Origin of the sequence: Aquamicrobium sp. LC103, assembly GCF_001014615.2 — a bacterium.
Lineage (GTDB): Bacteria > Pseudomonadota > Alphaproteobacteria > Rhizobiales > Rhizobiaceae > LBCQ02.
Window position 1 is genome coordinate 56240 of the sequence record NZ_LBCQ02000001.1, and the last position, 56416, is coordinate 112655.

General features: G+C 62.5%; 55 protein-coding genes and 1 pseudogene (2 of these 56 cut by a window edge). 20 read left to right on the forward strand and 36 right to left on the reverse strand.

The window, feature by feature from the left end; translation table 11 throughout:
- The 9 genes and pseudogenes from trbL to XW59_RS00320 form a co-directional block, all read right to left on the reverse strand.
- On the reverse strand, window positions 1–59 hold the beginning of the coding sequence (trbL, locus tag XW59_RS00280; RefSeq protein WP_047147155.1) for a P-type conjugative transfer protein TrbL. The gene continues 1291 nt to the left of window position 1, outside the view; the window shows 59 of its 1350 coding nt (coding positions 1–59); the start codon lies at window positions 57–59; the stop codon falls past the left edge of the window.
- 6 nt (window positions 60–65) lie between these two features.
- On the reverse strand, window positions 66–413 hold the full coding sequence (locus XW59_RS00285; protein WP_206077683.1) for a hypothetical protein: 348 nt from the start codon (window positions 411–413) through the stop codon (window positions 66–68).
- 11 nt (window positions 414–424) lie between these two features.
- Entirely contained in the window at window positions 425–1153 is a 729-nt protein-coding gene (trbJ, locus tag XW59_RS00290) for a P-type conjugative transfer protein TrbJ (protein ID WP_047147154.1), read from the reverse strand.
- Complete coding sequence (gene trbE / locus XW59_RS00295; protein ID WP_047147153.1) at window positions 1150–3582, reverse strand: conjugal transfer protein TrbE; 2433 nt, start codon at window positions 3580–3582, stop codon at window positions 1150–1152. Before trbE ends, trbJ begins: the two co-directional genes overlap by 4 nt.
- Window positions 3583–3586: 4 nt before the next feature.
- Window positions 3587–3850, reverse strand: coding sequence for a VirB3 family type IV secretion system protein (locus XW59_RS00300; RefSeq protein ID WP_047147152.1), 264 nt, complete (start codon window positions 3848–3850; stop codon window positions 3587–3589).
- Window positions 3850–4137 (reverse strand): TrbC/VirB2 family protein, encoded by a 288-nt coding sequence (locus XW59_RS00305; RefSeq protein WP_047147237.1) that lies wholly within the window; start codon window positions 4135–4137, stop codon window positions 3850–3852. The genes XW59_RS00300 and XW59_RS00305 overlap by 1 nt, the downstream gene beginning before the upstream one ends.
- 227 nt (window positions 4138–4364) lie before the next feature.
- A pseudogene (gene trbB, locus XW59_RS00310) lies at window positions 4365–5300 on the reverse strand (P-type conjugative transfer ATPase TrbB); the annotation flags it as partial.
- Window positions 5297–5779 carry a hypothetical protein gene (locus tag XW59_RS00315; RefSeq protein ID WP_047147150.1) on the reverse strand — a complete coding sequence of 161 codons (483 nt, stop codon included), beginning with the start codon at window positions 5777–5779 and terminating at the stop codon, window positions 5297–5299. The pseudogene trbB and the gene XW59_RS00315, both read right to left, overlap by 4 nt.
- Window positions 5776–7776 carry a conjugal transfer protein TraG gene (locus XW59_RS00320; RefSeq protein ID WP_047147149.1) on the reverse strand — a complete coding sequence of 667 codons (2001 nt, stop codon included), beginning with the start codon at window positions 7774–7776 and terminating at the stop codon, window positions 5776–5778. Before XW59_RS00320 ends, XW59_RS00315 begins: the two co-directional genes overlap by 4 nt.
- A gap of 264 nt (window positions 7777–8040) precedes the next feature.
- Between XW59_RS00320 and XW59_RS00325 the strand changes: the two genes are divergently transcribed.
- On the forward strand, window positions 8041–9210 hold the full coding sequence (locus tag XW59_RS00325; protein ID WP_047147148.1) for an ATP-binding protein: 1170 nt from the start codon (window positions 8041–8043) through the stop codon (window positions 9208–9210).
- On the opposite strand, the gene XW59_RS00330 is transcribed toward XW59_RS00325, so the two are convergent.
- The 12 genes from XW59_RS00330 to XW59_RS00385 form a co-directional block, all read right to left on the reverse strand.
- Window positions 9207–9884: a type IV toxin-antitoxin system AbiEi family antitoxin domain-containing protein gene (locus tag XW59_RS00330; RefSeq protein WP_348639290.1), complete on the reverse strand. Its 678-nt coding sequence runs from the start codon at window positions 9882–9884 to the stop codon at window positions 9207–9209. The two genes, XW59_RS00325 and XW59_RS00330, sit on opposite strands and share 4 nt — an antisense overlap.
- 100 nt (window positions 9885–9984) lie before the next feature.
- The gene (locus tag XW59_RS00335; protein ID WP_047147236.1) at window positions 9985–11949 is read right to left on the reverse strand and encodes a relaxase/mobilization nuclease and DUF3363 domain-containing protein; all 1965 of its coding nucleotides are present in this window, start codon (window positions 11947–11949) and stop codon (window positions 9985–9987) included.
- 221 nt (window positions 11950–12170) lie between these two features.
- On the reverse strand, window positions 12171–13097 hold the full coding sequence (locus XW59_RS00340; protein ID WP_246665965.1) for a lytic transglycosylase domain-containing protein: 927 nt from the start codon (window positions 13095–13097) through the stop codon (window positions 12171–12173).
- A 4-nt stretch (window positions 13098–13101) separates the two neighbouring features.
- Entirely contained in the window at window positions 13102–13431 is a 330-nt protein-coding gene (locus tag XW59_RS00345) for a DUF736 domain-containing protein (RefSeq protein WP_047147146.1), read from the reverse strand.
- 34 nt (window positions 13432–13465) lie between these two features.
- On the reverse strand, window positions 13466–14029 hold the full coding sequence (locus XW59_RS00350) for a S26 family signal peptidase (RefSeq protein ID WP_047147145.1): 564 nt from the start codon (window positions 14027–14029) through the stop codon (window positions 13466–13468).
- Window positions 14026–14496: a DUF2840 domain-containing protein gene (locus XW59_RS00355; protein ID WP_047147144.1), complete on the reverse strand. Its 471-nt coding sequence runs from the start codon at window positions 14494–14496 to the stop codon at window positions 14026–14028. The genes XW59_RS00350 and XW59_RS00355 overlap by 4 nt, the downstream gene beginning before the upstream one ends.
- Complete coding sequence (locus XW59_RS00360; protein WP_047147143.1) at window positions 14493–14768, reverse strand: ribbon-helix-helix domain-containing protein; 276 nt, start codon at window positions 14766–14768, stop codon at window positions 14493–14495. Before XW59_RS00360 ends, XW59_RS00355 begins: the two co-directional genes overlap by 4 nt.
- On the reverse strand, window positions 14765–15400 hold the full coding sequence (gene parA / locus XW59_RS00365) for a ParA family partition ATPase (protein WP_047147142.1): 636 nt from the start codon (window positions 15398–15400) through the stop codon (window positions 14765–14767). The genes XW59_RS00360 and parA overlap by 4 nt, the downstream gene beginning before the upstream one ends.
- Before the next feature lie 205 nt (window positions 15401–15605).
- The gene (locus tag XW59_RS00370; RefSeq protein WP_047147141.1) at window positions 15606–16466 is read right to left on the reverse strand and encodes a replication initiator protein A; all 861 of its coding nucleotides are present in this window, start codon (window positions 16464–16466) and stop codon (window positions 15606–15608) included.
- Between the two features lie 14 nt (window positions 16467–16480).
- Complete coding sequence (locus tag XW59_RS00375; RefSeq protein ID WP_047147140.1) at window positions 16481–16711, reverse strand: helix-turn-helix domain-containing protein; 231 nt, start codon at window positions 16709–16711, stop codon at window positions 16481–16483.
- Window positions 16712–16781: 70 nt separating this feature from the next.
- Window positions 16782–17342 (reverse strand): DUF2285 domain-containing protein, encoded by a 561-nt coding sequence (locus XW59_RS00380; protein WP_136068367.1) that lies wholly within the window; start codon window positions 17340–17342, stop codon window positions 16782–16784.
- 70 nt (window positions 17343–17412) lie between these two features.
- Window positions 17413–17625: a DUF6499 domain-containing protein gene (locus tag XW59_RS00385; RefSeq protein WP_136068365.1), complete on the reverse strand. Its 213-nt coding sequence runs from the start codon at window positions 17623–17625 to the stop codon at window positions 17413–17415.
- Between the two features lie 564 nt (window positions 17626–18189).
- On the opposite strand from XW59_RS00385, the gene XW59_RS00390 reads away from it, so the two are divergent.
- Window positions 18190–19014: a reverse transcriptase domain-containing protein gene (locus XW59_RS00390; RefSeq protein ID WP_047147139.1), complete on the forward strand. Its 825-nt coding sequence runs from the start codon at window positions 18190–18192 to the stop codon at window positions 19012–19014.
- A gap of 264 nt (window positions 19015–19278) precedes the next feature.
- Here the strand turns inward: XW59_RS00390 and XW59_RS00395 are convergent, their stop codons facing one another.
- From XW59_RS00395 to XW59_RS00410, 4 genes are all read right to left on the reverse strand, one after another.
- Window positions 19279–20121, reverse strand: coding sequence for a DUF932 domain-containing protein (locus tag XW59_RS00395; protein WP_047147138.1), 843 nt, complete (start codon window positions 20119–20121; stop codon window positions 19279–19281).
- A gap of 374 nt (window positions 20122–20495) precedes the next feature.
- On the reverse strand, window positions 20496–20810 hold the full coding sequence (locus tag XW59_RS00400) for a DUF736 domain-containing protein (protein WP_047147137.1): 315 nt from the start codon (window positions 20808–20810) through the stop codon (window positions 20496–20498).
- Between the two features lie 334 nt (window positions 20811–21144).
- Window positions 21145–21375, reverse strand: coding sequence for a hypothetical protein (locus tag XW59_RS29230; protein ID WP_047147136.1), 231 nt, complete (start codon window positions 21373–21375; stop codon window positions 21145–21147).
- Window positions 21376–21730: 355 nt separating this feature from the next.
- A complete protein-coding gene (locus XW59_RS00410; RefSeq protein ID WP_047147135.1) occupies window positions 21731–22000 on the reverse strand; it encodes a helix-turn-helix transcriptional regulator in 270 nt (89 codons plus the stop codon).
- A 95-nt stretch (window positions 22001–22095) separates the two neighbouring features.
- On the opposite strand from XW59_RS00410, the gene XW59_RS00415 reads away from it, so the two are divergent.
- Window positions 22096–22533, forward strand: coding sequence for a hypothetical protein (locus XW59_RS00415; protein WP_136068363.1), 438 nt, complete (start codon window positions 22096–22098; stop codon window positions 22531–22533).
- A gap of 44 nt (window positions 22534–22577) precedes the next feature.
- On the opposite strand, the gene XW59_RS00420 is transcribed toward XW59_RS00415, so the two are convergent.
- The 4 genes from XW59_RS00420 to XW59_RS00435 form a co-directional block, all read right to left on the reverse strand.
- On the reverse strand, window positions 22578–22994 hold the full coding sequence (locus XW59_RS00420; protein ID WP_047147133.1) for a hypothetical protein: 417 nt from the start codon (window positions 22992–22994) through the stop codon (window positions 22578–22580).
- A 61-nt stretch (window positions 22995–23055) separates the two neighbouring features.
- A complete protein-coding gene (locus tag XW59_RS00425; protein ID WP_047147132.1) occupies window positions 23056–23421 on the reverse strand; it encodes a DUF2958 domain-containing protein in 366 nt (121 codons plus the stop codon).
- Window positions 23418–23762: a hypothetical protein gene (locus XW59_RS00430; RefSeq protein WP_047147131.1), complete on the reverse strand. Its 345-nt coding sequence runs from the start codon at window positions 23760–23762 to the stop codon at window positions 23418–23420. The genes XW59_RS00425 and XW59_RS00430 overlap by 4 nt, the downstream gene beginning before the upstream one ends.
- A 115-nt stretch (window positions 23763–23877) precedes the next feature.
- On the reverse strand, window positions 23878–26289 hold the full coding sequence (locus XW59_RS00435) for a ParB/RepB/Spo0J family partition protein (protein ID WP_047147130.1): 2412 nt from the start codon (window positions 26287–26289) through the stop codon (window positions 23878–23880).
- Between the two features lie 339 nt (window positions 26290–26628).
- On the opposite strand from XW59_RS00435, the gene XW59_RS00440 reads away from it, so the two are divergent.
- The 8 genes from XW59_RS00440 (at window position 26629) to XW59_RS00475 (ending at window position 37915) form a co-directional block, all read left to right on the forward strand.
- Window positions 26629–27159, forward strand: coding sequence for a hypothetical protein (locus XW59_RS00440; protein WP_052958274.1), 531 nt, complete (start codon window positions 26629–26631; stop codon window positions 27157–27159).
- Window positions 27160–27459: 300 nt separating this feature from the next.
- Complete coding sequence (locus XW59_RS00445) at window positions 27460–31305, forward strand: DNA methyltransferase (RefSeq protein WP_052958273.1); 3846 nt, start codon at window positions 27460–27462, stop codon at window positions 31303–31305.
- 54 nt (window positions 31306–31359) lie between these two features.
- On the forward strand, window positions 31360–32178 hold the full coding sequence (locus tag XW59_RS29845; RefSeq protein ID WP_082137701.1) for a helix-turn-helix domain-containing protein: 819 nt from the start codon (window positions 31360–31362) through the stop codon (window positions 32176–32178).
- A 2-nt stretch (window positions 32179–32180) separates the two neighbouring features.
- Window positions 32181–34343 carry a DEAD/DEAH box helicase family protein gene (locus tag XW59_RS00455; protein ID WP_047147129.1) on the forward strand — a complete coding sequence of 721 codons (2163 nt, stop codon included), beginning with the start codon at window positions 32181–32183 and terminating at the stop codon, window positions 34341–34343.
- Window positions 34336–34536, forward strand: coding sequence for a hypothetical protein (locus XW59_RS00460; RefSeq protein ID WP_136068361.1), 201 nt, complete (start codon window positions 34336–34338; stop codon window positions 34534–34536). Before XW59_RS00455 ends, XW59_RS00460 begins: the two co-directional genes overlap by 8 nt.
- Window positions 34536–36503 (forward strand): AAA family ATPase, encoded by a 1968-nt coding sequence (locus XW59_RS00465; protein ID WP_047147128.1) that lies wholly within the window; start codon window positions 34536–34538, stop codon window positions 36501–36503. Before XW59_RS00460 ends, XW59_RS00465 begins: the two co-directional genes overlap by 1 nt.
- The gene (locus tag XW59_RS00470; protein WP_136068360.1) at window positions 36500–36856 is read left to right on the forward strand and encodes a hypothetical protein; all 357 of its coding nucleotides are present in this window, start codon (window positions 36500–36502) and stop codon (window positions 36854–36856) included. Before XW59_RS00465 ends, XW59_RS00470 begins: the two co-directional genes overlap by 4 nt.
- 18 nt (window positions 36857–36874) lie before the next feature.
- Window positions 36875–37915 carry a hypothetical protein gene (locus XW59_RS00475; RefSeq protein ID WP_136068358.1) on the forward strand — a complete coding sequence of 347 codons (1041 nt, stop codon included), beginning with the start codon at window positions 36875–36877 and terminating at the stop codon, window positions 37913–37915.
- 301 nt (window positions 37916–38216) lie between these two features.
- Here XW59_RS00475 and XW59_RS00480 read toward each other — a convergent pair whose 3' ends face one another.
- The 6 genes from XW59_RS00480 to XW59_RS00505 form a co-directional block, all read right to left on the reverse strand.
- The gene (locus XW59_RS00480; RefSeq protein WP_136068355.1) at window positions 38217–39776 is read right to left on the reverse strand and encodes an integrase family protein; all 1560 of its coding nucleotides are present in this window, start codon (window positions 39774–39776) and stop codon (window positions 38217–38219) included.
- A 227-nt stretch (window positions 39777–40003) separates the two neighbouring features.
- The gene (locus tag XW59_RS00485) at window positions 40004–40426 is read right to left on the reverse strand and encodes a DUF805 domain-containing protein (RefSeq protein ID WP_082137700.1); all 423 of its coding nucleotides are present in this window, start codon (window positions 40424–40426) and stop codon (window positions 40004–40006) included.
- Window positions 40427–41039: 613 nt separating this feature from the next.
- Window positions 41040–42062, reverse strand: a complete 1023-nt coding sequence (locus XW59_RS00490) for an MBL fold metallo-hydrolase (protein WP_047147126.1) — start codon at window positions 42060–42062, stop codon at window positions 41040–41042.
- A gap of 16 nt (window positions 42063–42078) precedes the next feature.
- Window positions 42079–43395 (reverse strand): TRAP transporter large permease, encoded by a 1317-nt coding sequence (locus tag XW59_RS00495; RefSeq protein WP_047147125.1) that lies wholly within the window; start codon window positions 43393–43395, stop codon window positions 42079–42081.
- Window positions 43392–43952, reverse strand: coding sequence for a TRAP transporter small permease (locus XW59_RS00500; protein ID WP_047147124.1), 561 nt, complete (start codon window positions 43950–43952; stop codon window positions 43392–43394). The genes XW59_RS00495 and XW59_RS00500 overlap by 4 nt, the downstream gene beginning before the upstream one ends.
- Window positions 43953–44027: 75 nt before the next feature.
- Entirely contained in the window at window positions 44028–45101 is a 1074-nt protein-coding gene (locus XW59_RS00505) for a hypothetical protein (RefSeq protein ID WP_047147123.1), read from the reverse strand.
- A gap of 157 nt (window positions 45102–45258) precedes the next feature.
- Here XW59_RS00505 and XW59_RS00510 point away from each other — a divergent pair, with 157 nt between their 5' ends.
- The 4 genes from XW59_RS00510 (at window position 45259) to XW59_RS00525 (ending at window position 49464) form a co-directional block, all read left to right on the forward strand.
- Complete coding sequence (locus tag XW59_RS00510) at window positions 45259–45966, forward strand: TetR family transcriptional regulator (RefSeq protein ID WP_052958288.1); 708 nt, start codon at window positions 45259–45261, stop codon at window positions 45964–45966.
- 39 nt (window positions 45967–46005) lie between these two features.
- Window positions 46006–46992, forward strand: coding sequence for a fumarylacetoacetate hydrolase family protein (locus XW59_RS00515; protein ID WP_047147122.1), 987 nt, complete (start codon window positions 46006–46008; stop codon window positions 46990–46992).
- Between the two features lie 79 nt (window positions 46993–47071).
- Complete coding sequence (locus tag XW59_RS00520) at window positions 47072–48568, forward strand: AMP-binding protein (RefSeq protein ID WP_047147121.1); 1497 nt, start codon at window positions 47072–47074, stop codon at window positions 48566–48568.
- On the forward strand, window positions 48565–49464 hold the full coding sequence (locus XW59_RS00525) for an NAD(P)-dependent oxidoreductase (protein WP_047147120.1): 900 nt from the start codon (window positions 48565–48567) through the stop codon (window positions 49462–49464). Before XW59_RS00520 ends, XW59_RS00525 begins: the two co-directional genes overlap by 4 nt.
- Before the next feature lie 8 nt (window positions 49465–49472).
- Here XW59_RS00525 and XW59_RS00530 read toward each other — a convergent pair whose 3' ends face one another.
- The gene (locus XW59_RS00530) at window positions 49473–50138 is read right to left on the reverse strand and encodes a GntR family transcriptional regulator (RefSeq protein WP_047147119.1); all 666 of its coding nucleotides are present in this window, start codon (window positions 50136–50138) and stop codon (window positions 49473–49475) included.
- A gap of 295 nt (window positions 50139–50433) precedes the next feature.
- Here XW59_RS00530 and XW59_RS00535 point away from each other — a divergent pair, with 295 nt between their 5' ends.
- The 5 genes from XW59_RS00535 to XW59_RS00555 all read left to right on the forward strand — a co-directional run.
- Entirely contained in the window at window positions 50434–51648 is a 1215-nt protein-coding gene (locus tag XW59_RS00535; protein ID WP_047147118.1) for an aminotransferase class V-fold PLP-dependent enzyme, read from the forward strand.
- A 1-nt stretch (window position 51649) separates the two neighbouring features.
- Window positions 51650–53059, forward strand: a complete 1410-nt coding sequence (locus tag XW59_RS00540) for an FAD-dependent oxidoreductase (protein ID WP_047147117.1) — start codon at window positions 51650–51652, stop codon at window positions 53057–53059.
- A gap of 49 nt (window positions 53060–53108) precedes the next feature.
- Complete coding sequence (locus tag XW59_RS00545; protein WP_047147116.1) at window positions 53109–54152, forward strand: extracellular solute-binding protein; 1044 nt, start codon at window positions 53109–53111, stop codon at window positions 54150–54152.
- An 89-nt stretch (window positions 54153–54241) separates the two neighbouring features.
- Window positions 54242–55990, forward strand: coding sequence for an iron ABC transporter permease (locus tag XW59_RS00550; RefSeq protein WP_136068353.1), 1749 nt, complete (start codon window positions 54242–54244; stop codon window positions 55988–55990).
- Window positions 55990–56416: the beginning of an ABC transporter ATP-binding protein gene (locus XW59_RS00555; protein ID WP_047147115.1), read on the forward strand. Its footprint extends 644 nt past the window's final position; the window shows 427 of its 1071 coding nt (coding positions 1–427); the start codon lies at window positions 55990–55992; its stop codon lies beyond the right edge, outside the window. The genes XW59_RS00550 and XW59_RS00555 overlap by 1 nt, the downstream gene beginning before the upstream one ends.

A 56416-nucleotide genomic window follows, 5' to 3' on the forward strand; every position in this document is an offset into this window, starting at 1 on the left:
CTGTCGATATATTGCGAGAACGTGTCCGTGAAACGGTCGATGACGGAAAGATCGTCCATGACGGCCTACTCCGCATCCGGCTTGGCGGGCATGGTGGAATCGTCAGGCTCGACCTCGTTCGCCTTCGGCTTTCCATCCTCTTCCAGCGACGGGAACAGCTCGACCGGATGCGGCGTGTAGCGCGGCCCGCCTGAGCCCATGAACCGCTTGCGGCGGGCCTGGCTGGCGGCCGTGCAGAGCGCGTCGCCAGTGCCGACCCAATCCTGCGAGCAGAGTCTTTGCACCTCGCGCAACCGTTCCGGATCGGCAGCGAGGCTTTCGGCCGTATCATCGGCGTGCGATTGCTGGATGAGAAACACGAAGCCGGCGCCGACAGCGGCGACGGCACCGAGGCGGATGAGCTGGCCGATCATGGCGATCTCCTTCAGTCGCGAAAGAGACGGACAGTTGCCGGCGAATAGCCGTTGCCGTCGCCCATGAAGCGGCGGCGGACCTCGCGGGCGCGTTCTTCCTCGGTGATAGCGCGTGCCTGCTCGGCGGCGACGGCGCGGTCCTGCGCGAGTTTCAGTCTCGCGGCGTCGATTGCCTGCTTGGCTTGAAGCGCGAGGAGCTGGTTGGTCGCCTGTGTCGCTTCGAGGATGCCGGCGGCCGACTGGCTGCGGTTGACCAGATCGCCGAGCGTGCCTTCGTCGGCCCCGAGATTCTCGGAAACCTGCGACTGCATGAGCATGGCGGTTTCGAGCGCCTCACGCGATCGTTCCCATCGCTCGCGCGCCTGCTGCACCATATCGTCATTGGAAACGGAGGCAGCATACTCCTGCGGGTATAGCTGCTTGAACTGCTGCTCCATAGAGTCGATGTCGAAGCTGAGGCCCTGGGCCTGGTCGATCAGACTCTTCGTCTTGGCGATGGTCTGCTTCAGGTCGTTCAGCGCAGAGAAGTCGAGACTCGTCAGGTTCTTCGCCTGATTGATGAGCATCTGCGCCTCGTTCTGAATCGAGGTGATCTGGTTGTTGATCTGCTCCAGCGCCCGAACCGCTGACAACAGGTTCTGGCTGTAGTTGGTTGGATCGTAGACGATCAGCGCCGATGCTGGCGCTGCGAGCGTAAGGCCGATAGCGCAAGCGCCGGCGAGCAGAACGGATTTGTTCATGATGCTGTCTCCTGATTATGTGGAAGGGGGAACTGCTGGATGAGTTCGGCCGCCCAGCCGAGGCCGCGCGCATCGAGCCAGGCGGTTGGAAAGGCGTCCGGCCCGAAGGCGGACAGAACATGGTCGATCGCGCGATGATCGTCGGGACTGCTGGCGCCGGCGAAGGCGAGCGCGACAGGACCGAGATCGAGATCGAACAGACGGTTGCCGAGGCGGGACTGGTAGTAGTAGTCGCGCCGAGGCTGAGCACGCGCGATGATGCCGATCTGGCGGTCATTGAGGCCGAACCCTTCATAGATGGAACGGAGCTGTGGTTCGGTCGCCTGCGGGGACGGCAGGAAGATGCGGACCGGGCAGCTCTCGACGATGGCCGGCGCGATGGCCGAACGCTGGATGTCGGCAAGCGACTGCGTGGCGAAGATGACGGAAACGTTCTTCTTCCTGAGCGTCTTCAGCCATTCGCGGATGCGCGAGGCGAAGACTGGATCGTCAAGGAAGACCCATGCCTCATCCAACACGATCAGGGTGGGCGATCCGTCGAAGCGCTCATCGAGGCGGTGGAACAGATAGGTGAGCACCGGCGTCACGGCGCTCGCCGTGTGCATCAGCTCCTCCATCTCGAAGCCCTGCACGTCGCCAACGCCGAGACGATCGCTGTCGGCGTCTAGCAGCCGGCCGTGAGGACCGGAGAGCGTGTAGGGCTGGATGGCCTGACGCAGCCGGTTGGATTGCAGGAGCGTCGACAGGCCGGTGAGCGTGCGTTCCTCGCGCGGCGCGGATGCGAGGCTGGTGAGTGCTGCCCAGACGGCTTCCTTCACGTCGGGCGCGATCTCGACATGCTCATGGCCGAGGAGCCCGGCGATCCATTCCGCAGCCCATGCGCGGGTTTGCTCGTTGTCGATTCCGGCGAGCGGCTGGAAGGCGATCGAGTCGGCCGCGCCAAGGTCGTAGTGCTCGCCGCCGAGGCCGAGCACCGTCGCCCGCGCCGAGCCGCCCTTATCGAAGATGAAGACGCGCGAGCCGACATATCGACGGAACTGAAGCGCGAGAATCGAGAGCAGCACGGATTTGCCGGAGCCTGTCGGGCCGACGATCAGCGTGTGGCCGACATCATCTATATGCGTCACCAGACGGAACGGCGTGCCGCCGGCCGTGCGGGTGACGATCAGCGGCGGCGCGTCGAGATGCGCGTTTTTCTCCGGCCCTGCCCAGACTGCCGAGACCGGCATCATGTGGGCAAGGTTGAGGGTCGATATGAGCGGCTGCCGGACATTGGCGTAGGCATGGCCGGGGATCGAGGACAGCCACGCCTCGGTCGCGTTCAACGTCTCGGGGATCGTGACGAAACCGCGCCCCTGAATGATCCGCTCGACGGCCTTCAGCTTCTCGTCGGCGAGGTCCGGGCTTTCGTCCATGACGGTGACGGTGGCGGTAACATAGCCATAGGCGACGGCATCGGCACCGAGTTCCTGCAGGGCCTCGTCGGCATCGGCCGCTTTGTTGGCCGCATCGGAATCGACCAGCGGGATCTCCTGCTGGAAGATCGTTTCGCGCAGGAGCGTGACGATGCCCTTGCGCTTTGCGAACCATTGCCGGCGCAGTTTGGTCAATTCGCGCTCGGCTTCCGCCTTGTCGAGCGGCAGGAAGCGCGTCGACCAGCGATAGGCGAAGCCGAGCCGGTTGAGATCGTCGAGCACGCCCGGCCAGGTCGACGGCGGGAAGCCGCGAACCGTGAGCACGCGCAAATGCTGGTCGCCGAGCATAGGCGCGAGCCCGCCGGTGAAATCGCTGTCCGGGAGGAGCGCGTCGAGATGGAATGGCACTTCCGGAACAGCGATAGGATGCCGGCGCGGCGAGACGCAGCCATGCAGGTAGGTCAGCGTCTCTTCGTCGGAAAGCCAGCCGATTTCCGGCATGACGCCATCCAGCAATGCGAGGAAGCGGTTGGTCTCGGAGATGAAGGCGGCGAGATGATCGCGCCAGTTCACCGTGCGGCGTTCGGTGCTTTCGTAGAGGAGCTGGCCGGCGCGGGCCTTGCCTTCGGATGGCGGCAGGAAGGTGAGCGAGACATGGTAGGCGCTCTCGAAATGCGTGCCGGCTTCCTCGAAACCCGCTCGCCGTTCCTCCTCGACTAGCCAGGAGGCGGCTTCCGGAAATTCCGAGACCGGATAGTCGGCGGCGACACGCCGTTCGGCATCGACAAAGAGCGCCCAGCCGGAGCCGAGGCGCTTCAGTGCATTGTTGAGGCGTGCGGTGGTCGCGACCAGCTCGCTTTCGGTGGCGCTGTCGAGATCGGGACCGCGAAACCGCGCCGTGCGTTGAAACGCGCCGTCCTTGTTGAGCACGACGCCCGGCGCGACCAGTCCGGCCCAGGGCAGATAGTCCGCGAGGGAGGCCGGACGCCTGCGATATTCGGCAAGGCTCATCATCGTGTCACGCCTCCATGAATGCGCGGTGCTTCAGGTGGCGGGAGAAGACTTCCATAAATTGCGGATCGGCCTTCGCGCCCCAGACGGCGAGTGCATGGCCCGCCATCCAGAGCAGGACGCCGCCAATCCACAATTGCAGCCCGATGCCGATGGCGGCTGCGAGCGTGCCGTTGAGGATCGCAACGGATCGCGGCGCACCGCCCATCAGGACGGGCTCGGTGAGCGAGCGGTGCAACGGCACCTCGAAGCCGTCGACATAGGCGGCCATCAGACCAGCGCTCCACCGCCGAAGCTGAAGAAGCTGAGAAAGAAGGAGCTGGCCGCAAAGGCGATCGACAGGCCGAAGACGATCTGGATCAGCTTGCGGAAGCCGCCTCCGGCGTCGCCGAATGCCAAGGTCAGGCCGGTGACAATAATAATGATGACGGCCACGATCTTGGCGACCGGCCCTTCGATGGATTCGAGGATGGATTGCAGCGGGGCTTCCCACGGCATGGATGAACCGGCGGCGTAAACGGGGGAAACCAGGAAGGCGGAAATCAGGAATGCCGATATTCCGGAAAGGCGGGTTCGGTAGTTTCCGCAAAGGCGGCGAAGCGCAAATCCGGAATGGCGACGAAGCGTATTACCGGAACGGCGCGAATGCGGATTTACGGAAAAGTGGGAATCCGGCTTTGCGGATTTGTGTTTCTGGTTTGTTCCTGAAATCAGGAAAGGCGTGAATGCGGAAGTGATGAAGGGCATCTTTATTCTCCGGTGACGTGCTCGATCGCGTAGGCATCGCCGTTGAGGCCCGTAACGCGAATGATTTCCTCGACGCGGCGCTTGCTGCCGCGGCCGGCGATGAAGACGATGATGTCGACGGCCTCCGCGATCAGGGCGCGGGGCACGGTAACGACGACTTCCTGTATGAGCTGCTCAAGCCGGATGAGCGCTCCGCGCGCGGAGCCGGCATGGAGCGTGGCGAGCCCGCCCGGATGGCCGGTGCCCCATGCCTTCAACAAGTCCAGCGCTTCCGCGCCGCGCACCTCGCCGACGATGATGCGGTCCGGCCGTAGGCGCAGGGTCGAGCGCACGAGGTCGGCCGTCGTGACTGTCCTGGCCTTGGTGCGCAGCGTCACATAGTCCTCGGCCGCGCATTGCAGCTCGATCGTATCCTCGAGCACGAGCACGCGGTCGCCGGTTGCCGCGATCTCCTGAAGCAGCGCGTTGGCGAGTGTCGTTTTCCCGGTCGATGTGCCGCCGGCGATGATGATGTTGCGACGGTCGAGCACGGACGTTCTCAGGAACGCGGCCTGTGCCGTCGTGAGGATGCCTTCCGCGACATAGCGGGTGAGCGGGATCACGCCGGCCGCGCGCTTGCGGATGGCGAAGGTCGGCGCGAAAGTGATCGGCGGAAGGACGCCCTCGAAGCGTTCGCCGGTCTCGGGCAATTCGGCGGACAGGATCGGGTGATCGCGGTCGACTTCGAGACCGACATGGTTCGCCACGACCTTGATGATGCGAGCTGCGTCCTCGGCCGAGAGGTTTGTGCCGGTGGGCTCGCGGCCGGAGCCTAGCCGGTCGATCCAGAGCCGTCCATCCGGATTGAGCAGGACCTCCACCACATCGGGATCGTCGAGCGCCGTGATGATTGCCGGCCCCATCGCGCTACGCAGCATGCGAATCTGACGGTCGCTGACGATGCGCGCGGGCGAACGCGCTGCGGTGGCGGTCATGAACTCGCCTCCGCAGCCGGTTCACCAGACTCCGCAACATCGTCATCGTCCAGGCCGAAGAAGCCGGTTTCGTCGGGCATGATCTCCTGATGGACCTGCCTCACGAGGCTGTTGCCGCGCTGGAGATGGCGGCCGAGCTGCTCGATGAACTGGTTGAAGCGGATTCGGCCCTGCGCACGGGCGGCCTGCTGATGGGCTTCGGGAAGCGGCGCCGATACTGACAATGTGTAGCGGACGAACAGCGCAAGGGTTTCGATCAGGATGGTCTGGTCGCGCTCCAGCCGGTCGAACTGGTTGGAGAGGCGATCGAGCCGCGCGATGATCGCCGCTTCGCGCCGGTCGGCTCCGTCCGGAGACAGGAAGGATGACAAGGCGGCCGCCACGATCGCCGATTGGGTCTCGCCCTTCATCGCCGCGAGCCGGCGCAGTCGCCTTGCGTGGTCGGGTTCGATGAAGATGTTGAGACGCGCCTTGCTCATAGCGTGATCCCGTCATCGGGATCGAGCGAGGCGAGCCGCGCCATGCGGCGGAACTGCTGCGCCGGCTGCGGAAGGCGGCCGTCGCGGGTGCCGGGATCGTCGGTTTCGTCATCGAGCACGGCGAGATCGTCGCGTGGCTGCTCGTGCAGGCGGACGACTTCGGCCGTGTCGAGCTGCGGCGCGATCTGGTGTCCGCCTTCGTCCTCGCCGACCGCGGCGATGACGGAAGGCATGGCCGGCTTCTTCGGCTGCGCGAGCCCGGTCCAGTCGTCGGCGCGGGCGGCGGGCCGGTCCGCATAGGCGCCGTTGCCGAGGATCGGGGCGGTGAGGACGCGCGCGGTGAAATTCGCGTCCGTGAAGTAGCGGATCTTGGTCGCCTTCGCCGGCGGATGGCCGGAGACCATGACGATCTCCTGATGGTCGGGGAGCTGCATCACCTCGCCGGGGGTGAGCAGCGGCCGCGCCGTCTCCTGCCGCGAGACCATCAGGTGGCCGAGCCAGGGCGACAATCTGTGTCCCGCGTAGTTGCGCTGGGCGCGCAGCTCGGTCGCGGTGCCGAGCGCGTCCGAAATCCGCTTCGCGGTGCGTTCGTCGTTGGTCGCGAAGGCGATGCGCAGATGGCAGTTGTCGAGGATGGAGTTGTTCGGGCCGTAAGCCTTCTCGATCTGGTTCAAGGACTGGGCGATAAGGAAGGAGCGCAGGCCGTAGCCGGCCATGAACGCCAATGCGCTCTCGAAGAAATCCAGTCTTCCCAGCGCCGGAAACTCGTCGAGCATCAGGAGCAGCTTGTGGTTCCGCGCGATGCCGTCCGAGCCGTCGAGACTTTCAGTGAGGCGGCGGCCGATCTGGTTGAGGATCAGCCGGATCAGCGGCTTGGTGCGCGAGATGTCGGATGGCGGCACGACCAGATAGAGCGAGACGGGATGTTCGGCAGCGATCAGGTCGGCGATGCGCCAATCACATCGCGACGTGACTTCGGCCACGGTCGGGTCGCGATAGAGACCGAGGAAGGACATGGCGGTGGAGAGCACGCCGCTGCGTTCGTTCTCCGACTTGTTCAGCACTTCGCGCGCGGCGCTGGCGACGACGGAATGCGGACCGGCCTCGCCGAGATGCGCTGTCGTCATCATCGACCACAGCGCCCTCTCGAAGGGGTGCGCCGGATCGGAGAGGAAGTTAGCGACGCCGCGCAGCGTCTTGTCCTCTTCGGCGTAGAGGACATGCAGGATCGCGCCGACCAGCAGCGAATGGCTGGTCTTCTCCCAATGAGATCTGCGCTCCAGCGCGCCTTCGGGGTCAACGAGGATGTCTGCGATGTTCTGGACGTCGCGCACCTCATGGATGCCGCGGCGGACCTCCAGCAGCGGATTGTAGGCAGCGCTCTTCGGGTCTGTCGGATTGAACAGCAGGCAATGGGAGAACTGCGCGCGCCATCCGGCGGTCAGCGTCCAGTTTTCGCCCTTGATGTCGTGGATCACAGCCGAGTGCGGCCATGACAAAAGCGTAGGCACGACCAGGCCGACGCCTTTGCCCGATCTCGTCGGGGCAAAGGCCATGATGTGTTCGGGACCGTCATGGCGCAGATAGGTGCCGCCCATCAGGCCGAGGAAGACGCCCGACTGCTTGGTCAGGCCGGCCTCAGTGATGTCCTTGCGGTCGGCCCAGCGGGCGGAGCCATAGGTGGTGACGTGCTTCGCCTGCCGTGCGCGCCAGACCGACCCGACGATGGCGGAAAGCGCGGCGGCGATACCGCTTCCGCCGGCGATAAAGCCGGCGGTGCGGAAGACATCCGGCGCGTAGGCTTCGTAGACGTACCACCACTCGAACAGCCGCCAGGGATAGTAGAAGGGAAGGCCGTCAACGAGGAACCAGGACTCGCCGAGTCGGGCCTGAAAGCCGAGCTGGAAGGCAACCCATTGCGTTGCGGCCCATGTGCCGGCAAGCGCGATGCCGAACACGACCAGCATTTGTCCGATGAGCACCTTCGTCGGCGTCATTCGCGCCCCGCACCATTGCCGCATGTCGGCCCGCGCAAGGGGCCGATCGGGCACGAGGCTTGTTGCTTGAAGGTGTTAAGTCAAAGACCTTTTCCGCCGCCATAGGCAGCAGAGATGATCTAAATACAACTGGTTATCATCTCTTATTCTTATATAATTAATCTGACAATCCTGTATTGCGGCGATGGGTCGCGTGTCGGCGCCTCTATAATGGGGCAACATTATATCCTTGCAAATCTGGATGCTTGGTCCATAATTGCAAGGATGATTGAGCGTCGAAAAGCTGCGGAGCTTGCAAAGCTCCTAGATCAAAGCCCTGCCGTCGCGCTACTCGGCCCGCGCCAGGTCGGCAAGACTACACTCGCCCACGAGATCGGCGAGCAGCGCCCCTCGCTTTATCTCGATCTCGAATCGGATGCGGACCGGGCGAAGATCTCCGAGCCCGAATTGTACCTTGCGGATCACGAAGACAAGCTCGTCATCCTCGATGAGGTGCAACGTCTACCAAATCTGTTCCAGAACCTTCGCGGACTGATCGACCGAGGCCGTCGCAAGGGATTGCGTGCCGGCCGCTTCCTGCTGCTCGGCTCCGCTTCGATCGAATTGCTGAAGCAGTCCGGCGAAACGCTGGCGGGGCGCATCGCCTATACCGAACTCGGCCCCATTGACGCGCTGGAAGTTCCGCCCGTCGATCTCGATCGTCTTTGGGTTCGGGGCGGGTTTCCTGACAGTTTCCTCGCCTCGAGCGACCGGGCCAGCCTGCGCTGGCGGCAGGACTTCATCCGCACCTATCTGGAACGCGACATTCCGATGCTGGGGCCGCGCATCGCCGCGGAAACACTGCGACGCTTCTGGACGATGCTCGCGCACCGCCAGTCCGCGTTGCTGAACGCCGCGGAGCTTGCCCGCGCCCTCGGCATCGACGGCAAGACGGTGGCCTCCTATCTTGATCTGCTGGTGGACCTGCTGCTGGTCCGCCGCCTTGAGCCGTGGCATTCCAATGCCGGAAAGCGGCTGGTGAAGTCGCCGCGCGTCTATGTCCGCGATAGCGGCATCGTCCATTCCCTGCTTGGTCTGGCGACGCTCGATGACCTGCTGGCGCATCCTGTCGCCGGGGCGAGTTGGGAAGGTATGGTGATCGAAACAGCGCACGCGGCCATGCCGGACGGGTCGCAGGCGAACTTCTTTCGCAGCGGCGGCGGAGCCGAGGTCGATCTCGTGTTGACTCTGCCGGGGGGAGAACGTTGGGCAGTCGAGGTCAAGCGCAGCCTCTCGCCCAAGGTCGAGCGCGGTTTCCATCATGCCTGTGAGGATTTGCAGCCTCAGCGGCGGATCGTCGTCTATCCCGGAACCGAGCGGTTCCCCCTGGCCGACGGCATCGAAGTCCTGCCTTTGCAAGATTTCGGCCGCGACCTTCTCGCGCTTGGCTCCTAGAAACGCGCCGGTGAACAAGCAATGGCCTCCACATAGGGGCGCATGACGTTCTCCACCCGGCAGACCTTGGCGTATTTGAGCAATTTGCCGGAATCGAACTTCATGCGTTGCCGGTAGAGTTGGAGCGCCTCCAGCACCACATCCATACCGATCCGGTTGCGGAACTTGAAGCAATCGGCGATCGACTTCTCGGCGTCGTAGATTCTCACCTGCACGCCGTCGATGTCATGGTGCTCGATGCCGGCCTTGAACGAGGCTTCCGAAAACTGATGCGCGAGGACCGGCGGATAGTCGAGCGAAGGCGAGCGCGAATCGCGGGGGATAGCCAGGGAGACCGCATGCGGGATCTGGGTGGTGATCCCATGCCAGGACAGCGCGGAGACAAGGCAGATAACGGCGTGCGGAAAGCGCAGGCTGACGGTAACGAGATCGGGATTGCCGATGGGCGGCAGATCGGCGAGACGGTAGACGCCGCGGCTGATCTGCTCGATGACGCCCCGGTCCTTGAGCGCATAGAGCGTATAGCGGCTGAGGCCCTGCCCCAGCGCTTCGCTCATGCGGAGCTGGCCTCCGTGGGCGCGGAAAACCTCTTCAGGTCGAGCCGTTTTCGGCATCAGACAAATTGCCCTCATTTGTGAATAAGTGAGGACATTATGTCTGATTTCGCCGGCCATATCAATATCGTTCGTGGAGGGGATTCCTCCGTCATCAGGAGAAGCGGAATACCGCTCTTTCTGACAAGAAAAGCGGTATTCCGCATGATCCTGCCGCCGGTCAGACACCGATGCCTCGCTTTCGTCCGAACTCCCACGACACGCTGTTGCCGCGCGCGACGCCGGCGACGGACTGGCCGAGATGCTTTTCCAGAACAGGCCGCCAGGGCACGAGGCTGAAGCCCATGCCGTCGTCGAGCATGGCGAAGCGGCCACTGGCGAGCATGATCGAGCGGTGATAGACGCCGCCGACGCGCTCGCCGTCCTGAACGGCTCGATGCTGCAAGCCGGTCTCGTCGGCGATCTTCTTCGCGGCCGCTTCGATCTCCCGGCTACGCAAGGTGGCGAGCAGGTTGCGGGCGAAGAAGACGCGATGGCCGCGCCGCTCGGCGAGACCCTGTTCGACAAGGTAGTCCTCCCGATCGCGCATCGCATCGCGGACCTCGGCGCCGAAGCCGGTCTGGGCTAGGCCGGACACGTCACCGAAGCGCTGGCGGTCGAGCCAGGTCGCGCCAATGGCGCGGGCCTGCCGGTCGATCGGCAGATGTGAACGCAGCTCGACATCGACGCCGCCAAGCCGTTTTGCTTCGTATGCTTTGCCGCGCTCGGCTAGATCGTCGGGCACGCGCCACACGCCGTCCTCGATGCGCTCGGCGATGCCGGCGCGGCGCAGCGCTTCGAGGCGGCGGACATGGGCGGCGACGAAGCTCTCCGGATCGTGTTCGGGCTTTGCAGCCGCGCGCTCGACGGCGAGATGTTGGTCGGTGCGATAGATGCCGTCCACGGCGAGCCCGGCGACGGTCCGGTCCACCGTCCGCTCCGTGGCGGCGCGGGTTTCAACGATACCGCTGATCGGCAATGCTTCCAGATCGGTTCCGGCGGCGAGCGGAACGTAATGGGCGCGGCCGTCGATGCCGTCGACGATCAGATAGCCGCGATCGTAAAGCTCGTCGGCCAGCCCCTTGTCGACGATGCGGCCGACGACCGGCGCGGGCGACGATGCGCCGTCGAGCACCACCAGCTCACGCTTCATGCCGGACATGGCGCGCTGCATGGTGCGGATGATGTCGCCGCGCTCGGCCATCTGGCGCAAGGTGGCCTCGGCATCGGCATGAAGCGTCCAAGCGCAGTTGCCGGTGTGATCGGCAAGGCCCATCTCTGTGAGCCGCTGGAGCCGGCCGATCATCGCCGTGCGGCGGAACCGGCCTTGCGCGTCGGCCGGCTCCGACAGCAGGTTGATGGCGCCCTCGTCCGCCTCGCGCTGGATCATCCGGTCGAGGCCGGTCCATCGCTCCTGCACGACCTCGCGCAGCATGCCGGTGCGGATTTCCATCTCGGTGCGCGGGCCGAGCCATTCGGTCGCCAACTCGCGGGCGCGGTTGCGCATGCCGTTGGCGATGTAGTCGCGGGCAATCACCAGATCCGATCCGTCCGGATGGCGGCCGCGCAGGACGATATGGGTGTGCGGGTTGTCGGTGTTCCAGTGATCGACTGCGACCCAATCAAGCCGCGTGCCGAGATCAGCTTCCATGCGGCTCATGAGATCGCGCGTATAGGATTTCAGGTCGCCGATGTCGTCGGCGTCCTCGGGCGAGACGATGAACCGGAACTGATGCCGGTCGCCGTGACCGCGCTGCTCGAAGGCTTCGATGTCGGCCTCGTCGGTGCCGGGACCATAGGCATGGGCCTTGCTGCCGTCTCTCGTCACGCCGTCGCGCTCGATGTAGCGCAGATGGGTGATGGTCGAGCGTGCGCTGGCCTTCTCCAGATTGACCAGCCGGGTCTTGATGACGACGCGGCGGGCATTGCCGCGAAGGGACTGGCCGGCGAGCTTCGCCGCAACATGACCTCGGCCGAAGCGGGCGCCTGATCGCGACGGCCGCCGCTGGAGCGTCCCGCCGCCGGCCGGTCCCGCCTTCGACGTGGCCTTGAGCACGCGGCTGGTGAACTTCGGAGTCCGCGCGCTGCCTCGCGATTTCGGCGGCGCGACCTTCGGCCGGAAGCGGTCTTCGTCACGCTCAGCCACGGCGGCGCTCCGTCCAAGCCGGGACAAGCCGATGCGATGAAGCACGCGAATGATGCCGCGCCGTCAAAGGCTTGGCTAACCGACCGGCACACGCGGCCACCCGCCGCGTGCCGCCCCAACCGACGTGCAGACAACACATTCCGGACGGCCGCGTGCCGTCCGCTTTTATCTTGCCCTGCGCCTTCGGCGCTCCGTTCGGGTGCTTCAGCGTTGCCATGCGATCAATCCGTCTGCACGTCGGGGCTCTCGGTTTCAGCGGGTTCCTGTTGCCTGTCGCGGCGCTTGTCGGTGGCGAACAGGCTTTCGGCCGATGACGTGGATGCCAACGATTCCGCCGCCGTGTCGATCGCGAACAGGGGCGGGTGCTGCGATGCGGCACCGTGCCCGCCGGGGCCTGCGAAGAGCCCAGGCGGGCCGCTGCCGAAGATTGGCGCGAGCTTGTCGAGATAGGCGATCGTCTCGGCCGGAAGCGGCACGCCGAGGAGCTTGTGTTCCTCGTAGCGTGCCGGTCCGGCGTTGTAGGCGGCGAGCGCGCCCGGCATGCCGTAGCGCTCGCGCATCTCGCTGAGATAGGCGGTGCCAGCGACGATGTTGTCTTGCGGATCGAAGGGGTCGCCGCCGAGCCGATGACGAGCGCGCAGCTCGTCCCAGGTAGCGGGCATGATCTGCATCAGGCCGCGCGCACCCTTGGACGAGACGGCGCGCGTGTCGCCGTTGCTCTCTGCGCCCATAACGGCGCGTATCCAGCGCTCGGGAATGTCGAAGCGGCGCGACGCTTCGGCGATCGACGCGGCCCACGGATCGGCGTCGTCATGACGTTCGACGGACGCGCTGTCCGGCGGCGGCGCGGACGCCTGTTCGGCATGACCAGCGACACCCGACAGCGCGAGCATGATACAGGCAAAGCACGCCGGCATGATGCTCCGGAAGGCCGCGTGCCGCGTGCGAGAAACGCCCTGCCCGAACGCCGCCAGCCTGCCACCGTGCTCGCTTCGGTCAAGGGCAAGGCTGCGCCGGCCGCGATGCGGCCGCCCTTGACCTGCGCTGCGCGCGATGGCCGCCTGACAGGCGATCGGGTCGGAGGGATGATTCGCGATCCGACCGATCAGAGGGATGAGGATCATTCCGGATCGGAGCATCGCGGGCATCGTGCTATTCCTTCTCGTCGCGCTTCGACGGCCGGTTCCACATCAGGTTCCAGACCTTCTCGTCGGCCTCCGACCGGAACAGGGCGGCGCGGATCGGCTGCGTGAAGGTCGGGTCGTCGAGGGCGACCGAGAGGTAGTCGCCGGCCTTCTCGCCGCTGCGGTTCCACGCCGCGCCGACCTCGCGGTCGTCGGCGGCGTAGATGCGATGGTCCGGCGCGTTTTCAGCGTCGGAGTTCTCGGCCGGGCGGATGTTCAGCTCGACGTCCAGGGCGAGCGTCCTGACATGGCCGGCATAGCCGGCCTTGGTCTTCGTGAAAGTGCCAATCTGGGGCATCTTGTCCTCCTGTGCGGTTGCGGAAGCCGGACCGCTATGGCCCGGCGGAAACCGGCCGGGCGGACTGTTCCGCTGGGCTCGGATCGGTGTCGTCGGCAGTCCAGACCGGAACCGCGCGGCCGACGATACTGGTGACGGGAAGCGGGCCGACATAGCGGCCGTCGAAGGAATCTGCGGCGCCCCAGTTCATGAGGAAGGCTTCGCCGTCGCGCAGCATGTGACAGCCACGCCAGACCGGCAGCGGCCGATCGTGCGTGTCGCGCGCGCGGGCCTGTCCGTAGAGCGTACCGTAGGCGATGATGTCGTTGCCGTGACGGCACACGGTCTCGCCGCCGAGCGCGAGCACGCGCTTGAGAAGCGGCACACCCCGAGGCAGGTATCCGCGCTCGTCAAGGAAGGCTGCCAGCGCGTCGGGCGGCATGACGATGGCAATATCCGTGACGGCAATGCCGGTTGCGGGCTCGATGCGATAGAGGCCGAGCGGGAGGCTGGCCGACACGTTCCAGCTGAAGCGCGGCGCGTGTCCAGACCAGACAGGCACGGCGATCAGCAGGGCGCCGCCGACGGTCATGGCGAGGGTGAAGCCGCGCACAGTCATGACAGCAGCTCGCGGCGGCGCAGCCAGGCGCGATGCTGCTCGGCCGTATAGGGATGCGGCGGCTGGCGAATCCAGAGCTGGTTGTGGACGTGCCGCCAGTAGTCCGGCGTGGCGTCGGCCGGATCGAGGCCGAGCGCTTCCACGGCGTCGATCGCCTGCAAGGCGCGCTCGACCTGGTGCCAGCCGGAGACGAACAGCAGGGTCTCGGCACCGGGATGCACGAAGGGCCACATCGAGCATGTCTCGCCGGGAGCTACGGCGCGCATGATGTAGATATGCGAGATGGCCGTGCCATGCGGCCCGCGCTCCCAACGCAGAAGCGCGAACACGCTGTCCGGCGCGAACAAAGCGAGGCTGCGGCGGCGGTCGAGCCGTCGCTTGCGCACCGGCCTCGCAAAGCGCAGCCAGACATTGATGCGATCGGGCACGAAGATGGTGGTGGCGCTGGTGTAGCGGCGCGTGCTCATGCGTTGCCTCCCTCGCTCGGAAAGCGCGCTTCGAGCAGGTCGCGGATCATCTCGGCGACGGTGACGCCCTGCCGGAAAGCAGCGACCTTGACGCGGCCGCGCAACTCCGGGGTCACGTCGATGGTCAGTCGCGCGGTGTAGATGTCGGCCTTGGGCGACGCCGCTTGGATGGCCGGATTGGCTGACCCTTCTGCGCCGTTGCCCTGCTTGACCCAGGCATCGGCCGTGGGCGCTGCGGGCTTCGCGCCGAAGCTGACACGCTTGCCGCTCATGAGACGCCTCCCATGATCTCGGCCGCGAGCGCGGCGATCTCGAGCGCGGCGGCCCCGCCGGGCTCCAGCTCGCGCGCGAGCCGGCCGGTGGCGACGCTCTCGGCAAAGATGACGCGCTGGCCGATGTCGCGGGCGAGTGCCGGGATGTCTTCGGGCAAGGCTGCGCGCACGTCGCGGCCGATGATGGTGCCGACGATGCGGCGATTGACGATGAAGGCGGCGCGAAGCTGCGGCTTGAACAGCCGCGCCTCGCCGACCAGCGCCACGATCTCGGCCGACGCCCAGACGTCATAGGGTGACGGCTGGACCGGGATCAGCACGAGGTCGGCGGCGAGGATCGCGGACCGGGCGAGCGCGGTGACGCGCGGCGGCCCGTCGATGACGACGTGATCGACGCCGCGTGCCAGGTCGGGGATTTCGGCGTGCAGCGTCTCGCGCGGCAGGCCGACGACGCCGAACAGGCGCGGCAGGTCGCCTTCCGTACGTCGCTGCGACCAGTCGAGCGCCGAGCCCTGCGGGTCGGCGTCGATGACGGTGACGCGGGCGCCGGAGGCGGCCAGCTCGCCGGCGAGATGGGTGGCGAGCGTGGTCTTGCCGACGCCGCCCTTCTGGTTGAGGAGCGCGACGATCATGGCGCGCACCTCGACGGAGGGCCGGAGGGGATGTTTTGCACATCGCAGACGCCCCAAGAAGAAAAGTTAGATTCTGTATTAGGAAAGTTAGGGGCGCGGATTTGCGAGATGTCGCAATGCGTTAGGCCCTGTCCGTGCCTTTGATAGCACGATAGTCGTGCATCCGATAGCACGAGGCTGGATGCCTTCGATAGCACGAGACGATTCACAGTGTTTCCACAGCCTCCCTTGAACGAACGGGCAGACGCGGCAGGCCCGGAGCGAATGCGAGCAGCTCGCGGCCGTCATCGAGCCGGTCGACGCGCAGCCGGTAGCCGGGCAAGGGCTGGCGGCGCACGATGTCGCGGAGATCGCAGGCGAAGTTCGAGAAGCGCGAGAGGCTTCCGGACTTGGAATAGAGATGGCGGAAATCGAAGCTCCAGCCGCCGAGTTGATGGCCGCCATGCTTGCGCACCAGCCGATAGAGCCAGCGTTCGATGCCGCCGAGCAGATCGAAGTAATCACGGTCGATGGTGAGGATCAGGGCGTTGTCGAGGACGCCTTCATAGAACCAGTCGGGCACGATCATCTCGATGCCGAGCGGCCGGCCCTTGCCGTCGAGCCGTTCCTTCCATTCGTTGATCCATGAGAAGCGGTGCCGGCGTCGCTCGGATGGCTGGCGGATCGAGGTGGCGACGGTGGTGGCTTGCAGGCGGTCGAGCGCGGCCTTGAGGCGCTGATAGTCGCGGACGGATGTGCCGCGGCCGATGAAGGTCAGAATCTCGTAGGGCGTGGTCGCCATGAGCCGCGAAGTGCGCAGGCCGAGATCGCGGGCGTCGACGATCTGCGAGGCGGCCCATATCAGGATGTCGGCGTCCCAGATGGTGGCGAGGCCAAATTCGGCCGGAGCCTCGACATGGATACGGACGTCGCCGGCCTCGAACCGGATCGGCTGGACGCGCTTCGACTTGGCGAGGGAGAAGAAGGGATAGGCCATGAGATCCTGTGCATCGCGGGCGGCCATGTCGCCGGGGCGGGAGCGGAACAATTCGAGCTGGTCGCGCTCGGAAGCGGGCCTGCGCGCCATGCGGGTTCCGTCGATCAGCGCGCTTTGGCGTAGCGTGGGTCGGAGGTGGTGGTGCAGGCGCGCGCCTCGATCCAGCTTTCAAGGTCGTCGATCGCATAGACGACGCGGGAGCCGAGCTTGTGGAATCGCGGGCCGCCGCCGGTGACGCGCCTCTTGTTCAGCGTGTGCGGCGAGAGCTTGAGATAGGCGGCCGCTTCCTCATTGGTGAGGTAGCGGCCAGCCGGCGTGGGTTCGGGACGATTCACGTTGCTGCCTCCGTCTCAGGCTGGCCGAGCGTGGCCCGGTCCAGCGGTTCGGAGGCAGCTTGGGCAAAGCCTATCCTGCTGCGTATGGAGAATCCCGGCCGGCGGGCTTTCTCCCTGACGCGACGGCGGCAGGCATGGGAAACTCGCCGGTCCTGCGCGCGGCTGCGCCCCAGAGAAGGCGGCGATAGCCGCCGTTCACGAGGAAGCGGCCGCGCCGGATGAGATAGCGGACCTTGGCGCGCAACTCGCTGTCGCTGTGCCATTTCTCCTTCACGATGCGCTCGCCAAAGATTGCAATGGCGATGTCGCGCTCGCTCGCGCCGGCAAGGTGTCCGTCGAGCGCCTGCAAGGATTGCATGGTGATGATCGGCTCGGCCGATCCGCGCCGGCCGACGCAACCGGCGTGCCGGCCGGCGATCATCGCCAGCATGTCCTTCGCCTCGCGCAGACGCGCGCCGGCCCGTTCGTCCGGAGCGACCGAGAAGATGAACGGCTCGGCCGCATCGAGAGCGGAGGCGATATTGACGTGCCAGGAGCGACCGTGCCGGGTGAGCTTCAGCGCGAGGCGGTAGCCGTCGTGCCCGATCGCCTTGCGGCCGGGGAAACGCCACGGATCAAAGATCGGCGACACGGTATCCGGATTGTCGTCCGGCGCGATGGTCAGGGCGATGTCGGGATCAGGCTGCCAGAAAGGCAGCGCGTCACGGGCATCCGTCTCTGGATTCTCGAAGAAATCGTAACCCCCATTTTCGCGCGTGCGCGTCCGACGATTTCTGGCCCCGCGAGCTGAAGCGGCGCCAGTCGTTCCGGTAGTCCGGACTACGCCGAAGATGCTCCCAGGCAATGGCGGGGCGGTCGAGAAGCAGGATGAAGAGATAGGCAGCGTTGGCCATCCAGTCGTTGATGTTGGGCATGTTTCCTCCGCATCATTTTGACCCCCACCACCTTTTAACTTGACAATGTGCTTCAGGAATTGAGTTGGCTAAAGTCACACTCTCGTGTTTCGGCGGCGGGTACAGCGGTTATGCCGGTTCGGTAAGTAGGTTTGGATTTGCTCACGCGAGATGCGAGGGCATCAACGATGGCCGGGCTGATTAGGCGATCGTCCGACCGAATGTCATCCAACCGGTACTGGCTAACAAAAACTCAATGTTAGCTGTCCGACGCCTTGAAATGCCGTAACGTCATCCATATCTCACCGACGACTTCGGCGTTAGGCTGCACCTCGCGCTGGCCACAGGTATCTCGGTGTGACCCTCGGGAAGCACCCGGGGGACTGGGCTTCGGGAATACCTTCTCTCAGTTGACAACTCCATCGTGAAGATGAGGTTGCAGGTATGCCGGAGTCTAGCAATGGAGAACGCCCATGATGAATAATCTGAAGCGCCTTCACCTTGCTGTATTGGTTCTGAAGATTTCTCTTCTTCTTATGAAGAATGCGGAAATTGCGATTGAACTGATCAGCAAGGTGGTCAACTATGCCTCTCGAATTCGAAAATTTCAAACATTCCTACTGGAAAAAGGGGAAGCCGATCTACGTCCCGAACTCGTTCGGTGAGGAACTCGGCAAAAAGATCAAGCGCAAGGTCGCTAAAAAGTACACCTTCGACAATTTCATTTATCACTTCAAGGACGGCTCCCACGTGGTGGCCCTCCACCGGCACCGCAAGAACGCCTTTTTCTGCCGTGTAGATATCAGCCGGTTCTTTTACAGCGTCAAGCGCAACCGCCTGAAGCGCGTCCTTAAAAGCATAGGCATTTCCAAAGCCGAACATTATGCGAAGTGGTCGACGGTCAAGAATCCGTTTGATGGTGGCGGCTATGTTTTGCCCTACGGGTTTATCCAGTCCCCTATCCTCGCCACGCTTGTTCTCGCGGAATCGCCCATCGGCGCGTTCCTGCGTGGTTTGCCCGAAACCATCACCCCATCTGTGTACATGGATGACCTCTGCCTCTCCGGGCAGGATGAGGCCGAGCTGAAGGTCGCGTTTGACGGGCTTGTGGCTGCTGTGGTCGACGCCGGGTTTACGCTGAATGACGAAAAGACTCGCGAACCGGCCCCGCAGATCGATATATTCAATTGCTCGCTGGAAAGCGGCAGCACCGTAGTCCTACCGGAGCGGATCGAAGAGTTTTTCGCAAAAGAGCGCGAACCCGCCGCCACTGATGCGTTCGAGACGTACTGCGATATCGTCCAGTCGAAGACCTGGCGGATTGGGGAGTCCAAGCGCCGCCGGCGCAAGGCCTTCGAATCAAGGAAGAAGGCTGCGGCGGCTCCGCCTGCGCCAGCCGCAGGGGCTTGAACTACCCTCCTTCGTTACACCATAACTTTGTACTCGGAGTGGCAGGCGATCCTGCTCAGAGGTGGTTATATCCCCTGTCCACCCTGACAGTGAAATTCGGCCTGGTTGGCCGGTCGACCGTGGTTTCGCGAGCCGGGCGGAGCCCGGCGAGCGGCGTCCGTGTCGGTGAGGCGCAGCCGCGCCGCCGATGCGGATTTACGGATCGGCGGAAAATTCCGGATGCGGAAAGCCGTAGAGCCCGGTTCCGGCTCTACGGCATGACGGTCATCGCATCTTGAGGCGCTGCATGCCTTCTGCCAACGTCCAGAGCGCGCGGTTGAGGCTCACATTTTGGTCGATGCCGTTGACGGCGCGGGTCTGGCTGCGCCGGATGCGGCCTTCGGCGTTGCGCTTCTGCCCATGCAGGCCGCCACGTATCAGGTTCTCCTGAATGGCGTTGAACGTCATCCAGAGGCTTCGCCCGTCATCCTCGCGGCGGCGCGGCTGGATGATCTGGTCCGGGCGGATCGGGCTTTCATCCTCGCCGTAGCGGACGACAAGGCTTGCCTCCGCCAGCACGGTGCGCTCGTCCGCCGACAAGGTGATTTCCTTCATCGTCTCCGCGGCGTTGATCAGGCGCGGGAAGTCTTCCGCGACAGAATAGACGCCCTCGATGATCTCATGCTGGATATTGCCCTTGTGCGGCACGCGGACTTCCTCGAAGAGCTCGCCCGCAACAAGGCTGTTGGTGCAGACGAAACGCAGCATGCCGGCGAACATCTGGTAGCTGGACGTTCCGTCATGGCTGTTCACGATGATGACTTCCGCCGCCTCCGGCTGGCCAATGCCGTCCTCGCGGCGCATGCGCAGCATGTGCTTGGCGTGGCCGTGGCGGCTGCCGTCGCGCGGGACGGACTGGACGGCGAAGAACGGGAACCATCCTTCCCCGCGCAACCCCTCCACGATGTCGATGGTGGGGACATAGACGTAACGCTCCGAGCGGCTGTCATGCGCTTCGCGGGCGAAGATCGACGGCACATGACGATAGAGCGCTTCATTGTCGAGGGCTTCGCGTCCGCTGATCTGGTGGCTGTTGCGGCCGAACCGCGTTGCAAGATGGTGGTGCATGGTCCTTTCCTTTCCCGTAATTGCCGGAGGCATGTCCCCCGACATGCCTCCCGGGGGCGCGTGAGCGCGCGGGGACGGGAGGGGACAAGTGCCGGCGAGCATGGCCGGGCTGCCAGGGTGAGCGGGACGGAATGACGATGATCGGAAGGATGACGGTCTTCGCCCGTTCTGCGAGCCGGCGGCCCTGCCATCGCGCAGGCGGCGCTTGAGGGGAGAAAGGGGTAAGACCCCTTGGCTTCCCCTCGGGATCGGCAAGGCGCCAGCCGTAGCCGATCAGGACAAACCGGAGCGCAGCTCGCCGTATTCCATTGAGGCGGCGGCGGGCATGAGCATGGCAAAGCCCCGCTTTCGCGGGGCTCGGCCGGTGGCCTGTCCTAGTTGGCGGGGCGGCGGCGCGACCAGATCAGCGCCCATTCCTCGCCTTCCGTCTCGACCAGGCTCGCAAAGATCGGAGCGGGGAAGCTCGGATCGTCCAGCTTGACCGAAAGGTAGTCGTTGCCCTTGGCGGACTTCTCCTTCCACGCCGCGCCGAACTCGGTGGCTCCGGTGAGCACGCGGAAGTCCGGGCTCTTCTCGTTGTCGCTGCCCTCGGCCTCGACGACCTTCACGGACTTCACGTTGAGGGTGAGGGTCTTGACCGACCCGGTGAAGCCGTTGGGGGTGCGCGTGAAAGTGCCGATTGTAGCCATGATGCGATTTCCTTCTGCTGATCGGGCCGCGCCCATCGCGGCCTCGATAGGGGGCTGCGGACCGGGGACGATCTGCCTGCAACACCCGGCGAGGACTTTTTTGAAGATGTGGAGACCGTAGAGTCTGCTATTCATGGCAGCTTTGAATCCTCCACATCTGTTTCGCGATGCAAAGCCGAGTCGGGGCCTCATGCAGCCTTTTGCATGGGGTGGTTCGGCGGCGGAAAAAAGCCGCAGGCGGGTGTTGCGGGAATAGGATCGAGGCGGCGCTTGCGTCGCCGGTCTTCGGTCAGAAGAACCAGATCGAGGTTGCTGTGGGGGTGGACTGAATCAGTCAGAAACGGGAAATCGCGTCATGGCTGCAATCGGTCAGCGCTTTCATCGCAAGCACCGCCAACGGCTTCACCGGGTTGGGCAAGGCCAGCCTCGCACCCGAAACGTCAAGTCGGTGAAGGGCGTCGTCACTTCGGCCGAGCAAAGGCAGCGGCAACGAGAAGAGTCTGGATTTCCCTGTGTTCGCCGCAATAGCCACCGGGTTCGGCGCGGCGTGGAAGGCGACGTTCATCTTGGCAAGGGCAGCGACTATCTCTCGGTCAAGCTGGACGATCCGGGCTTCCCCGCTCCGATCGGCTCGTTGCGGGCGTGGTCGAGGCGGAAGGCGAGAAATGGGCGAAGATCTGATCGTGCAGCCGCCGCGCCGCCAACTAGGACAGGCCACCGGCCGAGCCCTGCGAACGCGGGGCTTTGCCGGGCGAATGTCCGCCGCCGCCGTCCTTGCGTCAGGGATTGTCACGCGCATGCGCGAAGACCCGCAGGAGCTTCGGGAGCCGCCGCAAGCGGCGAGTAAAGCCCGGCCCGAAGGGCGACGCCCAAAATTCTCAGACCGATGCCGACAAGTCGCCTATCGTCGTTATGATTGACTATGACGGCTTGGAAGCTGCTTTCTGCTCCTGGGCGGTCTCGGCCACTTCTCGGAGGACTTCATAGGGATCGAAGCCGATCACTTCCGCAAGCTCAAGGAACTCGACTACATCGACACGGCGTCCGCCGGATTCGATTGCCGCGACGACCGACTGGTATCGGCCGAGCGCTTCTGCAAGGTCGGATTGGCTCATGCCGGCTTCGCGGCGCTTGTCGACCACGAGTCGAACGAGGCGCACATGCCTTTGCGAGCGAAGGGTTTTCTGCATATGCGCTGCCGGCCATTGACGAAACCGGCAGACCAATTAAACCGAAAAACAGGAAACCAGAAAATCTGGTTGACCCTTCGACGGTGAAGACCTGTATGGATTCTCGACTGATGGCCGACCGCCATCCGGTGCTCGGTCGGCTCTATCGGCTCTGGCTGGCGCGCGGTGACGGCGCAGCGCTGCCGCTGGCCGAGAACATCGCAGGGCGGCTGGCCGATCTGGATGATGTGATCGTGGTGATCCGGCGTCCGGCCGAATCGGATGAAACGCCGAGGATCGAGTGCAGCGGCCGGGTTGTCGACCGCATATTCGGGGTGGCGATGACGGGCCAGCCTGTCGGCCGGCTCACGCCGTCAAGCGATCACGCCGAGAATGAATCCGCGCTGGTGTTCGCGTCGGGCCGCACATTGATGATGGAGGACCAGGTGGAGCTTCCGGGCGGGCCGGCGCGCATTGCGCGGCTCTATCTGCCGCTCGCGGATTCCGCCGGCGAGGTGACGGCGATCATCGTGGGCGTCGCCAAGGTTGCCTGAAAGCTGCAAAGGCGGATTTCCGTAAATCGTGGGTTCTGTCGCCGCTACCGGGCGACGGGCGGGAGCGGCGCGGCAAGGCGCGCGAGCGCGGAGACGCCGACCGCGATTGCGCCGGTGATGGAGAAGATTTGCCGCCAGATCGGGGACGGCACGATGTCGGCGGCGACACCATGCACGATGGCATAGCCCGCCACGGCGGCGGGCGCGGCGAAGATCACGGCGATGGTCACGCGCAGGATCGGCGCTCGCGCGGTGGCGAACAGGAAAGCTAGAATGGCGAAGGATGCCGCCGCCGCAGCGAGGCCGACCAGTCCTGCGCCGACAAGACCGGCTCCGGTGCCGTGAGCGAAGCGGGCGGCGGCGAGCGCAATCATGAACGGGAGCGCGTGGGTCGCGAGCCTGTAGGCGAGGACGCAGAGCGTGGCGATCGCCGCCACGGACATGACGATTCCGACGATCATGCTCGGCCTCCGCTCTGGCGAGGGCGATCCGGCGCGGTGGTGGTCGTGCCGGATCGCCGCTTCATGTGACGATCATCCCGGCATGACGGGCGATCTTGGCGTATGTGCTGAGGCGGTGTTCGGTCTTGAAATACAGGTCGCGTTCGACCGGCAGGCCGAGCTTGCCGCGCACATCCTCAATCGCGCTCAGCAGCGCGTAAACTAGCGCCGGGTCGCCAAGGCCGGGATCACACAAGCCGAACAGCCGAAGGTCATCGCCTTCGGGATAGGCTTCGGTGATAAGCCATGTCGCTCCTGCGTCGGGCGTGATCACGACCGGGAACGGGTCGAAGCCGTCCTGAACCTCGGCGGTGCGGCCGTTGTCTATCAGCCGGTCGCGCAGCTCGTCGGGGATCAGCGTTTCGGTGCGGGGGAAACGCCGTGTCATGACACCGCCTCCCGTTCCGGCTCGTTGATCCGGTGGCGGACTCGGAAGGCGGCAATGGCTCCGGTCTGCCGCGCCAGCTTACGGGCGAGCGCCTCGATCTCGCTGCGCCGCTCGAAACGGATGGCCGCGAGGTTCTCCTGATAAATCCGCTCGTCGGCGGTGGTCCACATGCTGTTGGAACGCCGATGCCTGCTTTGCCGGGATTTGGCTTGGCTGGTTACTGTCATGCGCTCGGCGCGGGCGGCGATCTGCCGCTCTACGATGGCAAGGTGGCGCTCGGTCTCGGCGCGCGCCGCCTCCATGCGGGCCAGCATCGCCCGCTGCTCGATATAGCTTCTCATGGTCCTGTTCCTGTCGTGCGGTCGAGGTTTCCGGCCGCGCTGGCGCGGCCGGAAATGTCCTCGGTGTTGTCGGGAGGCTGGCCGGAACCGCCGAAGTGGTTCCGGCCTTCGCGGCTCACTCGGCTGCTTCGTGGAAGGCTTCGCCGTCCATGTCCTCGGTGTCAGGGTCCGGACTGACCGGGGCTTCCTCCGGGTCAGCGGTTTCCTGCGCGTCGGGGTCCAGCGGGTCCCGGGGTGGCTCGTCGGCCTCCGGCGCATCCGGGTCGGCAGCGTCGGGGTCCGGCGTCTCGGCGGGCATCGCCTCCGGATCGTCCGGTTCCTCCGCTTCCGGCATGTCCGCTGTCGCGTCGGCTTCCGCCTGCGCGTCGTCCGCCCATGCGGGCGGCTCGGTGCGCAGGAGCGACGGGAGCCATCCGGTTCCGGCAAGCTCCCGCTCGGCAGCTTCCGCCATCGGCTGCTTCTTCATGCCTGCGAGGCATTCCGCCGCCTCGTCGCCAGCGCCTTCGCGCACGGCGGCGAGGATATGCGCCTTCGTCACGCGGCCAAGGTAGGCGCTGACGGTCGGCGTCCAGTGCTGGCCCATGTCCAGCGCAAGGGCCGTCGCCAGCCTGTCCGCCGTCTCATAGGCGCGGTGCTTATGCTCCCACGGCAGCTTGAGGGCGTTCACCGTGAGCGAGGCGCAATGCGCGAACAGCGCCATGACGCTCGCCTGATCCAGACCGGCGATGAAATCCCACAGGTCCGCCACGTCCTGCGGCATGTCCTGCGCCCATCCGGCATGACGATCCGAAAGCGCCTTCGCCGCCTCGGTGTCCTCGATGCCGACCGCATGCTCGCCAAGGCGCGCGCTGGTGGGGCGGAGTTCGAGGGCATGGGCGTTCATGCCGAGATAGAAGGTCTGCGCTGCGAGCGCATGGGTGACCGCGATCAAGGCCATGTCCGGCTGCTCGCCAAGTGCAAGGCGCAGGCCAAGCGTCCGGTGAGCGGTCAGGTCGCAGATGAGACGGTCGGGAAGCGGCTGGCCCGCATCGCCTTCCGGTTCCTTGTCGCCGCCATCGGGGTCCGGGTCGGAACCATCCTCGATGATCTCGCCGTCATCGTTCACGCGAACGCCGTCGATGACGGTTTCACCGTCCGCGACTTCCTCCACTTCCGGCTCCGGCGCTTCGTCCTGGGGCTGGATGAAGCCGCGTTCGATGCGGGGCGTTCCGTCGCGGTTCAGCACGACGAAAAGACCGCCGCGCTCGATCTCGTCGGGATCATAGGCATGACGCCGCGCGTCGATGCTGGCGATCTCGTCCCCGAGCTTTTGCAGGCGCTTCGCCACCTTCGGCGGAAGCTCGTCGGCTCCGTCCCACTTCTCCGACAGGGCCGCATGCTTCTCCTGCGCGGCGGCGTAGATGGCTTCTTCCTCGTCGGAAAGCTCCACCGGATGCGGATAGACGCGCCTGAAGCCGTGGGAATGCGGATAGTCGATGGACGCCTGCCACCACTTCCAGCCTTCCGTTTCCCGGATCGACTGCGCGATCCACTCCAGCTTGCCGATGACAAGCCGGTCTAGCAGCGCGGCATCCTCGAAGTAGCCGCCGCGATCCTCCGTGAACAGGTCGCGGATGATCGTGCCGCCATTTTCCAGATAATCCTCCGCACCGATGAAGACCGCGCGCCGATCCGTCGCCTCCACGTTGCTCGCCGTGAGGTCGCGGCGGATGATCCACGGCTCCTTGTTGTAATGCAGGTTCGCGAAAACCTGCTCCTGACGGGCATGGTCGTCCGTGACGGCGAACGCCTGCAACTGCTCAAGGGTCAGCTTGCCTTCGCGATAGACCTTCATCAGCTTGGGGCTGACAGTGCCAAGCCGAAGCCGCTGCTTCACCACATGCTCGCTGACGCCGAAGCGGGCCGCGATTTCAGCCGCTCCCCGTCCGCGCTTTTGCGAAAGCTCGTGAAACGCCTCGAACTGATCGGCGGGGTGCATGGCCGCGCGCGTCACGTTCTCGTCAAGGCTGATCTCGAACGGATCGTTTTCCGTGTCGACGACGCAACGGACAGGCTCCGTCCGCTTGATCTCCTTGCGCTTCACGCGAAGCAACTGCGCCAGCCTGCGGCCTTCGCCGATGCTGACGAAATAGAAGCCGGTCGGCTTCCCGTCCGCATCAAGCTCCGGCTCCACAACGAGGTTCTGGAACATGCCCTTGGCGGCGATGCTCGCCGCATAGGCTTCGATTTCCGCCTCAGTATGCGGGGTCTTGCGGGCGTTCCGGGGCGACTTCTTCAACTTGTTGAGCGGGATGAAAACCGTCTCGCCGCTTGCGGGAACCGCTGCGGCTTCCGCTTCCGGGGCGTTCACGGCTTCCGCCGCAACGCTGGCCGCATCCGCGACGGTTTCAGCTTCCGCCTCCGATGCGGGCAAAGCCGCGACCACGTTCGCCAACACGTCTCCGACGCTGCGGATTTCCGTATCCGCCGCCGCTTCCGCGACCATCGCAACCGTGACGGCCTTCGCCTTCTTCGATGTCCTTGCCATTGTTCCAATCCTTTCTCCGTTAATGCCGGAGGCATGTCCCCGACATGCCTCCCGGGGGCGCGTGAGCGCTCGGCAGAGAGGGGGGCGGCTGCCGGCGAGCATGGCCGGGTTGCGCAGCGCGCGGGGCGGATCGGAAGGTTTGTGTGGGTGACGGCTATGGGTCGCCTTGCGTGCGCGCGGCCCTGCCATGAGCAGGCGGCGGTCGCGGGGGAGAGATGGCCGAGACCATCTCTCCCTCAATCGAGATTTGTACTTTGTAGAAAAATGTTGGTAGTGGCTGCAGCCAGGTGACTACGCGCCTATTTGTCTCAGCAAGCAATATCCGATGGCGGAGGACAGATGGTGTCAACGATCCGATTCTCGACCTTCCCACGCACGGAGCCGCCGCCTGGGTTCACCGAGAAGCTCGTCGCGGTGTTTCAGACACGAGAAAATTCAATTGCCACGGCCGATCTTGTCAAAGGATTGACGAGCAATGAGGTCCTTCAGATACTCAGAGAGGACCTGATGAGAATGGGCTTCCAGGTCGAACAAGGCAAAATGGTCGCCGATAGAATTAAGCGTCCAGTCTTCTTCGGCGAGAACGGAGCCGCGACCCTCCAATATGAAGTCGATGCTTTCCACCCGGAATGGCGATGCGGTCTTGAAATTGAGGCCGGCCGGGCCTCCGAAGGAAATGCGATCTATCGCGATCTTATCCAGGCTCTGGTGATGGTTAACTTGGATTGCTTGGTGCTCGCGGTTCCTAATGGCTATCGGCGCAAAAGTTTAGGACGCACGGTAGTCAGCAAGGACTATGCCCGAACATGTGCCGTGGCCGACGCTCTGTTCGGGCACACCAGGATTCGAATGCCTATCGCCTCGTTGTGATCGGATACTAGCGTCTTCCAGGTTGACGCGGCACGGCGGCCGGAAGATCTCCTGCCTCTGGTGGCCTGCCTCACAAACGTGCAACCTGGACCCGGCCGGGGGATCGAAATTATAGCTCATACCTGGAATCGGGCGAGCTTTTTGGACCGTGCTCGGTAAATCCATGGGAGATCTGGTGCCACATCGGCGAGTCACTATGACGCAGTAACATGTTGTGAATCTTGAGCGATTCCGAGGGTGGCGTGCGTTGACTAATTTTGTTGACGATGCGATTCTGGCCATCCAGAGGGATTAGGCAGCATGTGGTCAGCGGACGCCATTCGGGCTAGGCGGGAGGCGAAGGGATTCTCCCTGACGGACTTGGCGCAGCGCCTTGATGTGACCAAGTCGTATATGAGCCTGATCGAGACCGGCAAACGGTCGCTGACATCGGACCAAGCGCAGAAGCTCGGCGAATTGCTTTGCTTGCCGACGGAAATGCTGCTGATCGGTTCGGGCCGTCTGCCAACCGATGTCCAGACAGCAATTGATGCCGATGCGGCAGAAGTGACCACAGCTGTACGAGCCCGTGCCGATCAAAGCGCAGTTCGGTTCCAGTCGGAACCGCAAGCCATCCCCTGCTCTAAACCAGAGAGGGCAGCCAGGGCGGCGGCCTCGTCACCGCCCGCAATTGTTGCTGTCAACAAGACGTCTACGTCGTATCGCGCACACAGCTATCATACCAAAGTGCCGCCGGCAGCAATCGTGCCGTTTATTGAGGCCTTCACCGAAGTCGGCGATGTAGTTCTCGATTCCTTTTGTGGCTCGGGAATGACCGGCGTTGCGGCATTGAGCGTGGGCCGGAATGCGCTGCTTTCAGATTTCTCGCCTGCGGCGGTTCACATCGCTCGCAACTACACTTCGCCCTGTGATCCGGAAGCATTTGAGCGAGCGTTTAAGAGGGTCGGCGATCGTGTCAAGCCGACGATGAACTGGCTTTATACCCCGCTTCAGGAGCCCCAGTGTCTGATTGAATATACAACTTGGAGTGATGTTTTTTCCTGTGCCGCTTGCGGCGGGCAGATCGTCTATTGGGAGGTTTTCGGTAACAGCGATAGAGATTTCATCGAATGCCGGCATTGCGGTGCAAAAGCTCGGAAGGCCGACCTGACCTGGGTCGGCGAAGAACCCGTCCAATCTCATGCGCGCGAATCTGGCTCGCGACGGATCACTGCCCATACGCCGAGTCCGCAGGAACGTGCTCTGGTAGCGGAGATCGAAGCCGCGCCAGTCCCATACTGGACCCCAAATACCGCATTTGGATCGGATCGCGAGATGTGGCGTGCTTCGCATCGGGCTATGGGCATCGCCGATGCGGCCGGATTCTATACCAAACGCAACCTGCATGCTTTGGCAGCGCTGCGGCACGCAATTCTAGCCGAGCCGGACCTTCGCCTCAGAGAGGCCCTCCTGTTCGCCTTCACCGCTTGCGTCAATCGTGCATCAAAACGCTATCAGTGGAATGCGAAGCGGCCAACCAATGTGATGACCGGCACGCTATATATCTCGTCACTGCGCTATGAATGGAATGTTTGGAGCCTTTTCGGACGCAAGGCTGCGGATGTTCTTCGTTACTACAGAACATTTTCTCCGATAGGCGGAAACGCTGAGGTTTACCAGAGGTCGGCGACGGATTTGGGATGTATTCCGGATAGCTCCATCGATATGATATTCGTCGATCCCCCTTTCGGATCCAATATATTCTATGCAGACAGTTCTCTACTCTGGGACGCATGGCTCGGATCCGCGACCGACCAAGGTGCGGAGATCGTTGTCAATCAACGTCGCTCGCGCTTGTCAGGAGGAAAGGACATTGAAAGCTATGGCGGTCTGCTCGCGGCGTCCTTCAAGGAAGCCGCGCGCGTTCTGCGCCGTGGTGGTCGCGGCGTTCTCGCCTTTTCGAACTCCGACGATCGGGTGTGGACCGCAGTCCAGGATGCCCTTTCCGATGCTGGTCTTGATGTGCTGAGCGCCCACATTCTCGACAAGGGGCAACCATCGATCAAGGGCGTCAAGGGACATCTGGGCCAAGAGCACGTAACACGGCTCGACCTGACTCTCTGCCTCGGACATCGGACTCGGCCCGCAAAAGTCGAGCGATCGCCGGCAACAACCGCTTTTGTTGACGGCGCCATTGCTCGAGCTGTTGCGGCGGGCCATGAGCGCAATGATCAGATTTACACGGCTGTGCTTCGCGACGCGCTGAAGGCGGACCTTTCCGTGTCGGGAATAACCATGCCGGCAATCGAGAAGCGTCGCTCTGAGATTTCCGATGTGGCGACGCCGATGCTGGAAAACAACGAGCACGATTTTGTCGCCGGGTATTTATCCGACGGAGCGGACCTGCCCGCATCGCGGGGATCGTCATCGCCGGATTTGCCGCCAGCGCAACGGACGGTGCCGGGCGGCCGTAACACTGCCTTCTACATGGCGCACAGCTATCACACAAAGGTGCCGCCAGAGGCGATCCGTCCGTTCATCGAGCATTTCACAAAGCCTGGAGATGTCGTGCTCGATCCATTCGCTGGATCGGGAATGACTGGCTTGGCCGCCGCCCTGGCTGGACGTGAGGCGATAGTCAACGATCTATCGCCAGTCGCTACTCATTTAGCCTGGAACCATACAAGACCATGCGACGGCAAAGCACTCACCAAAGCATTCATCAAGGTCGAAAAAGCGGTAAGCAGCCGTCTGACAGAACTCTACGCCACAAAAGATGAGAGTGGAAGGCCGGCGCAGATCCGCTGGACCATCTGGAGCACGCGTCATCGCTGTCCCGCCTGCAATCATGTGTTTGCGCTGTGGGATACAATGGACCGAAAAACTGGGCGCCTAGGCCGGGCAACACAATGCCCGCGTTGCCTCACTGAGGCCGATCGACGCCGGTTTGAAGTCGTTGAGAACGTTCCCGCCTGGGTGGCATTTGAACGCAGGAATGGCAGTCTCGGTGAAAAGCCGGCGGACGCTGCCGACATTCAGCACGCCCTCGCTATAGCGATGGATGAGGAACTTTGGTGGCCGTCCACGCCGCTGGGTCCCGATCGAGAGATGTATCAACGTTGTGCGTTGCACTTGCAGGGCGTGAGCACGGTCGCGGATCTTTACACGTCTCGCAATCTGACTGCACTCGCCCTGATCTGGCGAGAAATTCTCAAAGTGACTGATGAGCGTATCAAGAGGGCCCTGGCGTTCGCTTTCACCAATACTGCCTGGCATGGCACGCGCATGCGCCGGTTTAACGCCAGGGGCGGACATCGGCCGCTGACCGGCACACTCTATGTCCCGCAGCTCTCGTCAGAAGCCAACGTTCTAGAGGTGATGCGCAAGAAAATCAGGCAACTAGTCAAATATTATGACGCGCTAGACGTCAAATCTGCCAATTGTCCGAGAGTCCTTCTTGGCAGTGCGACGATGTTGTCCTCTATTTCGTCGGAGAGCATCGACTACGTGTTTACCGATCCGCCATTTGGATCCAACATATTCTACGCTGACTGCAATGTGGTGTGGGAATCTTGGCTCGGGCGCATTACCGATCCAGAAGATGAGGCGGTGGTCAATAGATCGCTACCAGAGGCCGATGGTGGAAAGAGCTTGGCCGACTACGAAATTTTGATGACCGCAGCGATGAAGGAAATGGCTCGTGTCCTCAAACCCGGCGGTTGGGCTACTGTCGTTTTTCACAATACCGATCCTGCTGTTTGGCGCTCACTACGTGATGCCGCGACTACTGCCGGCTTCGAATTCCATGAGGCCGCCTCGCTAGATCGCAAACAGCAAAGTCATAAAGGCTATAAGGGGCGAGGCGATGAGGAAGACGTCGCGCATTTTGACGTTGTGATGAATTTGCGTAAGCCGCTCGTCGATGATCTGCCCAAAGCGACTCCCACTTCCGCCAAATCAGAGAGGATCGATCTACCCTCCTTGGTTGAGCGCGTCTGGAGAATGCCTGACATAGCCGCGCGCGGCGTCCAGGGCGTGCATGCTGAGGTTATGAGACAGCTAGTTTCGCTTGGCGGTCGCGATTTTCCTGCATTTAGTGAAGTGCGCACCATATGCGAGGCGTTAGCCGACCCGCTTGACTCAAAGGCATGGCAAACGTACAGCTAACTAAGCTGTTGCATATGTCGCATAGAGCGGCATTCAGCAGCTTAGAAGGCCTAGATGGACGAAATCCTAACGATTCAAGATGTCGCGGCTCGGCTGAAGCTCGCCGAACGGACTGTTTATGCCATGGTTGCAGAACGCGAGATGCCTGCGTTCAAAGTCAGAGGCCAGTGGCGCATCCGCCGATCTGACTTCGAACGTTGGCTGGACGAAGTTGCGCTGTCGGGTCAGTCATCAGCGCCCGTCAGACGCGAACCCCGGATAGCCGCTGCGGCGGCCATCTCTGACATCGACGTTGAAGACAGATCCGACGCGGTTGCCGATTTACCAGTCGCTGCCCTGAGCGAGCGACGGAGCCAGAAAGGCCTCCACCAAAGGTTCATCGATGCGCTAGGCGAGCGGGTAAAAAGCCATTCGCCGATCACGCAGAAGCCGATCGAGCTAGATCTCGTGCCACCCTTGCCCAGCCGTGTGCGCGTTTACCTGTTCAATGCCACCCGCCCTCCTGGCGGTCGCCCACTCGGCGAACACAAAATCCAGCTTATCATGCCGGGACAGAGACGTGGCCAGCGAGGCTCTCTCGATCATAGCGATGGTCGAATTGTATTCTTAGTCGGATATGCCGCCGAAGAAGATGTCTTCATTCTATGGGACGCCGGGCTCTATTCAGATTTTGCGTGGTCCCGGAATGTGCAGGTGAAAGCCGAAACCATCGTAGAGGCGTCAGCCGGCAAACTGGCGATTCAGCAACGTCACTTGCGTCCGAGTGGTGCTGCCTCGGTCACGGAAACCCTAATCGCGACGCCAGCCACACGTTTGGTCGATGCTCTTCAACGTAGGGTTCAACTCACGCGCGAACGAATGGTACAGGACTGACGATGTCGGGCCTGGCTGACCTTCCGCTCAAACGTGCATATCACAAACCAGAGGATGATATCGCTCGCGATTTCTATCTGCCAGCGGTCGCTGCTTCGCATGCCTATGATCGGGCAGTCGGATACTTTAGCAGCACGGTATTCCTCCTGGCTTGGCCGAGTCTGAAAGCCTTTGTCGCGAATGGCGGCAAGATGCGCCTGATCTGCTCCCCAGTTCTGTCGGATGTTGATCACGAAGCGATGCGAGAAGGCTATTCCGAGCGCGCCGATACTGCCTACGGGGAAAGCCTAAAGGCCAGCTTCGCAGCAATGCTGGCTTCTGAAGCCCTTATGAAGCCGGCCGTTGTGCTGGCGTCTTTGATCGCTGCGGACATAATTGATTGCAAAGTGGCCTGGGTGGGCGAAACGGCCGGCGGCCGGCCCAAGCGGTTATTCCACGACAAGATCGGGCTGCTTGCAGATCCTCACGGACAGAGAGCGGTCTTTAAAGGTTCAATGAATGAGACTTGGCCGGGATTAGCTCTCGACGGAAATCTGGAGTCGGTCGATGTCTTCACGAGCTGGCGTGATGATGGCGAACGCGCCCGCATTGCCGACGAAAGAGATTATTTTGACCGTCTCTGGAACAACTCCTGGCCGGGGGTCGTAACACAACCGCTTCCAGAAAGTGCCCGTGCTGAAATCGTGTCGGCGGCTGATGCGGCACGCTGGCCGGAGTTCGTCGACGAAATTTGCTTGGATCTTGAACGCGCGGCTGGATGGTCGGCAGAGGCTGGAAAACTTAGCGGCCGATCGCCACGGCCACATCAAGTTGCAGCCCTTGATGCCTGGACCGAGCGCGGCCGGCGAGGTCTTTTCGAACATGCCACTGGTTCCGGTAAGACGTTTACTGCGCTTTGCGCAATGAACGATGGCTTTCGGCGTGGCGAAATCCCGCTCGTTCTGGTTCCCAGCGATCTGCTGCTCCAACAGTGGGAGAACGAAATCAAAACGACGTTTACAGAGGCCGGCATCCAGTTGCTTGTTTGCGGCGGAGGTCATTCTGACTGGCGTGACGGAGCGCGCTTGCGGAGTTGGACTCGACCACCAGCATCAGGGCAACGCCCTCGGGCAGTTTTGTCGACGTTGCAGACCGCCACCAGCGTCAGTTTCATGGGTCTTTGCAGTGGCGGGCCGCATCTGTTCATGATCGCCGATGAGGCTCACCGGATGGGCGCTCTACAATCACGCCGCCTGTTCGATCTCAACACGGGAGCGCGCCTGGGATTAAGCGCCACACCTCGGCGAGCAGGAGATCCAGAGGGTACCGCTGCCATTCTCGACTATTTTGAGGGCATTGTTCCCCCGCCCTTTACGTTGGCAGACGCCATTCGCTCAGGCGCGCTGACTCCCTATGCCTACTACGCCCACCCAATCCGGCTTGAACCGGATGAACAGATCGAGTGGTTGGAGACATCGGAGATTTTGCGACGACTCGCAGCACGCCTGCACGGTAATGGCGAATCCGACTCCGCTCTTCAGGCGCGGGTAAAGCTCCTTCTCATCAGACGCGCGCGGCTGATCAAGAGTGCGCGGAGGAAGGTTACTACTGCTGCTGAGATACTGAAGGACCACTATCGACCTGGTCAGCGTTGGATTGTCTACTGCGATGATCAGGACCAACTTGCACAGGTCAAGGCAGCCTTGCGGAAAGCAGAACTGCCAGACGTCTATGAATATCACTCAGCAATGCCTGGCGATAGGTCCCGAACCCTTGATCTATTCAATCAGAGGGGCGGAACGGTAGTGTCGATCCGTTGTCTAGACGAAGGGATCGATATCCCCGCCGTGTCGCACGCTCTCATCCTTGCCTCCTCGCGCAATCCGCGTGAGTTCATTCAAAGGCGCGGTCGTGTTCTCCGACGCTTTCCAGGTAAGGCCTTGGCGCATATTCACGATGTAATCGTCACGCCAGCTGCACGAGAAGATGGCGATGAACTCGAGTCCATGCTGACAGGTGAATTGGCTCGAGCCATTGAATTCGGCGGCAATGCCATCAACCCGGCTTGTGTGGCGGATCTCAAACGGCTGGCGGCCGAGTTCGGCATTTCCTTTGAGGCTGCGAAGGGCGGCTTTGAGGACGACGACGAACCAGCCGACCTAGAAAAGGAAACGATAGATGCCTGACGTCGCCAATCAAGCACAAGACAGATCATTGTTCGACACTATGGAGCGCATCCGTGCTGAGCAATTTCCGCATATCGATCGCGAGCTTGTTCGCGAGATTTTGCGGCTTCATGCTGATCAGGCGGCTACACCCCAAGTTCTTGCACGCGCTGTGGATGAAGCCATCGCGCAACGTCTTGGAGAAACAGCCTGATGCTACGCTTAACCGGGCTCAAACTGTCTGATTTCGGCCCGTTTAAGGGTGACCAGACAATCATGTTTCCCCAGGAAGACGGAGTCAGCGTCTTCTATGGCGAAAATATGCGTGGCAAGACCACTTTGCTCAATGCCATCCGCTTCGCGTTCTTTGGCAAGATCATCGGACGAGGCAGGCGCCAAGGATCATTGCATACCACCGGCAATTGGGAGAGCGCCGAGGCTGGCAAATACGGTTTCGAAGTCACGCTCGAGATGACGCACGAGGGCAGATCGTATCGGTTGACTCGAACATGCCGCCCCCGGCCTGGCATCACTCCGGCTAATGATGAGGACTACTCACCGGATTATTTTCTTGAGCGCGACGGGCACATCATGGGCCCCCAGGCGGCCGATGAAGAACTCCGTCGCATTCTGCCCGAGCAGATCTCGCGCTTCTTTCTGTTCGACGCCGAACTGTTGCAGGAGTACGAAGACCTACTGCATTCCGATAGCGACATGGGGCCCAAGATCAGCGGAGCAATTGAACGTATTCTTGGCATTCCTGTGCTCACCAGTGCTCGTGATAGCCTTAAAGCAGCGCAGGACCGCGCTGAACAGCGCCAAGCGCTGGCGGCCCAAGGCGATCAGAAGACGCGTGCCTTTGGCAATGAACTAGCTGATTTGCATGCTCAACGAGAAGTGTTCGAGGCTGATCTGACCCGCCAGGAAAAGCAGTTGGAAGGACTGAGAACACAGAAGGCCGCAACGGAAGAAGACATGCGTAAGCGCGAACGCACGGCTTCGTTGCTGGACAAACGGGACCGCCTTGAGGCCGACGTGAAGTTACTTCGCGAACGACTAGTGTTGCAGGAGGCAAATCTATCGGTCGCGATGGGTACTTCCTGGGCGGCAGTGTTGCTCGATCCCATGACCGCCGCGGTCGAGCGGCTGAAGGCCCGTGAGGCGGAATTGCAGACCGCAGTCATGCGCTCCCATGTGCTTCGTTCGCTGGCCGACGCCGATCACGCTGACTGCCCAACCTGCTTGCAACCGATTTCGGAGGCTGCCAAGGCGCGCGTACGCGAAGAACTTGACCGGAATGGCGGTGTCGCAGGGGCCAATGAAGCACACGAGCTTACCGAAACGCGACGGCAAATTGATGCCCTTGGACGGCATGCGGCGGCTGCCAATCCCGAGGCGCTGCGTTTGCTTTGGGACACGTACGAGCAAACCGAACGCGACATTTACGAGAAAACCAACGAGATCGATGAACTGACTCGTCAGTTGACTGAAGGGAAAGACGACGATGTTCGACGCCTGCGCGGCGCATATGAAACGGTGATCCGTGAGATTAAGGCGTTGGAGGACGGTGTAGAGGCCACCAAGGGCAAGCTCACCGAGAACGCGGCCTTCCGCGAGACCATTCAGAAGAAGCTGGATCGACTGTCGGGCGGCAGTTTGGACGCAGAGGGAAGACGGGTGAAACTGGCCGCCGACCTTCATGCGCTGTTTGCTGAGGGCGTCACGGTATTTCGCGAGCAGCTGCGTAACCGCGTTGAAAGAGACGCTACCCGGCACTTCGTCGCCTTGACGACCGAACCGGAATATAAGGCGCTTCGGATCAATGATAGTTATGGCCTAACTATCATCCATGAGAACGGCAGCGACATACCAGTACGATCTGCTGGTGCTGAACACGTAGTCGCGCTTTCCCTGGTAGGGGCTCTTCAGAACAATGCGCCATTGCGTGGTCCAATTATCATCGACTCGCCATTCGGCCGGCTCGACGGAGGTCATCGTGCCCGGATCGTTGAAGCACTTCCCGATATGGCCAGTCAGGTGATTTTGCTGGTCTATGAAGAAGAGTTGCCACCGGCGAGGGCGCGTGCCGCTCTAAAAGGACGCCTGCGGGCCGAATGGAATCTCAAGCGGAAATCAGCGCGCCATACGGAGCTAACGCCGCGCACCGGAGAGACGGCATGAACACCGATAAACGAACCATCGGCGTGACCAACGATAATGAGCGCGTGCTATCCGATCTGGTTGCGAGCGGGCATTTCGGGTCTGAACTCGAAGCGGCAAAATTTGCAATGGCCGTGGCCGTCAGGCGCCAGACGCAAATCGGGTCTGCCGAGGGGGTAGGTACGAAATGGAATGTAGGCACGGTGGACCCCGACGGTTCGCTTAAATCCGTGATCGAAGCGCTCTATCCAGCAGCTCCAGAACCTTATCGGCTCATCGAATACCTCATTAATGAGGGGCTAAAGCAAATGGCCAGCGCCGATGGATTGCCCCCAGACGTGGCAGGCGTACTATTTGATCCGGCAAAAGGCTAATCTCAAAAGGGGGATGGGGTGGCAAAGCTTGGTAAAGCAAAGCTCATGGCCGCGGTATTCCGTGGTTTTGAAGCTGCCGGTTGTACTGTCACTCCAATATCCGCTCCAGGCACTCATCCCATCCGTTTCGTCATCGAGAAGGGTGCAGTACATCAAACGGTCCGGGTTTATATCTGGAATCTGACACATGGGGGTGGGGCAGCTCGACCCAAACATGAATATCGTATCCAGATAACAAGCGGGATTCGCGCCTTTGATCCTGAGCCAGACGGGATAACGCTCATCTTGGGTTGGAGCGAGCAGTTTGGAGTGTTCGCGGCCTTCGACGCTAGCCGCCGGAAAAGTGCCTTGGGCGCATCGCCATCTATTCAAATCTCCGAGGCCACGCTCAACCGGGCACGTGTCATTGGTGCAGCGGTCCAAGATAAGGGCAACGGAGAATTTGCAGTCGCTGTCAGGCCTGACCGCCTACTGGGATACGTTGAAAACCAATCTCAAGCTCATGCCGGCGATGTCACCGCCATCCTCACACCGCCTAGCGAAGACGAGCCTTCAGATGACCCTGACGACACCGTTCTGGAGGATGCTATCCAAGGTCGGCGGGAATTCAGATTTGGCAGTACGGAAGAGCTAGCACAGCGCCCGAACGTCTTAGAGCGGCTGGCAGCACTGGAGCGCGAGGTAGCGAAACTTCGGCCTGCGCTGGCAAGTCGGGGACATAATCGGCCGCCTGAGCTTCTACCTACCGAAACTGAGACACTGGCTGGACAGATAGAGGAGGCCGCCAGTTCTGCTCGTACCGAGTTACAGAATCCGGAGCCGAGCGTCGCAAAGGTTGCTCGAAGCACCAAGTTCTTCCGCTGGATTTCCAGGACCGCAGCTGCGGCCAAGGCTGAAGCAGGAAAACTTGGGCAGAAGCTCAAAGAGAAAGCTAGAGATCGCACCGCAGACTTCATAGTGGCAGGGGGACTGTTCGGCGGCGCTGCGCTATGGGAGGAAATTCTCAACCTGATCAATTTGGTGACGAATGAAGTGCTAAAATGGCTCCAACTCCTATGAGGGCATGGTCCCTTTGGTAGTGGCTCTAATCGGTACTGAATGGAACTTCCATGGGAGGTCACCAGCTACCAAGCCGCTGTCGTGTAACCTTCATACAAGGCTGCTTTCATTCCCAAATCTGCCGCGGGTAAGCTGATTATGCCGAGAATTAGGAAAGAGCCCGCTGTCAGGTTCTTCAGGGCCGATGGCATCGAGGTTGAAAACCTCCTCGACTTGGCCGGCCCTCGGAAAGATGAATTCCTGAAGCGGATCATTGATGCACTGGCTCGAGCCGCAGCGAAGCGGGATCACCTAGCCGAGCTTAATGAGCGGTCCGACGAGCGCCATGAAGGCGTATGGAAACCGAACGCGGCCGAAAGTTGATGATCTCGGCCGTGATCTGCTCGCCGCGCATCGCCCTGACAATGTGATCCGACACGCGGTCCGCTACATCGAGAAGTGAACGGTCAAGCCGTTTCAGGATATAGCCGCCGGTAACACCTCCAACACCACCCACGCCCTCTTGAGATTTGCCTGCACTATGACCGAGAAGCGCGCCGATCGTTGGCAGCGTTGCGCCGAGAGCCTCGGCCATGCCGGCATAGCTATGCCGAAGAGAATGGAGCGTGAGGCCGTCGAGCGGCCCCGGCTCGTCCGCTTCGGCAGCGGCACGTTGCGGCGTTTCCCGTACGAGACGCCTGGCGGTCTTCTTCACGGTGCGCCAGAGGTTTGGCAGGCCGCGATAGCCGTGTTCGCCGGTTTCGCTGGGAAACACGAACTCGCTGTCTTGGTCATCAAGATCCGCAATGATCTGATACGCGCTTCGGCCCAGAGGGCGGAGGGAGAAGCCGGTTTTCGTCTCTCCGAGGCCCAAGCATCTACCGTCCTGGTCTACCTCGTTCCAGTGCAAGTTTGCCGCTTCGCCACGACGAAGGCCGGTGCAAGCGATAAAGCGTATCGCCGTAATCCCCCGTGCATGATGCTTGGGCTTTCCGTTCTCGTGGCGCTCTCCGGCAAGATAGTCGAGCGTCGTCGCAATCCAGTGATATTGATCGCTGGTCAGGAGCGCCTTGCGCTTTGCGTCTTTGAAACGCCGAACCCCGCGCACCGGGTTGTCTTCAACATGGCCATTGTCGATGCCCCAATTGAAAATGGCCCCCAGCAGGCCAAGCGTGCGCGTGGCAGCCCCATGACCTCCCTTGACGATCGACCGCCCACGACGTTTCGTTCGCACGTCACGGCGAGCCTTCCCGGCCATTACATCCGCCTTGAGCTTTTCGATGTCGGGACGGGTAACCTCCGAGGCCGCAAATTGTCCTAACAATGGTTTGATCTGAGCGTTGATGCGGCTCTCGTCACTGTCGATCGTGCTTTGCTTTTTCGACGTGCCTCCTCGCCCAAGCACCAATCCGGCGCGGGCTGCCGCAAGATAGAGATCGCAGAGCTGCGCGACCGTTACGGCTTCGCGCTTGGCCTCGCGATCGGCGGCTGGATCAGCACCTTCAATAACCTTTGCAAGTTCGACTTTCGCCAGTTCACGCGCGCGTTCGCATGTCAGCGGACCGAATGCCCCCAAGGTCAACCACCGCTGGCGACCACCGGCTGTCCGATATTTTACAAGGAATTTCTTCGTGCCGCCTGTTGTGACCCGCACACCGAAGCCTGCCAACTCACGGTCCCAATAGAGCGTGCCTGTCTTCGTCCCGTCAGAAATCAGGCTGTCAACGACTTTCTTGGTGAGCTTCGCAACGACGGGCATGGCGCTTTTCGCTATAAAAGTTGCAACCATATTGCAACCAACTGAAATCCAAGTGTAGCACAGACAGGAAAACCGCAGCAACAGAAAATCCAATAATTTCAACAGTTTTACAAGCCAATCCAATTCCAGGAAAGTGCAGAAAAGTGTATTTCAAAAACTCCGAAGGCAGAGGTCACAGGTTCGAATCCTGTCGGGTGCGCCAAGCAACCATATGAATTTATTATCTATTGAATTCCTTCGTGCGAGAGAATGGCGTCAGCTTCGTCTTCACCTGCCCGATCGGGCGCATCCCTGGTCACGGCCGATAGCGCTGTCCGAAAGAAGGAGCCAGCGGTAATGCCGGTGATCGACTAATCGCGCGGCGGCTCGCTGAACCAAAAGATTGCTATGATCGTGCCAACAGGCGCAAACCACGAGACGAGCTGAAACCAACCGCTTCTGTTCGTGTCGTGCAAGCGGCGTGCGGTGACGGAGAAAAACGGTATCAAGGTGCCGAGAAGAAATATCGAAACCAGAATGTCGGGAACATTCAGGAAGCCCAGTGCAAAACAGGCCACCACGTAAAAAAGCATCGCGTACCAGAATTCAGAACGGCTCGCCCTGCCCGTGAAGTTGAAGTAATTGGAGAAGAATCCTTGCACGGCGCTTACGAAACCCACAGACGGCGCATTTGACCCGAAGCGGTTCGGACCTTCCGGCGGCTTGTTCGAAAAGATAATCGCGGAAACAACCAGCAGTGAAACCAATATTCCAACAGCGAACAACCAATGCATTAATACGAAATCTCCGTTTTCATGATCATCAAGGCGATCTAGAAACAAACGAAACAATGTTTTAGCTTATCATGCCAACCTGCTCGACCCGCGTGACGGCACTCGCATCGGCGGCAGGTGGAAGCATTCGCCGGGCAAACGTCGATGCGGAACCTTAGCCATCGCGAAGAAACGGAATTGTTTGTGAATGCGGATAGGCCGATCCTCATCTTCACGGCCGCCGTCTCGGGTTTATGGGTCGTTGCGCTGATCCTGCTCCAAAGTCGAACCAGACCGCGCCTAAACGGGCTCGGGGCGATCTCGGTCGATGAATGTCACGGAAATCCCAAAATTCAATAGGCCACACAACCTTATCGCATAAGGGTCGCTGATTTCGGGAATTCCGTGTCGCTGCACTGATCGGAATACGTGCCGTCGCAAGCGATCCGAAGCTGCCCGCGAGCGGACGACACCCTATCGTCGACACTATCTTGATTTCGTCACCAGGAGCATCGGACAGCCTTGCGCCCAAGGCGCTCCTTCCAACCTGGCAGCGACGGTTGCGCGAAGGTATCGAAATCAAAGGGCCGGCGCCCCGCGACGCCGGCCTTCCTGCATTTTTCTTTCGGCCGGTTCAGGCGCGGCGATCGTAGTGCCTGAGCCCGCAGGCTTCGCACCACGCCTCGTGCACCGGCCCACGGCCGAGGTGGTGACGGAAGCTTTTCATCTCCGCGAAGTAGGGGATCGGCGCGCGCACGGGGCGTTCCGGCGCCTGGCCGAAATCGTCGAACAGCGTCTGGATGGTGACGACGACGCGCTCGGCATCCTCGCGATCCTTCCACCTGCCGAGGTCGACCTCGTACGCCGCGGCCATGTAGTCCATGCCGGCCTCCCACAGCGGGCGCGACTCGTCGGTCACGTGCCGCAGGTAGTCGCGCATCTCGCGCACGTCGTCCTTGGTCGAGATCGGGCCGTGGCCGGCGACGATCGTCTCGACATCCATGTCGAGCACGCGATCGCAGACATCGATCCAGCGCTTCACCGGCCCGTACCAGGCGATCGGCGTGCCGCCGGTGAACAGGATGTCGCCGGTGTAGAGGACCTTGTCGTCCGGCACGTAGATCAGCGCGTCGCCCAGCGAGTGCGCCGGGCCGACCTCGATCAGCTGCACCTTCTTGTCCCCGACCATGATGTCCATCGTGCCGGAGAAGGTCTCCGTCGGCGGCGTCAGCTCGATGCCGCTGAAATCGAACGGGCGGAAGCATTCGCGCATGAACACGCCCGCGCTGCCGTACTCCTCGGCATTGGTGACGATCTTCCGCACCACCGTCGGGTCGAAGCGGGCAAAGTCGTCCACCGTGCCCTGCGTGCCGATGATGCGCGCGCCCTCGACCAGCTGGTTGCCGAAGGTGTGGTCGCCGTCGGCATGGGTGTTGACGAGGATGCCGATATCCTTCGCGGCGGGGACCGAGGCGCGATAGGTCTCCAGCATCTCGGCCGTCAGCTTCAGATCGAACAGGGTGTCGACCATCAGCGTCGCGTCGCCGTCGACGATCAGCCCGGCATTGGACCAGCCCCAGCTACCATCCGGCTGCAGGTAGGCGTAGCAGCCGTTGCCGAGATCGTGCATGCCCTTGGTGAATTGCCATTTGGCCATCGGATTTCTCCTTGTGTCAGATGAGCGCCGTGGCGAGCCACGGGAAGAGGAAGACGAGGACGAGCACCAGCAGCATCATCCCTGCGAAAGGCGCCGATCCGGCGAAGATGTCGTTGAGCGTCACCTTGCTGTCGGGGCCGAGCGTGGCCTTGACCACGAACACGGCGATGCCGAAAGGCGGGGTCAGAAGACCGATCTCGACCGCGATCACCATGAGCACGCCGAGCCAGATCAGGTCGACCTGCATGCCCATCAGGATCGGGATCGCGATCGGCAGGGTGAGCAGCATGATCGAGGCCGAGTCGAGGATCGTTCCGAGCAGGATGACCACGAGCATCAGCGCGATGATGATGCCGGTCACGCCGAGGCCGGAATCGACCACCCACGAGCCGAGCCAACCGGGCATGCCCGACATCGCCAGCATGCGCGAATAGAGGCTCGCGCCGACAATCAGGAAGCAGATCGAGGACGTCGTATGGCCGGTCTGAACCAGCACCTGCCAGAAGCTCGCCCAGGAGAGCCGCCGCTTGGCGAGCGAGATCAGCAGCGCGCCCAGCGCGCCGGCCGCGCCCGCCTCCGTCGGCGTGAAGAAGCCGCCATAGATGCCGCCGAGCACCAGCGCCACCAGCACCACGATCGGCGCCAGCTTATTGGCCATCTCGGCGATGCCCATCTCGCGCACCGGCTCCGAGGCCGTCGCCGAACCGCTGCCCACGAAGGACGGCCAGAAGCGGCCCATGGCGAGGATGCCGATGCAATAGATCACCGCCAGGAGAATGCCCGGAACGATGCCGGCGATGAACAGCGAGCCGACCGACTGCTCCGTGAGCACGCCGTAGAGGATGAAGAGCAGGCTCGGCGGCAAAAGCATGCCGAGCACCGACGACCCCGCCACGACGCCGACCGAGAAGCGCGGCGTATAGCCGTGGCGCATCATCTCCGGCACCGCGACCTTGGTGAAGACGGCGGCCGAGGCGATGGAGATGCCGGTGATGGCCGCGAACACCGCGTTGGCCGCCACCGTGGCGATGCCGAGCCCGCCCAGCACCTTGCGGAACACCTGCGCCGCCACCTCGAAGGTGTCGCGTCCGATGCCGGCGACCGCGACCAGCAGCCCCATCAGCACGAACAGCGGCACGACGCCGAAGATGTAGTCGCTGATGGCGTCCTTGAACGCCAGCACCAGCATGTTCGAGGCGATGTCGAAATTACCGCGCAGGAGCCATACGCCGCCGAACGACAGCAGGATCAGCGCGATTGCCACATGCAGGCCGGAATAGATCAGCAGCAGCATGACGGCGATGGAGAGAAATGCGATCTCGATGCCGCTCATCGCGCGATCCTCCTTGCGGAACGGACGTCGCCCCAGGCAAGCAGGAAGAACTGGATGGCGGTGGCGGCGATCCCGAGGAAGACGAGGGCGAATAGCGGCCACTGCACGATGGTGAAGAAGCCCGGATTGCCCATGAAATTGCGCTCGGGGTGCTGCCAGGCGGCAGCCACGCTCGGCGCGTACTTCCAGGCCACGAGCAGCAGCAGCATCCCGCCGACGGCGTGGAAGACCGCGAGCAGGATGAAGCGGGCGCGCGGTGCCCGCCGTTCCAGCACGTTCAGCAGCACGTCCGACCGCGTCATCGATCCCGAGCGCAGCGTGTGCGCCAATTGCAGAAAGACGATGCCGACGATGGAAAAGGCAACAAGCTCCGGCACGCCGGCGATCGGGCGGTGCAGGAAACTGCGGCCGAAAATATCGGCGTTGATGAGCACCATCAGGCCGATGATCCACAGCGTGCCGACCGCGTTCATGGCGCCGATGACGCGCGCGAACGGGCCGCTGGGCATATGAGGGGGCGGCGCGTCGCCGCGCGGAATTGCAGCTTCTTCAGCCATGGGGGCCTCCGGTCAGGACGGGTGTCGATGCGGCGCGTCCGCGCGGTGCGGCGCGGACGCCGTGCGGCTGGCGGATCACTCCGCCAGATAATCACGCTCGAAGGTGAAGCCGGTGGCGGCAAGGTTGTCGCGATAGGCCTCGAGCAGTGCCCTGCCCGGCTCGCCCCTCGCCTCCGCGGCCGCGATCCATGCCGCTGAGGGACTCGGCAGCGCCTTGATCCAGTTCGCGCGCTCGGCCGGGTCGAAATCGACGATCGTGCCGCCATTGTCGATCAGCGATTTGCGCGCCGCCTCGTAATTGGCTTCCTGCTCGTCGAAATAGGCGTTGGTGTAGGCCGTCGCAGCCGCGCGGAAGGCCGCCTTCGTCTCGTCGGAGAAGGTGTCCCACATCATCTTGGACACGCCCAGCCCGCCGATATACATCGCGCCGAAGTTCACGTCGTTCCAGTTGGGCGCGACCTCGTGCAGCGTCGCCGGCACGTTGGCGGTGATCCAGCCGATATTGCCTTCGTAAACGCCGGTCTTGATGTCGTTGTAGAAGGTGACGTAGCTGCCCTGCACGCCCACCGCGCCGGTGCCCGCCAGCCAGGCGAGGTTGGGACCCGCGCCGCCCAGCTTGACGCCGTCCATGTCGGCGATCGTCTTCAGCGGCTTGATCGAGGCGATGTTGTAGTCGTCGATGGCGATGCCGCCGCCGATATAGACCACGCCGGTCGCTTCCTCGAGCTGCGCGAGCGCGCCTTCCGTGTCGACCAGCGCCTTTTCGACCGCCGCGGTCACGCCGCGCGCATCAGCCGGGCCGAACGGCATGGCGTAGGTGAGGTTCAGCAGCCCCATCGTCGCCGGGTTGAAGACGCCGCTCATCTGGCCGACGTCGATGATGCCGCTCTGGAATGCCTCGGTTTCGGAGCCGAGCTTGACGATCGTGCCGCCATAGCCTTGCGTCCATTCGATCTTCACATTGCCGGTCTTCGCCAGCTCGGCATCCACCGCCGGGATGAACGTTTCCCGAAGGTGCTTCACCCACAGGAACACCTCCGGATGTCCCGTCGCTGCGGTGAGCCTGATGGTTTCCTGCGCCGATACCGGGCCGGCGGCGCAGCCCAACACGATGGCGGCCAGGCCGCCCCAGATAGCCTTGCGATACATGATTTCCTCCCTGGTCAGCCCCGTGACAACTCCTCGCCCGGAACCGATGGAAAGGAACGCTAGCGATATTTGAACAAGTTGACAAGAGTTTTGATATGTCGTTCAATTCGAGCATCCGAGGGCCGCTCATCTGCCGCCCCGACAGATGGCAACGGGCATGAGTAGATCGAAAAAAAGCCAGCAGGATCAGAAGATTATCACGGTCGAGCCGACGCAGCGGAATGCCGCCCATACGCGGGCCCGCATCCTCGGCGCGGCCGAGACCGAGTTTGCCGACCACGGCTTCGACGGCGTCTCCGTGCGCCAGATCGCGCTGCGCGCCGATGTTCCCGTCGCACTCATCAACTACCATTTCGGCAGCAAGGAAGGGCTCTACCGCGCCATCTTCGAGATGCGCGCGCCGATGATCGTCGACCAGCGTGTCGCCGGCCTGCGGCTCGCCGAGATGGAGCCCGAGCGTGAGCGCAAGGTGGAGATGATCGTCAAGGCCGTGCTCGTGCCGAACCTGCACATGCGCAGCACGGAGAAGAGCTCCAACTATGCGCGCATCCTGGCGCGCGAGGTTTCCGATCCGAAGTCGCTCGAGCGCAAGGTCATCGAGGAATATCTCGACCCCATCGCCTACAAGGTCATGGACGCGTTGCAGCGGGCGATGCCCGACCGTTCGATCGAGGAGATCAACTGGGGCTACCAGGCGATGCTGGGCGTCATGGTCTACACCATGGCCGACATGGGACGCATCAGCCGCCTGTCCGGCGGGCGTTGCGATCCCGAGGACGAAATCGCGACGGCGAACCATCTGGTCGCGATCATGAAGGCCGCGCTGCTGCACGCCCGCGTGCCCACCCCAATCCAGGACGAATGACTGGCGCCTGAGGCCGGAACGCTTAACGGGAGGAGACCGATGAAGCTCGTAACTTATGACAGACAGGGAACCCAGCGCGCCGGCGCGCTGGTGGATGGCGACCGCAAGATCGTCGACCTCGATGCCGCCCATCAGGAGGCTTTCGGCGAGAGCCATTCGGCCTTCGCATCGGTGCAGGCGATGATCGACGGAGGCGACGCGGCGCTCGACCGTGCCTACGAGACCGTGAAGAAGGGCGACAAGCAGGCGTTTTCGAGGGAGGGCATCCGCCTTCTCGCGCCCGTGCCGGTGCCGATTCAGATGCGGGACTGCCTCTGCTTCGAAACGCATCTGAAGCAGTCCTTCAACGCCGTGCGGCGCATCCGCGCCGACGCCACGCCGGATCCCGAGGCCGCGATGAAGGAGTTCGAGGAAAAGGGCGTCTTCGCGATCCCGAAGACCTTCTACGAGCAGCCGATCTACTACAAGGCGAACCGCTTCTCGGTCATCGGAACCGACCAGGACGTGCTTTGGCCGAGCTATTCCAAGCTGATGGATTTCGAACTGGAATTCGGCTTCTACGTGCGCAGGAAGGGTGTCGACATCGCCCGCGACAAGGCGCGCGACTACATCTACGGCTACACGATCTTCAACGACTTTTCCGCTCGGGACGCGCAGACGCAGGAGATGGGCGGCCAGCTCGGCCCCGCCAAGGGAAAGGACTTCGATTACGGCAATGCGATGGGGCCGTGCCTCGTCACCGCCGACGAGATGAAGGACCCGTACAACCTCACCATGGTCTGCCGCGTGAACGGCGAGGAATGGGGCCGCGGCAGCACGGGCACGATGCACTGGAAATTCGAGGATCTGCTTTCCCATGTCTCGCAGTCCGAGACGATCTATCCGGGCGAGTTCTTCGGCTCGGGGACGGTCGGCAATGGCTGCGGTCTGGAACGCATGAAGTTCCTGAAGCACGGCGACGTCGTCGAGCTCGAGGTCGAAGGCATCGGCATACTGCGAAACCGGGTGCTGACCAGAAGCCATTGAACCGAGAAGACGCTTGTGAGGGAAACGACATGGTCGCGACAAGACGCGGCCATCGAACTCCCGCGCGGGGATACCGAATATGAACGTCCATTCCATGCTCACCGACGCGATCCGCCGGCGCGGCGACGAAACCGCGATCCGCTGGGGCGGGCAGCACCTGACCTATCGCGACTTCGACGGCACATGCGCCGCGCTCGGCGACTGGTTCGCGGCCAGGGGCTGCAAGCGCGGCGACCGCGTGCTCATCTTCCTGCGCAACGGGTTCGAGTTTCCGGCGCTCCTGCTGGCGCCGATGCGCGCCGGACTGGTGGTCGTACCGACCAACGCCAAGCTGCATCCGCGAGAGGTCGCCTGGATCGCGGGCGATGCCGAGCCGCGCCTGATCTTCACCCATGCCGAGCATGTCGAGGAACTGAAGGCGGGCCTGCCCGAAGGGCTTTCCCTCGAGATAATCGCGATCGAAGATTTCGCCCTGCCGACGCCGCTCGAAACGCCTGGCCCTTCCGCCGAGGTCGACCCCGACGAGCCGGCGTGGATTTTCTACACGTCCGGCACGACCGGCAAGCCGAAGGGTGCGACGCTGAGCCACCGCAACCTCATCGCCGCGACGGTGAACTGCCTCGCCGACGTGTTCCCTTTCCACGAGACCGACCGCTTGCTCCACGTCGCCCCTTTGTCCCACGGCAGCGGGCTTTACATGCTGCCCGCGCTCGCGCGCGGCGCCGAGAACGTCATCCACGAGCGGACCGGTTTCCGCCCCGACGAGGTCTTCGACACCGTCGCCCGCCTGTCGATCTCCGTGATCCCCTTCGTCGCGCCGACGATGATCGTGCGATTCCTCGAAACCGCGCCGCGCGCCGACATCGGCAGCCTGCGCGGCATCGTCTATGGCGGCGCGTCGATCCATCTGGAGCACATTCGCGCGGCGGTCGCGCGCTTCGGCCCGATCTTCCACCAGCTCTACGGCCAGGGCGAGGCGCCGATGACGATCTCCTATCTGCCGGGGGCCGACCATCTCGATGCCGACGACGAGACGCTGGTCTCGGCCGGTTACGTCCGCTCGGGGATCGAGGTTCGCCTCGTCGACGAGGACGGCCGCGACGTGGCGAATGGCGAGGACGGCGAAATCTGCGTGCGCGGCGACGTCGTCATGAAGGGCTATTGGCGCAATCCGGAAGCCACCGCGAAGGCGCTCAAGGATGGCTGGCTGCACACCGGCGACATCGGCCATTTCGACGGCGGCGGCCGCCTGCGCGTGCTGGACCGGCGCCACGACACGATCATCTCGGGCGGCACCAACATCTATCCGAAGGAAGTGGAGGACGTGGTAGCGGCACACGGGGCCGTGCGCGAGGTCATCGCGTTCGGCCTGCCCGACGCCGAGTGGGGCGAAAGCGTCGCCGTGGCGCTGGTCAGCGACGATCCGGCGCTCGATGCCGACGCCGTGCTTGCCTTCTGCAAGGACAACCTGGCGAGCTTCAAGAAGCCGAAACACATTTTCTTCGTGCCCGAACTGCCGAAGAACGCCTACGGCAAGGTCCTGCGACGTGAACTGAAGGAGCGCTTCACGCCATGACGCCACGCGTCGCGGTCATCGGGTTGGGAGCAATGGGGGCGCCGATCGCGCACCGCCTGCGCGAAGCAGGCCTGCTGGCGGCGGTCTGGAACCGCGACCCGGCGAAGTCGGCGGCGTTCGCGCGGCACGGCGTCAAGGTCGCCGCCGTGCCGGCGCAAGCCGCGGGTCACGCCGACATCGCGCTCTCCGTGCTTTTCGACGATGCCGCCGTGGAAGCCGTCACCCTCGCAGATGACGGGATCGCGGCCGGCCTGCGCGCCGGCGCCATCCACCTTTCCTGCTCGACGATCTCGCCGGGGCTCGCCGACCGGCTCGAAACGGCTCACGAGGCGCGCGGCCAACATCTTGCCAGCGCGCCGCTGCTGGGCAGCGCCGCCATGGCGGCCGACGGCACGCTCTACCTCGCCGTCTCCGGCACTGCCGCCGCCGTCGCGCCGCTGGAACCGGTCCTTGCCGCGATGGCGCAAAAGACGATGACGGTCGGCGCGCGCCCGAGAGACGCGGTCGTCACCAAGCTTGCCAACAACTTCCTGATCTTCGCGCTGACACAGGCGATCGCCGAAGCTCAGGCGCTGGCGGAAAAATCCGGCCTGTCGCGCGAGGCGCTGATGGAGATGCTGTGGGAGACCGATTTCGCCCGCCGCGTTTTCAAGGTCTACGGCGGCAGGGTGCTCGAGCGGAATTTCCTTCCCGCGACCGCGCCGGCAAGGCTCGCCGTCAAGGACATCGAGCTGGCCCTGGCAGCGGCGGCCGAGACGGGCGCGGTGCTGCCGACCGCGGAACTCGGCCGCGACAGGCTGCGGCAGGTGGTGCGGTCGGGCTGGGGCGAGCTCGAATTCGCCGCGCTGTCGCTGCTGGTCGATCGCGAAAGCGGCCTGGCGGTCGATGACCTTTGACTAGGCTGCTACTTCAAAGCTGACCGTATCGACCGCATCTTATGCGACAAATGTTCACGCAACAGTTCGCCCAGACCCTTTGCGTCTCTGGCCGCCAGCGCCTCCGCAATCTTTTCGTGTTCCTCGGTTGCTTCCTTCCAACGGCTTTCCGAGAGATTGGCCTGATACCGCGCACGGTAGATCCGGCGTGCGAACGTCGCATGGTTGCGCAGCAAAGCCGGATTTCCCGCCGCCTGGATGATGGCCGCATGAATGCTTTGGTTGATCTGGAAATAGGTCGGCCGGTCACGCGCCTCGAAAGCTTCGCGCAGCCGATCCGTTAGCCGGCTTATGTTGCGAATGTCCGCGTCACTGGCATGTTGCGCGGCCAATTCGCCGGCAAGACCCTCCAACGCGCCGACGATAGGCAGAATCTCTTCGATTTCGTCCAGGCTCTGGGGAGCCACAACCGCGCCGCGATTCGGCACAAGCACCACGAACCCCTCGTGCGCCAGAACCTTGATCGCCTCGCGAAGAGGCGTTCGGGAAACCCCGAACCGCTCGGTAAGGTATCGTTCCGGGACCTTATGGCCTTCCTTGAGCTCCCCCTCCATGATCAGCTCTCGGACGCGATCCGTCAGTTCCACCGAGAGGGCTGGGCGAGCGAGCTTTCCCGTCGTGTCGGCAAAGGTCATGACCGTTCTTGTCCAATGAACCCGGCTGGTTGCGCGTCAATGAAAGCGCGCGGCACGAAAGCGCATCTCAGGGACCGCATCCCTTCGTTCCGATGGAAATCACCACAACCGTATGGCGCCATAAGCCATCGGAGGCAAGCCTTTGATCGCATCAGCACACCCACGCAAATTTGCTCCTTGACTGAATTATGAATTCATTATTCATTTATAGCCGAACTCTCGTCTCCTGAAAAGAGACGCCTATCAGGCCGCCGCTCGAAAATGAGCGCGGCATAAATCGAGGGGTCGTGACTTCATGAATTACAATGCCGGGCGCCATTTCCTTCAAATACCCGGTCCGACAAATGTGCCGGATCGCGTGCTGCGCGCCATGGATCGACCGACGATCGATCATCGTGGCCCGGATTTCCAGGCGCTTGGTCAGCGGATCTTCTCGAAAATCGGCCGGGTGTTCGGCACCAAGCAGCCGGTGATCATCTTTCCGGCATCCGGTACCGGCGCCTGGGAAGCGGCATTGGTAAACACCCTGTCCCCGAACGACCGCGTATTGATGTTCGAGACGGGGCACTTCGCTTCACTTTGGAAGCGTCTGGCCGAACGACTGGGCCTGCATCCGGAATATATCGCGGGAGATTGGCGCCACGGGGCCGATCCGGCCGCGATCGGCCATCGTCTCCGCGCGGACGAGGCCCACGAGATCAAGGCGGTATGCGTCGTCCACAACGAAACGTCGACGGGCTGCGTGTCGCCGATAGCCGCCATCCGCGAGGCCATCGATCAGGCAGGCCATCCAGCCCTTTTGCTCGTCGACACGATTTCCTCCCTCGGTTCGATGGAATACAGGCACGATGACTGGGGCGTGGATGTCACGGTGGCCGGTTCGCAGAAAGGACTGATGCTGCCGCCCGGCCTTTCCTTCAATGCGGTGTCTCAAAAGGCATTGGAAGCGTCCAAGTCGGCGCGTTTGACGAAATCCTACTGGGCCTGGGATGAAATGATGGGGCCGAATCTTCAGGGTTTCTTCCCCTACACGCCCGCGACGAATCTCCTGTACGGCCTGGACGTCGCGCTGGACATGCTGGAGGACGAATCGCTTGACCGGGTATTTTCGCGACACGACAGACATGCCGCCGCAACCCGCGCCGCGGTGGAGGCATGGGGGCTAACCGTCCTCTGCGCCGATCCAGCATCCTACTCATCTTCGCTGACCGCGGTGACGATGCCCGCCGACTGCAGCGCCGATGCATTTCGCGGCATCGTTCTCGATCATTTCAACATGTCGCTCGGCGCGGGTCTCGGCAGGCTCGCCGACAGGATTTTTCGTATTGGGCATCTCGGGGACTTCAACGATCTGACGTTGCTCGGGACGCTGTCCGGAATCGAGATGGGGCTGGGAATTGCCGGCGTTCCGCACAGCACCGGTGGCGTCCAGGCCGCCATGAACAGTCTAGGCGCGCAGTTCGATGCATCGAATGCGCGCCGTGCAGCCAGAGCGGGAGCATTTCGATAACATGAGTGGTCATACCTACCAATTGGTCCGCGATATCGTCATAGATGACAGCTATGACGTGTTTGTTGCAGGTGGGGGACCTGCGGGAACCGCCGCGGCAATCAGCGCCGCGAGGCTCGGAGCCAAGGTGCTTCTGGCAGAGGCGACGGGTTGCCTTGGCGGCATGGGCACATCGGCGCTCGTCACGACTTTCGGGCCGATGGGAGACGGTGAACGAACTCTCGTCGGCGGCTTCGCCCGGGAGCTCGTGGAGACGATGCACCAGAGAGGCTTCCTGGGCCCCGGCGTCACGCCCGACTTCTGGCACTCACACTATAATCGCTGGATTCCCTTTCACCCCGAGGGCCTGAAGCGCGTACTGGACGAAAAGTCCGTCGAAGCGGGAGTCGATGTCCGCTTCTTCACCCGCGTGATCGATGCCGAAGTCGAGGGGCGCAAAATCATCGGCGCCGTCACCAGCAGCGTCGACGGATATCGCTTCATCAAGGCGAAGGCTTTCGTCGACGCAACCGGAGACGCCGCGCTGGCGGCATTGTGCGGGGCGGAGTGCAAGGTTGCGGGAATCGACTGGCCGGATACGGCGCCCTCGACGCTGTGCTCGCTCTATGGCGGTATAAACTGGAACGATCCCGCCTACGGCAACGACTACAGCGGCATCGACGAAGTCAAGAAAAGGACGCGCAGCGAGCTCCTTCACCAGGCCATAGACGACGGGCATTTCTCACAGGCCGATCGCTTCATGCCCGGCATGAACAAGCTCGGCGACACGATCGCCAACGTCAATGCCGGCCACGTCTTCGGCCTGAACGGCCTGGACAGCAAGAGCCTGTCGAACGGCATGATGGAAGGGCGACGGACGGCCGTGGAATACACGGAGTTCTTCCGCAAATATGTTCCGGGGTGCGAAAATATCGAGCATGTCGCCACCGCACCCGTCATGGGGGTCCGCGACACGAGACGCATAGTCGGAGAGTTTCTTCTCACGATCGAAGACTACACCGCCCGTCGGCAGTTTCCCGATCAGATCTGCGTGTACAACCGTCCGCCGGACAATCATCCCACCAACACCTCGGTCGAGGAATACGAGCGTTTCAAGCGGGATTTCGATGGCGACCTGAAACTGGCGCGCGGCAGCTCGGTCGGCATTCCCTACAGCATACTTGTCCCAAGAGGCTGGGAGAATCTCTGGGCCGCGGGACGCTGCCATTCCAGCGGCCATCAGGTTCATGGATCCATTCGCGCGCAATCCGCCGCCTATATGATGGGGCAGGCCGCCGGCACCGCGGCCAAGCAGCATATCGATACCGGCCAGCCCGGCTGCGACCTCGACACGGAGCGACTTGTCGCCGCCCTGCGGGCGGCCGGTTGCTATCTGCCACAGGAGACCCTGAGCAAAACCATGACACGGTAACGGGATCCGATTCCGTTGCCACAACACGCTATACCGGGAGGAGAAAAACATGATTGGCAGACTCACGCTGGCGGCGTTCATTTCCGCTGCATTCATTTCTCACACGAGCGCCGAGACCAACTATACCCCCAACGAACAGGCCTTGTACGAGGCGGCCAAATCCGAAGGGTCCGTGACTTGGTATGTCTCGCAGTACAACACCGAAAACGCCGACACCATATGTTCGCTCTTTAGCGAGCGATATCCGGGCGTCGCATGCAATCCGGTGCGCTCAACCGGGCAGGTCGCGTTTCAACGCATCCAGCAAGAGCTGCAAGCTGGAGCACTTCAGGCGGATGTCTTTTCCACCAACGAAGACAGCCAGGTCCTGCAACTGAAAGGCGCCGGTCAGCTGCTAAAATACGTTCCCGAAAATCTGCAGCACGTCGTGCCGCGCATCCGCGAAATGGGAGATCCCGACGGGTACTGGGTAGCTTCGGGGGTGTCTCCGGTCGTCATTCTCTACAACACGAAGCTGGTGCCGGAAGAAGAGGCTCCAAGGAACTGGACCGATCTGTACGATCCGAAATGGAAAAGTCAGGTCGCAATCGGTCACCCAAGCTTTTCCGGCGCCGTCGGAGTCTGGGCCACGGCGATCAATGATCTATACGGCTGGGAGTTCTTCGAGAAGCTTGAACAAAACCAACCGCATATCTCCCGGTCGATTCTCGATGCCCAGAATCTGGTCGGTACCGGAGAGCGAAAGATCTCGATAGCCTCACTGTCGGTTGCTTTGCAGGACATGCACCTGTCAGGTGCTCCGACCGCGATGGTCGCGCCTACCGACGGCATGGTCATGCCTGTTTCGGTAACCTCGGTGCTGGATGCCGCTCAGCGGCCCAACGCGGGCAAGCTTCTCCAAGAATTCCTGCTCAGCGTCGAGGTTTCCGAGTATCTCGCCAGCATCTACCGCTATCCATTGCGGCCGGAAGTTGAGGTGCCCAAGGGGAGCATCTCCCTGGACGAACCGAACCTGATCTTCATTCCGGCGCAGGAGGCGCTGGACAAGTCGATGGAGATTCAGGGGAATTTCAGAGACACCTTCGGCATCTGATTTGCCCCTCCGAATGTGAAGCGGCCGGCTGAACGGCTGGCTGCCTCACCTTCGCGCGTCCTACCGCACACGCTTCAACAGGTGAAACAATGACCTCAGCATCGCGCACAACGGAGGGTTCGAGTATTGCTCACGCTCGCTGGGGCAGCTCGGTTCCATGGGCGAGCCGACTGCAACCGCAAAACCTGCTCTGGCTCCTTTTGGCGGCGATACTCGTCGTGCTGATCCTTGCGCCCATGTCGACGCTCGTCATCGCAAGCTTCACCGACGCGCAGACGGGCAACTGGACGCTGTCCAACTATGCCGAAGCGTATGGTCGGGCGCGGCACGTCACGGCGCTGACAAATACGCTCAAGATGGGTGCCGCGGTGGTGGCGCTTAAACTGCTGTTCGGGGTTCCGCTTGCGTGGGCATGTACACGGACCGACATGCCGGGCAAAAATCTCGTGCGCTACGGCGTGTTCGGCGCCTTCATCATGCCTCCATATCTCGGCGGTGTTGGCTGGATACTGCTTGCCGGTCCCAACACCGGATGGATCAATCGCGCATGGTTCTGGTTGACCGGAGCAACGGAGCCCCTCGTCAACGTGTTCACCTTCTGGGGCCTCGTGCTGGTGACTGCAATCGGCGGATTCTTCCTCGTTTTCGTTTTTGTCTCGTCCGCTTTCGAGATGATCAACTCGGAGATGGAGGATGCGGCGAACATATTGGGAGCCGGGCCAGTCAAGACCGCGCTCAAGATTACCTTTCCCCTGGTGCTGCCCGCGATTCTGGGAAGCGCCCTGCTGTCTTTTCTGGGTGCCATCGCGCTCTACGGCGTGCCGGCTCTGATCGCCATCCCCGCGCGCTTTCCGGTGGTGGTGATTCAGCTCTCGGAATTCTTCAGCTTCCCCCTCCGGGTGGAAGTGGCGGCCGCCTACTCGGTCCCGCTTCTGTTGATCACCGTCGGCCTTCTCGGACTGCAGCGGCTTATTCTGCGGCGCAAGGGATACACGTCATTGACGGGAAAGGGCGGCGAGCGGCGACTGGTCAAGCTCGGGCGGTGGCGGTGGGCCATGTTCGCATATTGTTTCGCCGTGGTTGCCCTGGCGGTGCTGCTGCCTTTCGTCGTGCTCTTGCTTGCCGCATTCAACCGGTCCTGGACGGCAGGGTTCTCGATCGACAATTTTACGCTGCGCAACTTCCATTATGCCCTGTTCGAACATTCGAGCTCGCAGCATGCGCTCGTAGCGAGCGTTGGCATCGGGATCGCGGCGGCGACGCTCGCCATCCTGCTGGCGCTCTGCATAGCCTATATCGTGCAACGCCGCGTGCTGCCTTTTGGTCAAGTCCTCGCGTTTCTGGCGGTATCTCCTTACGTGATACCCGGGATCGTGCTGGCGATCGGCTTCTATGCGGCCTACGCCCTGCCGCCCCTGGCTCTCTACGGCACCTACACGATACTGGTGCTCGCGGTGGCGACCCGTTTCCTGCCTATCGCATTCACGACCGCGGTGGCGGGCATGCGCAGCATTCATCCGGAAATGGAGGATGCGGTGCGTATCCTCGGCGGCGGCAGGCTGAGCGTTATCCGCAGCGTCGTCGGGCCGCTGCTCAAACGAACATTGGCAGGCGGCTGGTTGCTGATCTTCGTGCTCGCCGCACAGGAACTTTCCACCGCGATCTTTCTCGTTGGCCCGAACACTCGTGTTGTTTCGGTGGTTCTGCTGGACCTCAGCGAGGAGGGCAGAATGGAAGTGTTGGCCGCCCTGGGCACCTTGCTGCTCCTCATGATCGTCGCCGTAGTGGCAATCGGAGTGAGGTATCTCGGGCGCGACTTTATGTTGAGGAGAAGCTAATGGACGGATTGGTCCTCAGAAATCTCGGTCGTCGGTTCGGCGCCTTCGACGCGGTCGCCGATCTCAACCTGCATATCAAGCCCGGGGAGTTCGTTTCGCTGCTCGGACCTTCCGGCTGCGGAAAGACGACGACGTTGCGGATGATAGCGGGGTTCATCGATCCGACGGCCGGTGCCATCGAATTGAACGGCAAGCTGCTGTCAGCGCCAGACGGGTCTGTCCCGCCTGAGAAGCGTGGCATGTCCATGATCTTCCAGAGCTATGCCATCTGGCCGAACATGACGGTTGCCCAAAACGTCTCCTTCGGGCTGAAGCTCCGCAAGCTGCCTCGGGAGGAGGTAAGGCGGCGAACCGGCGAGATTCTCGAAGTCGTGCGCATGAGCCATCTGGCGGACCGGTATCCTTCCGAATTGTCGGGCGGCCAAC

What these genes read in the sequence shown, in the direction of transcription:
- XW59_RS00285 (WP_206077683.1), bottom strand. Translation starts at nt 413, where the DNA reads ATGATCGGCCAGCTCATCCGCCTCGGTGCCGTCGCCGCTGTCGGCGCC.
- trbJ (WP_047147154.1), bottom strand. Translation starts at nt 1,153, where the DNA reads ATGAACAAATCCGTTCTGCTCGCCGGCGCTTGCGCTATCGGCCTTACG.
- trbE (WP_047147153.1), bottom strand. Translation starts at nt 3,582, where the DNA reads ATGATGAGCCTTGCCGAATATCGCAGGCGTCCGGCCTCCCTCGCGGAC.
- XW59_RS00300 (WP_047147152.1), bottom strand. Translation starts at nt 3,850, where the DNA reads ATGGCCGCCTATGTCGACGGCTTCGAGGTGCCGTTGCACCGCTCGCTC.
- XW59_RS00315 (WP_047147150.1), bottom strand. Translation starts at nt 5,779, where the DNA reads ATGAGCAAGGCGCGTCTCAACATCTTCATCGAACCCGACCACGCAAGG.
- XW59_RS00320 (WP_047147149.1), bottom strand. Translation starts at nt 7,776, where the DNA reads ATGACGCCGACGAAGGTGCTCATCGGACAAATGCTGGTCGTGTTCGGC.
- XW59_RS00325 (WP_047147148.1), top strand. Translation starts at nt 8,041, where the DNA reads ATGATTGAGCGTCGAAAAGCTGCGGAGCTTGCAAAGCTCCTAGATCAA.
- XW59_RS00330 (WP_348639290.1), bottom strand. Translation starts at nt 9,884, where the DNA reads ATGGCCGGCGAAATCAGACATAATGTCCTCACTTATTCACAAATGAGG.
- XW59_RS00340 (WP_246665965.1), bottom strand. Translation starts at nt 13,097, where the DNA reads ATGCCCGCGATGCTCCGATCCGGAATGATCCTCATCCCTCTGATCGGT.
- XW59_RS00345 (WP_047147146.1), bottom strand. Translation starts at nt 13,431, where the DNA reads ATGCCCCAGATTGGCACTTTCACGAAGACCAAGGCCGGCTATGCCGGC.
- XW59_RS00350 (WP_047147145.1), bottom strand. Translation starts at nt 14,029, where the DNA reads ATGACTGTGCGCGGCTTCACCCTCGCCATGACCGTCGGCGGCGCCCTG.
- XW59_RS00355 (WP_047147144.1), bottom strand. Translation starts at nt 14,496, where the DNA reads ATGAGCACGCGCCGCTACACCAGCGCCACCACCATCTTCGTGCCCGAT.
- XW59_RS00360 (WP_047147143.1), bottom strand. Translation starts at nt 14,768, where the DNA reads ATGAGCGGCAAGCGTGTCAGCTTCGGCGCGAAGCCCGCAGCGCCCACG.
- parA (WP_047147142.1), bottom strand. Translation starts at nt 15,400, where the DNA reads ATGATCGTCGCGCTCCTCAACCAGAAGGGCGGCGTCGGCAAGACCACG.
- XW59_RS00370 (WP_047147141.1), bottom strand. Translation starts at nt 16,466, where the DNA reads ATGGCGCGCAGGCCCGCTTCCGAGCGCGACCAGCTCGAATTGTTCCGC.
- XW59_RS00385 (WP_136068365.1), bottom strand. Translation starts at nt 17,625, where the DNA reads ATGCCCAACATCAACGACTGGATGGCCAACGCTGCCTATCTCTTCATC.
- XW59_RS00390 (WP_047147139.1), top strand. Translation starts at nt 18,190, where the DNA reads ATGCCTCTCGAATTCGAAAATTTCAAACATTCCTACTGGAAAAAGGGG.
- XW59_RS00395 (WP_047147138.1), bottom strand. Translation starts at nt 20,121, where the DNA reads ATGCACCACCATCTTGCAACGCGGTTCGGCCGCAACAGCCACCAGATC.
- XW59_RS00400 (WP_047147137.1), bottom strand. Translation starts at nt 20,810, where the DNA reads ATGGCTACAATCGGCACTTTCACGCGCACCCCCAACGGCTTCACCGGG.
- XW59_RS29230 (WP_047147136.1), bottom strand. Translation starts at nt 21,375, where the DNA reads ATGAACGTCGCCTTCCACGCCGCGCCGAACCCGGTGGCTATTGCGGCG.
- XW59_RS00410 (WP_047147135.1), bottom strand. Translation starts at nt 22,000, where the DNA reads ATGCAGAAAACCCTTCGCTCGCAAAGGCATGTGCGCCTCGTTCGACTC.
- XW59_RS00415 (WP_136068363.1), top strand. Translation starts at nt 22,096, where the DNA reads ATGGATTCTCGACTGATGGCCGACCGCCATCCGGTGCTCGGTCGGCTC.
- XW59_RS00420 (WP_047147133.1), bottom strand. Translation starts at nt 22,994, where the DNA reads ATGATCGTCGGAATCGTCATGTCCGTGGCGGCGATCGCCACGCTCTGC.
- XW59_RS00425 (WP_047147132.1), bottom strand. Translation starts at nt 23,421, where the DNA reads ATGACACGGCGTTTCCCCCGCACCGAAACGCTGATCCCCGACGAGCTG.
- XW59_RS00430 (WP_047147131.1), bottom strand. Translation starts at nt 23,762, where the DNA reads ATGAGAAGCTATATCGAGCAGCGGGCGATGCTGGCCCGCATGGAGGCG.
- XW59_RS00435 (WP_047147130.1), bottom strand. Translation starts at nt 26,289, where the DNA reads ATGGCAAGGACATCGAAGAAGGCGAAGGCCGTCACGGTTGCGATGGTC.
- XW59_RS00440 (WP_052958274.1), top strand. Translation starts at nt 26,629, where the DNA reads ATGGTGTCAACGATCCGATTCTCGACCTTCCCACGCACGGAGCCGCCG.
- XW59_RS00445 (WP_052958273.1), top strand. Translation starts at nt 27,460, where the DNA reads ATGTGGTCAGCGGACGCCATTCGGGCTAGGCGGGAGGCGAAGGGATTC.
- XW59_RS29845 (WP_082137701.1), top strand. Translation starts at nt 31,360, where the DNA reads ATGGACGAAATCCTAACGATTCAAGATGTCGCGGCTCGGCTGAAGCTC.
- XW59_RS00455 (WP_047147129.1), top strand. Translation starts at nt 32,181, where the DNA reads ATGTCGGGCCTGGCTGACCTTCCGCTCAAACGTGCATATCACAAACCA.
- XW59_RS00460 (WP_136068361.1), top strand. Translation starts at nt 34,336, where the DNA reads ATGCCTGACGTCGCCAATCAAGCACAAGACAGATCATTGTTCGACACT.
- XW59_RS00465 (WP_047147128.1), top strand. Translation starts at nt 34,536, where the DNA reads ATGCTACGCTTAACCGGGCTCAAACTGTCTGATTTCGGCCCGTTTAAG.
- XW59_RS00470 (WP_136068360.1), top strand. Translation starts at nt 36,500, where the DNA reads ATGAACACCGATAAACGAACCATCGGCGTGACCAACGATAATGAGCGC.
- XW59_RS00485 (WP_082137700.1), bottom strand. Translation starts at nt 40,426, where the DNA reads ATGCATTGGTTGTTCGCTGTTGGAATATTGGTTTCACTGCTGGTTGTT.
- XW59_RS00490 (WP_047147126.1), bottom strand. Translation starts at nt 42,062, where the DNA reads ATGGCCAAATGGCAATTCACCAAGGGCATGCACGATCTCGGCAACGGC.
- XW59_RS00495 (WP_047147125.1), bottom strand. Translation starts at nt 43,395, where the DNA reads ATGAGCGGCATCGAGATCGCATTTCTCTCCATCGCCGTCATGCTGCTG.
- XW59_RS00500 (WP_047147124.1), bottom strand. Translation starts at nt 43,952, where the DNA reads ATGGCTGAAGAAGCTGCAATTCCGCGCGGCGACGCGCCGCCCCCTCAT.
- XW59_RS00505 (WP_047147123.1), bottom strand. Translation starts at nt 45,101, where the DNA reads ATGTATCGCAAGGCTATCTGGGGCGGCCTGGCCGCCATCGTGTTGGGC.
- XW59_RS00510 (WP_052958288.1), top strand. Translation starts at nt 45,259, where the DNA reads ATGAGTAGATCGAAAAAAAGCCAGCAGGATCAGAAGATTATCACGGTC.
- XW59_RS00515 (WP_047147122.1), top strand. Translation starts at nt 46,006, where the DNA reads ATGAAGCTCGTAACTTATGACAGACAGGGAACCCAGCGCGCCGGCGCG.
- XW59_RS00520 (WP_047147121.1), top strand. Translation starts at nt 47,072, where the DNA reads ATGAACGTCCATTCCATGCTCACCGACGCGATCCGCCGGCGCGGCGAC.
- XW59_RS00525 (WP_047147120.1), top strand. Translation starts at nt 48,565, where the DNA reads ATGACGCCACGCGTCGCGGTCATCGGGTTGGGAGCAATGGGGGCGCCG.
- XW59_RS00530 (WP_047147119.1), bottom strand. Translation starts at nt 50,138, where the DNA reads ATGACCTTTGCCGACACGACGGGAAAGCTCGCTCGCCCAGCCCTCTCG.
- XW59_RS00535 (WP_047147118.1), top strand. Translation starts at nt 50,434, where the DNA reads ATGAATTACAATGCCGGGCGCCATTTCCTTCAAATACCCGGTCCGACA.
- XW59_RS00540 (WP_047147117.1), top strand. Translation starts at nt 51,650, where the DNA reads ATGAGTGGTCATACCTACCAATTGGTCCGCGATATCGTCATAGATGAC.
- XW59_RS00545 (WP_047147116.1), top strand. Translation starts at nt 53,109, where the DNA reads ATGATTGGCAGACTCACGCTGGCGGCGTTCATTTCCGCTGCATTCATT.
- XW59_RS00550 (WP_136068353.1), top strand. Translation starts at nt 54,242, where the DNA reads ATGACCTCAGCATCGCGCACAACGGAGGGTTCGAGTATTGCTCACGCT.